General features: G+C 64.6%; 49 protein-coding genes and 1 pseudogene (2 of these 50 cut by a window edge). 28 read left to right on the top strand and 22 right to left on the bottom strand.

All coding sequences use genetic code 11. The features are described 5' to 3' along the window. From wecC to PI86_RS13800, 6 genes are all read right to left on the bottom strand, one after another. Positions 1-433: the beginning of a UDP-N-acetyl-D-mannosamine dehydrogenase gene (gene wecC, locus PI86_RS13775; RefSeq protein ID WP_039323382.1), read on the bottom strand. It extends 836 nt beyond the left edge of the window; 433 of the gene's 1,269 nt are visible here — the first part of the coding sequence; the start codon lies at positions 431-433; its stop codon lies beyond the left edge, outside the window. 96 nt (positions 434-529) lie between these two features. Continuing rightward, positions 530-1,714 (bottom strand): non-hydrolyzing UDP-N-acetylglucosamine 2-epimerase, encoded by a 1,185-nt coding sequence (wecB, locus tag PI86_RS13780; RefSeq protein WP_039323385.1) that lies wholly within the window; start codon positions 1,712-1,714, stop codon positions 530-532. A 131-nt stretch (positions 1,715-1,845) separates the two neighbouring features. Beyond that, positions 1,846-3,627 carry a polysaccharide biosynthesis/export family protein gene (locus PI86_RS13785; protein ID WP_039323388.1) on the bottom strand — a complete coding sequence of 594 codons (1,782 nt, stop codon included), beginning with the start codon at positions 3,625-3,627 and terminating at the stop codon, positions 1,846-1,848. A 137-nt stretch (positions 3,628-3,764) separates the two neighbouring features. Next, positions 3,765-4,871: an LPS biosynthesis protein gene (locus PI86_RS13790; RefSeq protein ID WP_039323391.1), complete on the bottom strand. Its 1,107-nt coding sequence runs from the start codon at positions 4,869-4,871 to the stop codon at positions 3,765-3,767. Then, positions 4,864-5,526 (bottom strand): ABC transporter ATP-binding protein, encoded by a 663-nt coding sequence (locus PI86_RS13795; protein ID WP_039323394.1) that lies wholly within the window; start codon positions 5,524-5,526, stop codon positions 4,864-4,866. Before PI86_RS13795 ends, PI86_RS13790 begins: the two co-directional genes overlap by 8 nt. Then, on the bottom strand, positions 5,523-6,326 hold the full coding sequence (locus PI86_RS13800) for an ABC transporter permease (protein ID WP_052319455.1): 804 nt from the start codon (positions 6,324-6,326) through the stop codon (positions 5,523-5,525). The genes PI86_RS13795 and PI86_RS13800 overlap by 4 nt, the downstream gene beginning before the upstream one ends. Before the next feature lie 369 nt (positions 6,327-6,695). Between PI86_RS13800 and PI86_RS13805 the strand changes: the two genes are divergently transcribed. Then, on the top strand, positions 6,696-7,508 hold the full coding sequence (locus PI86_RS13805; RefSeq protein WP_039323397.1) for a mechanosensitive ion channel family protein: 813 nt from the start codon (positions 6,696-6,698) through the stop codon (positions 7,506-7,508). Between the two features lie 259 nt (positions 7,509-7,767). Here the strand turns inward: PI86_RS13805 and PI86_RS15710 are convergent, their stop codons facing one another. After that, positions 7,768-8,046, bottom strand: a complete 279-nt coding sequence (locus tag PI86_RS15710; protein ID WP_152608112.1) for a hypothetical protein — start codon at positions 8,044-8,046, stop codon at positions 7,768-7,770. Between the two features lie 921 nt (positions 8,047-8,967). On the opposite strand from PI86_RS15710, the gene PI86_RS13820 reads away from it, so the two are divergent. From PI86_RS13820 to PI86_RS17780, 4 genes are all read left to right on the top strand, one after another. Next, a complete protein-coding gene (locus PI86_RS13820) occupies positions 8,968-9,936 on the top strand; it encodes a hypothetical protein (RefSeq protein ID WP_039323403.1) in 969 nt (322 codons plus the stop codon). Between the two features lie 367 nt (positions 9,937-10,303). After that, positions 10,304-11,269: a hypothetical protein gene (locus PI86_RS13825; protein ID WP_152608113.1), complete on the top strand. Its 966-nt coding sequence runs from the start codon at positions 10,304-10,306 to the stop codon at positions 11,267-11,269. A gap of 69 nt (positions 11,270-11,338) precedes the next feature. Beyond that, positions 11,339-12,532 carry a hypothetical protein gene (locus PI86_RS17175; RefSeq protein ID WP_152608114.1) on the top strand — a complete coding sequence of 398 codons (1,194 nt, stop codon included), beginning with the start codon at positions 11,339-11,341 and terminating at the stop codon, positions 12,530-12,532. A gap of 32 nt (positions 12,533-12,564) precedes the next feature. Then, positions 12,565-13,575, top strand: a complete 1,011-nt coding sequence (locus tag PI86_RS17780; protein ID WP_082012242.1) for a CatB-related O-acetyltransferase — start codon at positions 12,565-12,567, stop codon at positions 13,573-13,575. Here the strand turns inward: PI86_RS17780 and PI86_RS17785 are convergent. Then, positions 13,572-14,219, bottom strand: a pseudogene (locus PI86_RS17785) (transposase); the annotation flags it as partial. The gene PI86_RS17780 and the pseudogene PI86_RS17785 sit on opposite strands and share 4 nt — an antisense overlap. 7 nt (positions 14,220-14,226) lie before the next feature. After that, on the bottom strand, positions 14,227-14,910 hold the full coding sequence (locus PI86_RS13830; RefSeq protein ID WP_039323409.1) for a DedA family protein: 684 nt from the start codon (positions 14,908-14,910) through the stop codon (positions 14,227-14,229). A gap of 173 nt (positions 14,911-15,083) precedes the next feature. Here PI86_RS13830 and mutL point away from each other — a divergent pair, with 173 nt between their 5' ends. Together mutL and miaA are read left to right on the top strand one after the other, a co-directional pair. Continuing rightward, positions 15,084-17,078 carry a DNA mismatch repair endonuclease MutL gene (gene mutL / locus PI86_RS13835; protein ID WP_039323412.1) on the top strand — a complete coding sequence of 665 codons (1,995 nt, stop codon included), beginning with the start codon at positions 15,084-15,086 and terminating at the stop codon, positions 17,076-17,078. Further along, complete coding sequence (gene miaA / locus PI86_RS13840) at positions 17,075-18,052, top strand: tRNA (adenosine(37)-N6)-dimethylallyltransferase MiaA (RefSeq protein ID WP_014897997.1); 978 nt, start codon at positions 17,075-17,077, stop codon at positions 18,050-18,052. Before mutL ends, miaA begins: the two co-directional genes overlap by 4 nt. Here miaA and PI86_RS17885 read toward each other — a convergent pair. Both PI86_RS17885 and purM read right to left on the bottom strand, forming a co-directional pair. Continuing rightward, positions 18,049-18,174, bottom strand: coding sequence for a hypothetical protein (locus tag PI86_RS17885; protein WP_268745914.1), 126 nt, complete (start codon positions 18,172-18,174; stop codon positions 18,049-18,051). The genes miaA and PI86_RS17885 overlap by 4 nt on opposite strands. A 62-nt stretch (positions 18,175-18,236) precedes the next feature. Next, entirely contained in the window at positions 18,237-19,292 is a 1,056-nt protein-coding gene (purM, locus tag PI86_RS13845; protein ID WP_014897998.1) for a phosphoribosylformylglycinamidine cyclo-ligase, read from the bottom strand. A 247-nt stretch (positions 19,293-19,539) separates the two neighbouring features. Between purM and hda the strand changes: the two genes are divergently transcribed. The 6 genes from hda to panB are packed head-to-tail and all read left to right on the top strand — an operon-like array spanning position 19,540 to position 24,625. Beyond that, a complete protein-coding gene (gene hda / locus PI86_RS13850) occupies positions 19,540-20,274 on the top strand; it encodes a DnaA regulatory inactivator Hda (protein WP_014897999.1) in 735 nt (244 codons plus the stop codon). Between the two features lie 11 nt (positions 20,275-20,285). Then, positions 20,286-20,963, top strand: coding sequence for an HAD family hydrolase (locus PI86_RS13855; RefSeq protein WP_039323415.1), 678 nt, complete (start codon positions 20,286-20,288; stop codon positions 20,961-20,963). Between the two features lie 5 nt (positions 20,964-20,968). After that, a complete protein-coding gene (pcnB, locus tag PI86_RS13860) occupies positions 20,969-22,504 on the top strand; it encodes a polynucleotide adenylyltransferase PcnB (RefSeq protein ID WP_014898001.1) in 1,536 nt (511 codons plus the stop codon). A 35-nt stretch (positions 22,505-22,539) separates the two neighbouring features. Beyond that, a complete protein-coding gene (gene folK, locus PI86_RS13865; RefSeq protein WP_014898002.1) occupies positions 22,540-23,082 on the top strand; it encodes a 2-amino-4-hydroxy-6-hydroxymethyldihydropteridine diphosphokinase in 543 nt (180 codons plus the stop codon). Next, on the top strand, positions 23,079-23,765 hold the full coding sequence (locus PI86_RS13870) for a deoxynucleoside kinase (RefSeq protein ID WP_014898003.1): 687 nt from the start codon (positions 23,079-23,081) through the stop codon (positions 23,763-23,765). Before folK ends, PI86_RS13870 begins: the two co-directional genes overlap by 4 nt. 44 nt (positions 23,766-23,809) lie before the next feature. Continuing rightward, complete coding sequence (gene panB / locus PI86_RS13875; RefSeq protein ID WP_039323418.1) at positions 23,810-24,625, top strand: 3-methyl-2-oxobutanoate hydroxymethyltransferase; 816 nt, start codon at positions 23,810-23,812, stop codon at positions 24,623-24,625. A 121-nt stretch (positions 24,626-24,746) separates the two neighbouring features. Here panB and PI86_RS13880 read toward each other — a convergent pair whose 3' ends face one another. The 5 genes from PI86_RS13880 to grpE form a co-directional block, all read right to left on the bottom strand. After that, on the bottom strand, positions 24,747-26,663 hold the full coding sequence (locus tag PI86_RS13880; protein WP_039323421.1) for a chorismate-binding protein: 1,917 nt from the start codon (positions 26,661-26,663) through the stop codon (positions 24,747-24,749). Positions 26,664-26,667: 4 nt separating this feature from the next. Further along, positions 26,668-27,804 (bottom strand): molecular chaperone DnaJ, encoded by a 1,137-nt coding sequence (dnaJ, locus tag PI86_RS13885; protein ID WP_014898006.1) that lies wholly within the window; start codon positions 27,802-27,804, stop codon positions 26,668-26,670. A gap of 253 nt (positions 27,805-28,057) precedes the next feature. Further along, a complete protein-coding gene (dnaK, locus tag PI86_RS13890) occupies positions 28,058-30,001 on the bottom strand; it encodes a molecular chaperone DnaK (protein ID WP_014898007.1) in 1,944 nt (647 codons plus the stop codon). 148 nt (positions 30,002-30,149) lie between these two features. After that, positions 30,150-30,620, bottom strand: a complete 471-nt coding sequence (locus tag PI86_RS13895; RefSeq protein WP_039323425.1) for a thioredoxin family protein — start codon at positions 30,618-30,620, stop codon at positions 30,150-30,152. 10 nt (positions 30,621-30,630) lie between these two features. Next, complete coding sequence (gene grpE / locus PI86_RS13900; protein ID WP_039323428.1) at positions 30,631-31,176, bottom strand: nucleotide exchange factor GrpE; 546 nt, start codon at positions 31,174-31,176, stop codon at positions 30,631-30,633. Between the two features lie 352 nt (positions 31,177-31,528). On the opposite strand from grpE, the gene PI86_RS17485 reads away from it, so the two are divergent. Then, on the top strand, positions 31,529-31,690 hold the full coding sequence (locus PI86_RS17485) for a hypothetical protein (RefSeq protein WP_014898010.1): 162 nt from the start codon (positions 31,529-31,531) through the stop codon (positions 31,688-31,690). Here PI86_RS17485 and PI86_RS13905 read toward each other — a convergent pair. The 3 genes from PI86_RS13905 to hrcA form a co-directional block, all read right to left on the bottom strand. Continuing rightward, positions 31,662-32,069, bottom strand: a complete 408-nt coding sequence (locus tag PI86_RS13905; protein ID WP_039323432.1) for an RNA-binding S4 domain-containing protein — start codon at positions 32,067-32,069, stop codon at positions 31,662-31,664. The two genes, PI86_RS17485 and PI86_RS13905, sit on opposite strands and share 29 nt — an antisense overlap. A gap of 86 nt (positions 32,070-32,155) precedes the next feature. Then, entirely contained in the window at positions 32,156-33,220 is a 1,065-nt protein-coding gene (hemH, locus tag PI86_RS13910) for a ferrochelatase (protein WP_014898012.1), read from the bottom strand. Positions 33,221-33,358: 138 nt separating this feature from the next. Then, entirely contained in the window at positions 33,359-34,381 is a 1,023-nt protein-coding gene (hrcA, locus tag PI86_RS13915; RefSeq protein WP_027783618.1) for a heat-inducible transcriptional repressor HrcA, read from the bottom strand. Positions 34,382-34,512: 131 nt separating this feature from the next. On the opposite strand from hrcA, the gene PI86_RS13920 reads away from it, so the two are divergent. Next, on the top strand, positions 34,513-35,415 hold the full coding sequence (locus PI86_RS13920) for an NAD kinase (protein ID WP_014898014.1): 903 nt from the start codon (positions 34,513-34,515) through the stop codon (positions 35,413-35,415). 19 nt (positions 35,416-35,434) lie between these two features. Continuing rightward, on the top strand, positions 35,435-37,084 hold the full coding sequence (gene recN / locus PI86_RS13925; RefSeq protein WP_014898015.1) for a DNA repair protein RecN: 1,650 nt from the start codon (positions 35,435-35,437) through the stop codon (positions 37,082-37,084). A gap of 115 nt (positions 37,085-37,199) precedes the next feature. On the opposite strand, the gene glnE is transcribed toward recN, so the two are convergent. Further along, positions 37,200-40,001, bottom strand: a complete 2,802-nt coding sequence (gene glnE / locus PI86_RS13930) for a bifunctional [glutamate--ammonia ligase]-adenylyl-L-tyrosine phosphorylase/[glutamate--ammonia-ligase] adenylyltransferase (RefSeq protein ID WP_039323438.1) — start codon at positions 39,999-40,001, stop codon at positions 37,200-37,202. Between the two features lie 229 nt (positions 40,002-40,230). Between glnE and PI86_RS13935 the strand changes: the two genes are divergently transcribed. The 6 genes from PI86_RS13935 (at position 40,231) to PI86_RS13960 (ending at position 49,113) form a co-directional block, all read left to right on the top strand. Further along, on the top strand, positions 40,231-44,430 hold the full coding sequence (locus PI86_RS13935; RefSeq protein WP_039323441.1) for a YhdP family protein: 4,200 nt from the start codon (positions 40,231-40,233) through the stop codon (positions 44,428-44,430). Between the two features lie 51 nt (positions 44,431-44,481). Next, positions 44,482-45,309: a carbon-nitrogen hydrolase family protein gene (locus PI86_RS13940; protein ID WP_039323444.1), complete on the top strand. Its 828-nt coding sequence runs from the start codon at positions 44,482-44,484 to the stop codon at positions 45,307-45,309. A gap of 93 nt (positions 45,310-45,402) precedes the next feature. Further along, positions 45,403-46,869 carry a metalloprotease TldD gene (gene tldD, locus PI86_RS13945; protein WP_039323447.1) on the top strand — a complete coding sequence of 489 codons (1,467 nt, stop codon included), beginning with the start codon at positions 45,403-45,405 and terminating at the stop codon, positions 46,867-46,869. A gap of 395 nt (positions 46,870-47,264) precedes the next feature. Then, the gene (gene aroG / locus PI86_RS13950; RefSeq protein ID WP_014898020.1) at positions 47,265-48,338 is read left to right on the top strand and encodes a 3-deoxy-7-phosphoheptulonate synthase AroG; all 1,074 of its coding nucleotides are present in this window, start codon (positions 47,265-47,267) and stop codon (positions 48,336-48,338) included. 119 nt (positions 48,339-48,457) lie between these two features. Further along, on the top strand, positions 48,458-48,727 hold the full coding sequence (locus PI86_RS13955) for a type II toxin-antitoxin system Phd/YefM family antitoxin (protein ID WP_039323450.1): 270 nt from the start codon (positions 48,458-48,460) through the stop codon (positions 48,725-48,727). Next, entirely contained in the window at positions 48,724-49,113 is a 390-nt protein-coding gene (locus tag PI86_RS13960) for a type II toxin-antitoxin system VapC family toxin (RefSeq protein ID WP_039323453.1), read from the top strand. Before PI86_RS13955 ends, PI86_RS13960 begins: the two co-directional genes overlap by 4 nt. Before the next feature lie 85 nt (positions 49,114-49,198). Here the strand turns inward: PI86_RS13960 and hmpA are convergent, their stop codons facing one another. Together hmpA and PI86_RS13970 are read right to left on the bottom strand one after the other, a co-directional pair. After that, entirely contained in the window at positions 49,199-50,407 is a 1,209-nt protein-coding gene (gene hmpA / locus PI86_RS13965; RefSeq protein ID WP_039323456.1) for an NO-inducible flavohemoprotein, read from the bottom strand. Between the two features lie 94 nt (positions 50,408-50,501). Further along, complete coding sequence (locus PI86_RS13970; RefSeq protein ID WP_039323459.1) at positions 50,502-51,053, bottom strand: cob(I)yrinic acid a,c-diamide adenosyltransferase; 552 nt, start codon at positions 51,051-51,053, stop codon at positions 50,502-50,504. A gap of 150 nt (positions 51,054-51,203) precedes the next feature. Here PI86_RS13970 and PI86_RS13975 point away from each other — a divergent pair, with 150 nt between their 5' ends. The 6 genes from PI86_RS13975 to proC form a co-directional block, all read left to right on the top strand. After that, a complete protein-coding gene (locus PI86_RS13975; protein WP_014898025.1) occupies positions 51,204-52,613 on the top strand; it encodes an FAD-binding oxidoreductase in 1,410 nt (469 codons plus the stop codon). A 38-nt stretch (positions 52,614-52,651) separates the two neighbouring features. After that, positions 52,652-54,145, top strand: a complete 1,494-nt coding sequence (locus PI86_RS13980; RefSeq protein ID WP_014898026.1) for an FAD-linked oxidase C-terminal domain-containing protein — start codon at positions 52,652-52,654, stop codon at positions 54,143-54,145. 185 nt (positions 54,146-54,330) lie between these two features. Beyond that, the gene (glcE, locus tag PI86_RS13985) at positions 54,331-55,419 is read left to right on the top strand and encodes a glycolate oxidase subunit GlcE (RefSeq protein WP_014898027.1); all 1,089 of its coding nucleotides are present in this window, start codon (positions 54,331-54,333) and stop codon (positions 55,417-55,419) included. Between the two features lies 1 nt (position 55,420). Further along, the gene (gene glcF / locus PI86_RS13990; RefSeq protein ID WP_039323462.1) at positions 55,421-56,647 is read left to right on the top strand and encodes a glycolate oxidase subunit GlcF; all 1,227 of its coding nucleotides are present in this window, start codon (positions 55,421-55,423) and stop codon (positions 56,645-56,647) included. 123 nt (positions 56,648-56,770) lie between these two features. Beyond that, a complete protein-coding gene (locus tag PI86_RS13995) occupies positions 56,771-57,469 on the top strand; it encodes a YggS family pyridoxal phosphate-dependent enzyme (protein WP_014898030.1) in 699 nt (232 codons plus the stop codon). 50 nt (positions 57,470-57,519) lie between these two features. Next, positions 57,520-57,671, top strand: partial view of a pyrroline-5-carboxylate reductase gene (gene proC / locus PI86_RS14000; protein WP_039323465.1) — the beginning only. 661 nt of this gene lie beyond the right edge of the window; only the first 152 of its 813 coding nucleotides appear in the window; its start codon is at positions 57,520-57,522; its stop codon lies off the right edge, out of view.

The raw sequence follows: 57,671 nt of genomic DNA on the forward strand, positions 1-57,671 counted from the left end.
GGAATACGAGATCCGGACGCGCTTTCGCCAGCCATTCGACCATTTGCTCCGTCGTGCCGACAGGTGATGTCGACTCCAGAATCACGATGTCGCCCTTCTTGAGAACCGGCGCGATCGATTCGCTCGCGGCCTTCACATACGATAGATCCGGCTCGAAATTGCCATGAAAAGGCGTCGGCACGGCAATCATGAAAGCGTCTGCGGCTTCCGGTTGCGTGGTCGCACGCAGCCACCCTTCCGTAACGGCTGCGTGGACGACGATGTCGAGTTCCGGCTCGACGATATGAATTTCGCCTCGGTTAATCGTATCGACGGCGTGCTGGTCGATATCGACGCCGATTACCTTGATCTTTCGCGAAGCGAGCACTGCTGCGGTCGGCAAACCGATGTAGCCCAGCCCGATGACCGAGATAGTTTGGATGGGGTGTTTCACGGAACGTCCTTGATGATCTGTTGGGCGTGCGGCAAGCCATCGTCTCCTGGCCAGTAGCGGATAGATAGACAAGCCGTGCGCTCTGCTATTGCGAGTTCAACCAGCGACAGTCTGCACGACTCCAAACGCCATCGATGTCGACCAATTCCCACGTTGATTGTCGTTGCCGCCTGCGAGTTGCTTAACAATGCGCTCACACGCTCGTCCATCCCCATAAGGATTGTGCGCACGCGCCATTTCTTCGTAACGCACGGGGTCGTCCAGCAGTTCGCGACAGGCCGCAACGATCCGATGGCTGTCCGCGCCGACCAAACGCACCGTGCCTGCAGCAACGGCTTCAGGTCGCTCCGTCGTATCACGCATGACGAGTACGGGTTTGCCAAGCGACGGCGCTTCCTCCTGAATCCCGCCCGAATCGGTCAGGATTATTGTCGAGCGCGACATCAGATAGACAAATGGAAGGTATTCCTGGGGATTCAGCAAGTGAACGTTCGCAATATCCGCGAGGATTTCTTCGGCGGGTAGCTTAACTTGCGGATTCAAATGGATCGGATAGACGAAATCGACGTCCGAATATTGAGCTGCGAGTTGGCGGATCGCACGACAAATATTCCGGATGCCATCGCCAAAATTCTCGCGCCGGTGAGCCGTCACGAGCACCATGCGACGCCCCGCACGCAGCATCGGAAATGCGTCGCGCATTTGGCGTTGCAGCATAACGTCTCTATCGAGGCGCTGAGTGACGGTCAACAACGCATCGATGACTGTATTGCCCGTCACGATGATGTCTTCATCATGCACGCGCTCCGCTAGCAGATTTTCTCGCGATGCGTCAGTCGGTGCAAAATGAATGTCGGCAAGCTGGCCAGTGAGTTTGCGATTCCCCTCTTCCGGCCAAGGCGAATACATGTCGCCGCTACGCAACCCTGCCTCGATATGTCCGACCTTGATCTTCAGATAGAACGCCGCCAATGCGCTCGCGAACGTTGTGGTCGTATCACCATGCACAAGCACATAGTCCGGTCGAAACGACTCGAGAACGGGTGTGATCTCGCTCACGATATCGCAAGTTATTGACTGGAGTGTCTGCCCCGCCTTCATCAGATTCAGGTCGTAGTCCGGCGTTATCTCAAATAATTCAAGGACTTGATCCAACATTTGCCGGTGCTGCGCGGTGACGCAAACGCGACATTCCACACCCGGCTTCCCCCTAAGCGCATGCACCAGCGGCGCCATCTTGATCGCCTCTGGCCGCGTGCCAAACACGGTCAGAATTTTCATGATTAATTTATTGCTCTTGTGTAAGCCCGGCCTAGGGCAAACTGCCGAGATGCGCTCGTGCCGGAACGCAACGCGGCCCTCTTATTGTTACGTTACGCGATACGTAACCGCGTAACGTAACGTCCCACCAGTTACCACCAGAAAATCACCTTTGCAGCAACTGCCAGCTGATACAGGATCTGGGTAATCCCGCGGGTGATCTCGATGCTCTTCGATTTAACCTTCGGCAACACCATCAATTCGTCACCTGCAGCAATCTTCGTACCACCTTCGGCAAGTTCAGCCTTGCCGTTCTGGTGAATCACAACGATCTTGCTGTTGTCGGCCTTCTGCGTGTAGCCGCCAACATGCGAGATGTAGTCGTTCGCCGTCATGTCCGACTGCCATTCGACGGCATTCGGGAAGAGCACCTCTCCATGCACCATGACAACGCTGGTTCGTTCGGGGATATTGATGACGTCGCCATCCTCGAGGATGACACTCCCCATCGTCTGCTCGTTGAGAACGACTTGCCCCTTGAAATCGGTCTTGCTGGCAAGCGCGGCAAACTTTGTGATGCTCTCCGCTTCCTTCGCTCGCAAGTTCGCTTCTTCGCTCGTCGCAGACGGTGCCGACAATGCGGCTTCCTGGAGCTTCTGGAGCTCGACGGCCAACATTTCCTTTTGCCGATCAGCTACCGACTTGCGGAACAACTGCGCCTCGTCCACGCGCGACAACGGATTGGCCCGGATCTGACTCAGGACTTGCTGCATCGTCGAGCCGTACGGCAACACCAGCGCATGTTCGCCGGAATGCGCGCCTTCGACACGCACCTGGATCGTGCCGGCGTAGCGGTCTGACGTGACAATCAACTGATCACCGTCATTCAACTTGACATTCGCCGCTTCAGAGATCGGGTAGTACTCGCTCGTTTTCTCGCTGCCCTGCCGACGCACGATGCTGACGTGCGTCGCTCCCGGCTTTGGCCGCGCAACCGCCAAAGCCTGCTGAAGCGTAATCACGGATGTCGCAAACTCGAAGTCATAGGCGTTGTAGACTTCGCCGCGAACCGTGAAGACGTGCTCACGCGGCCCCACGACGATCACGTCACCGTCGGCCAATTGCAACTGTTCGATCACGCCATTGAGCAGAAAGTCATATAGATTGAAGTGCTTGCGCACCACGCCACCACGCTTGACCATCACATCGACATAACTCCCGCGGTCGACGTCGACACCGCCAGCCTTGTCGATATAAGACAGAATGCTTTCCGAGGCGATGCCACCATACATGCCGGGTTGCTTGACGTACCCCGTGACATACACCTTCACGGGTTGTGCAACGTCCAGGCTCGCGTATACATTCACGTTTGCTTTGTAGACCTTGCGCACTTCAGCAAGCACGCGTCCGTTCAGATCAGCGTTACGGACACCCGCCACTCCGACAGGCCCGACATTCGGTACAAAAATATTGCCTTGTGGATCGACAATCAGTTGACCGTCGAACGCGAACGCCCCCCACATGCGCAGCGTTACGGTGTCTCCGATACTGACCTGGTAACCCGGATTGAAGCCGGTACCCCGACTGTTGTGGAAGGTTCCACCAAATAATTGCGAGCCGAACATGCTGTTCGGCACTTGGGGCGCAACCGTGACATCGACCGGGCTCGGAGCAGCACCGCCGGGTCCCGTTTGCTGGCGCGAAAACTTTACGCTTTGGAGTGCAAGTGATGCGGCCGTCAAATCATCGGGGCTATAGCTGAAACCGGTCGACTGGCCGTTTCCGATAGAGGCCTTAGGCGACGTTGAACTGGTGTCACTTTCGCTCGCCGATATCCCGAATAGCGAGTCGGTAACCGCAGCCCAAGCACTCACGCTCGCAGCGCTCAAAGCTAGCGCCGCTATTGCCTTCCGGTTTCTCGATAAATTGATCATTTGAATTCATATAGTCGTCGACGGCCACATATTTCCGCTAGCCCGGTAGCGGCAGCGACGATTGAGCCGCTGAGCCCTCATTCAGATGGGCGCAATGCCGCCAGCACCAGCAACACCACACCCTCAAATCGCCAACGTTACGTCCTGTGATCTTCGATGATCGCCTGCGTCAGTCTGATTACGCCAAATAACAACAACAAGCCAACCACAAGAGACGCCAGAATGTGAAGCTTGCGCGGATACTCTGCTTCTTCCGGCAAATTTGGCGTCACAATCACCGAAAGACTCTTGGCCTTGTGAGACGATTCAATTCGCGCCTTTTCGAAGGTCGACAACGAAACCTTGTACAAGTCTGTCGCAAACTGCAGGCGAGCCTTGAGCTCCGCATATTGCGCGGCCGTACGGTTCATCTTGCCGTCACCGGGCGCACTGAGCTTGGCCTTTTCGACCGCAATTTGCGCAGTAAGCGACGACAGCGCATTTCGCTTGGCGACGACAGGCGGTGCATCTTCGTTCATGTATGTCAACAAGTTTCGCAGCTCCGCCTCGAGTTCAGCCTGCTTTGCCTGCATCTCTACCACCATCCGGCCGCCCGCTTCGGCGCTTGCTGTCGGATCCAGCATTCCGGTCTTGTTTTCGAACGCAATGACCGCGTCGCGCGCCCCCTTCACCTCATCGTACGAGCGATCGATTTCTTCTCGCGCGAACTGCATGTCATTTCGAGAAATGCGGTGCGACAGCTCATTCAGAAACGACTCACTTTCACCGAGAAGTGCCCGATTGAATTTTTGTGCAAACTCGGGTGACATTCCTTGGGTGCGAATCGTCGCGATGCCAGTTTTGTCATCAACATCTACACTGACTCGACGCTGGTAATACTTCAACATTTCTTCACGCGTCGCATCTGGCGAAAGCCTGTTGAACAGATCCAGCCCGACGTGACCGAACGCTTGCCTTAAATTCAGCCGTGCATCAATTTTCGCAAGCATGTCCGGAGACTCGATATACTCTTTGAGCACGGTCGCGTCGTCCCGCGCTGAAGCGTCGCCCCCTCCACCCAACAGGGCCTGAATATTCAGCCCTGCGCCGACTGATCGCCCCGAATCTTTCACCAACACTAACGATTCACTAACGTAACGATCGCGGGAAACCACCCCGAGATACAAGCCGCAAACGATGAGAGGTACAGCAATAAGCGATACCTGTAGCGGATGCTTGCGCAGCTTACTCAACCATTCAGACATTGTTTTCTTGCTTGTAGACTTCGATTGCTTCGTTCACGTCCGAGTAATATTCGACCTTTCCATTGCCGATCAACAGTCCGACATCACAAAGTCGACTTACTTCGTCGAGACCATGCGAAACAAAAATGAACTGACTGACGGTTCGCTTGGACTCCATCAGCGCCTCACCTTTCTTTCTGAAAACAGCATCACCGACCGCCGTCACCTCGTCGATCACGTAGTAGTCGAAATCAAAGGCCATTGACAGGCCAAAGCCCAGTCGAGCCCGCATACCAGTCGAATAACTGCGAATCGGCATGTCGAAAAATCTGCCGAGGTCGCAAAAATCAGCAACGAAGCGCACTTTGTCCGCCAGCTCATCTTTGCTCGCATAAAGACGCGCGACAAATTTGACGTTCTCACGCCCCGTCATGCTGCTCTGAAATCCGTTCGCAAGACCGACCGGCCAGGATATGCGCTTGTTTGTCACCACTCGACCGCGATCTGGCCTGTCGATGCCACCAATGATGTTGAGCAATGTACTCTTGCCTGCTCCATTGCGGCCGATCAATCCGATACTTTTCCCGGAAGGAACTTCGATATCTACGTCCTTGAAAACGTAATGTCGCCCCGACGGCGTCTTGTACGATTTTGTAATCTTCTCGAGACGAATCATGATCGCAACAAGGATGGTTCGCGAGCTTTATACACCGCAAGGCCAACAAAAAGAATTGCAAGCGCGCAAAAGGTCATATATCCGAGACTAACGTTCTCGACCGCATACGCTGGCACAATCGTATGCCTTAACAATTCAAATGCGTGAGCGAGTGGATTCCACATTATCCAACCGCGATACTCGACAGGGATACCAGTAATCGGATACATCACCGCACTTGTGAAGTACAGTGGACGCATGAAAAGCGGAATCACTTTCTCGCTGACCGGGAATTCGTGACCGATCACCAAGAAAATAATACCAACCCCCAATCCGAGCAATACCAACACCCCCCAAATTGCAACAAGCTCAGGAATATTACCTAATTGAACCCCTTGCCCGGTCAAACCGAGAATCACGAGCAGGACAACAAATACAGAGACGCTAATAATGCACTCGAGGCCAGCTCGCGCAATCAATGTATCCAGTGGATGCACTGGCCGATAGCTAAGTAGCCCAAGATTCGCCTCTAGCGCATTCAACGAGCGCAAGGCGATATTGACGAACATGAAATACGGCACTAAGCCGCAAATCAAAAATACAGGGAAGGAAATGCCCGGCATTGCGTGCTTCGCGATCAGCCCCAGAAGCGCGAACAAGATGAGCATGTGCACGGCCGGCTCGAGAAATATCCACAAATAGCCGAGCCGATGCTTGCCGAACCGGGTCTTCAGTTCACGCAAGAAGAGTGCATATACAACTCGTCGTTGAATGGAGAACGCCTCGCTCAGCCTGGAGCCTCCGTTTGACGGCTCGCCCATATGCAACCCCGGTTCCTCTTTTTCTGTTTACGCTCCGCGCACAATGGACGCACTTCGACGTCCCGCGCAACCCCGAAAATGGCCTACATTTGCCCTCGGCATTACCACCGAGGCGCCGCATTGTACCAGTTTACAGATGCGAAAACTTACTTACTTTTAAAACTTTTAACTGTTTTATACATGCTTGCGACACCCGAACCATCCTTCTATGACAGGAAGTAGAACCACCACCCGCGCGAGCCCCATCCACCGTGGCTCCGCCGCCCGGCAAGTCTATTTGTCGAAACAATATCTCGTAAAATCCCGTAATAAAATGGCATCGCTCTCCATCGCCCCGCTTCCTTACAAGTCACCACGGAGCCCCCCCCCATGCTGAACCTCGAAACCGCCCAGCAATTCCTGATGACCCGCGGCCTGGACTTCGGCCTCAATCTCCTCGCAGCCATCGTCCTCTGGTTCGTCGGCCGTTGGGCAATCCGCATCGGGTCGCGCCTGCTCGGCAAGCTCGTACAACACAGCGGCAAAGTCGATCCAACCCTCGCCGACTACCTGACCTCAGTCGTCAGCGTCCTCCTGACAATCCTGCTGATCCTCGCGATCCTGCAGATCTTCGGCGTGCAGACTACGTCCTTCGCCGCCCTCCTCGCCGGTCTCGGTCTCGCGATCGGCACGGCCTGGGGCGGCTTGCTCGCGCACTTCGCGGCCGGCGTATTCATGCAGGTGCTGCGACCGTTCAAGATCGGTGACGTGATCAACGCCGGTGGGGTCACCGGCACAGTGAAGGAACTGGGCCTGTTCGGCACGACGATCATCACCGCGGACAACATCGTGACGATCGTCGGCAACAACAAGATCTTCTCGGACAACATCGCGAACTACAGCGCGACGGCGTACCGCCGCGTTGACCTGACTGCGAAGATCGCGAACGGCGTCGACGCGGTCGACGCGATCAACCGCCTGAAGGAAGCGGTAAAGAATATCCCGAACGTGCTGACGACTCCGGCCCCGGACGTCGGCGTGTTGCAGTTCACGCCGGAAGGCCCTCTGTTGTTCGTGCGCCCGTCCACGCAGCCGGCAAACTACTGGCAGGTGTACTGCGACACAAACCGCGCGATCCTCGACACATTCCGCGACGCGCAATACCCGACGCCCGAAACGCCGATCTCGCATCGCACAACCTGACCTTCTAATACCGACCTGCGTTTGGTTAATTTTTAGCACTAGAAAAAACCCTCGAGAGCCCTAGCTGTCGAGGGTTCTTGCGTAGTCGGGGCGAGAAAGTTTGAACCTCCGACCGCGTGCACCCCATGCAGCAATGTTAAGACGAAATACTTCTTTACGCTCGGTTGGTTGCAAGACATCACTCTAATGAAATGCTCAAAAAACGAGCAAGCTCTGGCGCGGCTTTGCGCCGAGCGGAGGACCAAATATTAGAAGGGTTTCAGGCCGATTGCGCGGCGAGATGGACGAGACGGATGGTCGAAACTAGTGCCTCGCGCTGCTTGATGTGGCCCTCGATCATCGACTGATCGGTGTGCGCCGCGAAGGCCTGCAGAGAGTCGACGTCGCATCCGGCTTTCTTCGCGCCGGTGATCGCTTTCGCGCGGATGTCCTTGATCGTGTGCGGCGCTTTCGCAATTCCCATGCGCTCCATCGCGCCTTCCGATGCGTCGCGCACCAAATGGCCCGTCTTCGCGTCGCCACGCTTGTCGTGTATCACATACGTCTACCCGAATGCGGGGTCGAGCAGCTTCGCGCGCTGCAGGACAGCGTCGATCTCGGGCGGATACGGCCTATCGACTATCTCCTCATTGGAGTCCTCGGCGTTCGACGCACGAAGTGGATGAAGCCGCTTTCGCGGTCGACATAGCTGCAACTGAACGGATCACTCTTGTCAGCTGACCAGCGCAAATTACAGATTTCGGATGATCGTTCCGCGATGAGATATCAGCGGTCGATGAAGCACTGCCTCATGACGCCTGTGTAGATATTTGTTGCCGCTAGTTAGGGCAGTCGAGATAATGCTTGCCCAGCGGGAGAGGAAGTCGCGATCGTAGACGACGCATCGTTACTGCGGTGGAAGTGAAACGTTTCCGCGTGACTGAGAGCTACTGAGGAAAAGACGGAAATGATTGCGGCATCTAATGTAGAGTACGTCCGCGCGTTGAACGAGCACATGCGGAGACATCCACTCCGCAGGCAATGGATGACTCTCCGGCGGGACGACGACGAGATTCGTGCATTTGGTCCTACCGGCGTGGCGAAGGCTTGGGCTGACACTGATGCTCACCTCCAAACGATCTACTCCATGCCATCCGCGCCAGTGCTGACTTCGATCGACCTCCAAGAGCTGGAAGCCGGCAGCGGCTTTGACTGGTCGACGCACTAGATCGTCATCTGAATAGGAAGCCCATCACGCCGACGGGCTTAAATTCCCGGCCAATTCGAGCACATCATGCGTACCGAGCAAATGAGCAACCGCTCGACTCGCCCCGCCCTTCTTGAACCTCGCGCGGAGTTTCGCACGATCCGGGATCGCTTACCTTTACGTCGACCGGTGGTGAGTGCAACGTATCTCCAGCTTGGCCTGCATCCATCTGACAGACATAATTAGCAAGAACTAGTCGAGACAATCGAAACAATGAGCAAACTAGACGAAATCGATCGGGGCCAAATGCTTTTCCCTCCTACCCCCGATAACTGGGACATAGCCGGTCCAGACAGCATTCGCTACGGATGGGACCCTGATTACATCAATCGACGTGGGCAAACGTTCAGCCCGTGGTACTTCGCAAAAAACTGCTCGGCGGTACTTGGACATGTCCGTGTCCACGGCAAGAGTGCGTTGATGGCGGAGATGGCGGAATCGATCTTCTCTTTCCTTAGTCCGCATATTCACACGATTGCCAACTATCGCTACGTTCAAAACGATTTCAAATTTAATTATTTGTGGCACGAAATAGAGCCGCCGTTTTATGGCGCTTTCATGAACAATGTTACTGCACAGGGATTGCTCCATCTTTTCGAAGCCACTGGGATTGAGCGCTACTTATTGCTAGCCGATCGTTTCATGATGACGAGCGTCGATCCCAATGCTCCGATACCTCTTTGCAGCATTGGGTCTGGCGACTTTTGGTTGCACGAATACGTTTTTAAGCTTGAGCCCACAGTCCGGAAATGGGTTAAGTTCAACAGGTCAGGCGAGTGGTTTATGGTCAGAATCTTCAACGGACATATGCACGCCCTCTTTCCCCTTATGCGAATCAGGGAGATGACCGGAACACATGACTATGATGATGCCATTTCGTGGGCGACCGACACCATGCGAGATTTGTTACCTACGCAGGAATATGAAGGGCGGTATTTCTCGTATAGCACCGACCTGCCTCTATATCCTGACTACAATCAAAAGCGAGCCGTTCATTTGGCCGAATCTCTTGCAAAAATAACTGACGATCCCGAGCTGATGGCTTCGAGCAATGAGATGCGGGCGTTCTGGACTCAGATAGAAGGAAAAGAAAATGAATTGCGAGTTGCAGGGATGGAGGATACTAAGCGCGCCCACGCAACAGCTCTGATTCACTTGAAGGGGCGAGGTCAGACTCGATAGGCGGGTTCAGCGACGTGTAAGACGGTCGCAGCGGCGTGTCAAATAATACTTTAGATGAGAAGACCGATGAGCTGGATCTTAGAAATTGAAGCGGCATTCAATAAGGTGCGGACCATACCACTCAATCTTGTAGATCCTAATTTCAAATCACTTCGCAGCATTGTGCTGGAAGGTCATTCAGTCACGCCTACCGAGCAAATGAGCGCTCACTCGACTCGGCCCTCCTTCTTGAACCTCGCGCGGAGTTTCGCACGATCCGGGACACTTACCTTTACGTCGACCGGTGGTGAGTGCAACGTATCTCCAGCTTGGCCTGCATCCATCTGACAGACACAATTAGCAAGAACTAGTCGAGACAATCGAAACAATGAGCAAACTAGGTGAAATCGATCGGGGTCAAATGCTTTTCCCTGCTACCCCCGATAACTGGGACATAGCCGGTCCAGACAGCATTCGCTATGGATGGGACCCTGATTACATCAATCGACGTGGGCAAACGTTCAGCCCGTGGTACTTCGCAAAAAACTGCTCGGCGGTACTTGGACATGTCCGTGCCCACGGCAAGAGTGCGTTGATGGCGGAGATGGCGGAATCGATCTTCTCTGTCCTTAGTCCGCATATTCACACGATTGCCAACTATCGCTATGTTCGGAACGACTTCAAATTTAATTATTTGTGGCACCAAATAGAGCCGCCATTTTACGGCGCTTTCATGAACAATGTTACTGCACAGGGATTGCTCCATCTTTTCGAAGCCACTGGGATTGAGCGCTACTTATTATTAGCCGATCGTTTCATGATGACGAGCGTCGATCCCAATGCCCCGATACCTCTTTGTAGCATTGGGTCCGGCGATTTTTGGTTGCACGAATACGTCTTTAGGCTTGAGCCCACAGTCCGGAAATGGGTCAAGTTCAACAGGTCAGGCGAGTGGTTTATGGCCAGAATCTTCAACGGACATATACACGCCCTCCTTCCCCTTATGCGAATCAAGGAGATGACCGGGACACGGGACTATGACGGCGCCATTTCGTGGGCGGTCGACACCATGCGAGATTGGATTCCTACACAGGAATATGAAGGACGGTATTTCTCGTATAGCCCCGATCTACCCGTATATCCCGACTATGGTCAAAAGCGAGCCGTTCATTTGGCTGAATCGCTTGCAAAGATAACTGATGATCCCGAGCTGATGGTTTCGAGCAATGAGATGCGGGCGTTCTGGACTCAGATAGAAGAAAAAGAAAAGGAATTGCTAGCCACGGCGATGGAGGATACTAAGAACGCCCATGCAACAGCTCTGATTCGCTTGAAGGGGCGAGGTCAAGCTTGATAGACAGGTTCAGCGACGCGTAAGACGGTCGCAGCGGCATGTCAAATAATACTTTAGATGAGAAGACCGATGAGCTTGATCTTAGAAATTGAAGCAGCCTTCAATAAGGCGCAGACCGTACCACTCAATCTTGCGGATCCTGATTGCAAATCATTGTGCGATCAACTCACGGCATTATGCTGGAAGGTCATTCAGGCCACGTCATTGGAAGGCGATCTCTCCGAAGAGTGCTTCACTGCCGCACTAGCATACACAACATCGTTTCCTCATTTGAATTCGAGGCTGTACGAGATCATGTGGCTTTATCGCCTTAATCGCGAGTACCTAAAGGGGAATTTCGACGCAAGAGAATTTAAGAAATCGTTGATAGCCGACATTAAATCAGATCACCGCCCCACAAGAAGCAACCTGCTGTTGCAGGGGATTTGCGAATATTACCTTAACGGAATTAATGAGGCACAATACTACTTCCTACGCGCCAATCAAGAGTATATTTCGAGAGGAATGATTACGCCCTTTTTTTCCTATTCGCGTAGCATTTGCCCAATCGTTAATCTCGACCAGGGAGTTGACCGGGCTCGACCCAGGGCGATCGGAAATAAACCGCCGTCCGATTGCATCCTCATTGCGGGAAATTCAAGCTACATCACGAGATTCTTAGATAACTACGCCAAATCGATTGCCACACACTGCCCCGAAATTACTCTACACCTCCATTGGATTAAAGACGGAAATATTGAGGTAGATGAGGCAGGCTCTCAGGCAATCAGCGAAGTGCACCAAATTTTAGGGGACTCTTTCAAAGTGTCAAGCGAAATGTGCCCTGATATCGGCGACAAACGGTCGTATTATGCACTCAGCCGGTTCTTGGTTGCAAGGGATATTCTTCAGTCGTATCGACGATTAATAATAACCGACATCGACTATGAGGCAATCGGAAGTCTTGACGATTTTTTGAGCTATTGCGATCAATACGAAGTGTGCCTGCAGACATCCAGCACGGTCAACAGCCTATTTCCATGGCTAAAAGTTTTAGCAGGCACGGTTGTCGTAAAAAGCAACTCAGTTGGCCGATTATTTCTCGAGACCTATCGTCGCTGCTATGAGCTGACGTATTTGCCATATGGCCTAAACTGGGGCATCGATCAAAATATTCTTTCGTCGATTCACGATAAACTTTTCCATTTCGGATTTATTGGAAATTCAAGGCTCGTGAAAAATCCATTTACGGTTCCCTATCACATAAAAAGAAGTTCGGTTTAATTCATTGAAAACGTAACCAAACGCTCAAAATCATGCCGAACGGCAACAGTCTACGTATCGTCCGTACCACTTGCCCGCATCCAGAACGCGTACCCGTTATCTGGCATGGCCGCCACTTGTTGACGGCCGCCGCGCAAGCACAGCGCGTGATATCCGTTCGCGACATGGTTGCCCGAGTGCTCGCAGCGCATTGGAACGCGGAATTGCTTCCACGGAGAATGGCCAAGCGCGCGGAGCGGCTCTCCTACAAAAGAAGAAATTCTTTGCATAGTGATTTCAGGAACATGAGAATCTCTGCAACTGAAGTAACGAAATTTATGGCGCACCGGCATGCGCTCATGTGGCGCAAGGCACCTGCATCTAATCATGCCGCAAAGGCTCCAGACACGCTTTCTGTGCCCAGAAAAGTGCGCATCGAGCCGCACTGCCGGATGGCTGTATTCGATGAGTTATACAGCATCGGCAGTTTCTCATATTGCCAGTCTGCGCTACCGGGGTTTGTGAGTATGGGGCGCTACTGCTCCATCGCCTCAGGAGTAAGCGTTTTGGGACCGAACCACCCGTATGAGCGCGTGACAACTTCTCCGTTCACCTATGACAGGCTATTCTCCGATGTACACGCCGCTGCGAAACCGAATGGGGCATTCACGATCTCCCCGCTTCGCTCTCAGAAAAATCCTGAAATAGAAATCGGCCATGACGTCTGGATCGGAGATAACGTGATGGTCGCGCGCGGAGTGAAGATAGGAACGGGTGCCATCATTGCCGGTAATTCTCACGTGGTAAAAGACGTCGCCCCTTATACGATCGTCGGAGGAAATCCAGCTAGACCAATAAAAGACAGATTTCCGTCTCAGTCATTGATCGCCGACCTTCAAGAATCGAAGTGGTGGAAGTACAATTTTTTCGATCTGAATGGCATGGATTTCGAGCAACCGTCAGTTTTCATCGATCAACTCAAGAACCGCGCCCTGAACGGCGAAATTCAGCCATATGAGCCCGTGGCAATAGAGTTCTCAGACTTGTCGGCACTTACGACTTAGAAGCGCGAATAGAATGATTTTTGAAGGTGTCGGCAACAAATGATGCACGCGAAGGTACGCTCGACAACCCTCTGGGTCTTGCGCCGAGGCCACTACCGTGCGGTTTACCCCGACCCGCGATCTGCGTAGCAACGCCGACAGCATGCGGAGGCTTGCGATATTTGTCGTGGTCGTAACCGCGGTCGGCCTGCACGACGACGGGCTTTGATAGAGGCCGCCCCTGCTTGCCGCGAATGGGAGGGACAGCCTCGATCGGAGGCAGTAGTCGGGTGACGTCGTTGCGGTTGGCGACCGTGAGGATCGACACGGGCGGGATTCCCGGTGCTTCGGTAACGACGTGGTGCATCGAACCGGGTCGTTCCCGATCGGTGGGATTGGGTCCTGTTTTGACCTGATACCACTGCACGAATGAAAGACGAATCGATGACCACACACGGCCACTCGGTGCGATCGGCAGCACGAAGCTTCGCCAGCAGTACTTCGTGCTGTCGGCCCCAGATGCCGGTCTGTTGCCAGTCGCGCAGTCTGCGCCAGCAGTTCATGCACGAGCCGCAGCCCGTTTCCTGCGGAAGCATTTCCTAAAGAATGTCGAATTGCAGCACAAACAGAACACCGGTCGGCACGGCGCGACTGATGACAGGCTCGCTGATTTCAACGCCCCCCCGTCTTCTGCGTACCACCCGAATTCCGCCCGCGCACGATCTTCCACAGCGCCCCGAGCACAACCGGCACGATCGCCGCGCCGATCCCCGCCAGCACGATCACGTTCAGGTATTGCCGAATAAACGGAATGTTGCCGAAGAAGTACCCGAGCAGCACCAACAGCATGACCCAGACCACCGCGCCGATCACGTTGAACAGCTGGAAGCGCGCCACGCTCATCGACGACGCGCCCGCGACGAACGGCGCGAACGTGCGCACGACCGGGATGAAGCGCGCGAGCACGATCGTCTTGCCGCCGTGCTTGTCGTAGAACGAGTGGGTCTTCTGCAGCGCCGCGCGGTCGAGGAAGCGCTCGAGCACCGGGATATGGGTATTGAATACCTTCGGGCCGATCCAGCGGCCGATCAGGTAGTTCACGGTATTGCCGGAAATCGCCGCGACCAGCAGCAGCGCGATCAGCGCGCCGATGTGCATGTCGCCCGTCGCCGCGAACGCGCCGCCGATGAACAGCAGCGAATCGCCTGGCAGGAACGGCAACACGACGAGCCCCGTCTCGCAGAACACGATCAGGAACAACACCAGATACACCCATGCACCGTACTGCCGGATGAAGTCGCCGAGGAACGCATCGATATGCAGGACCAGGTTGACGAAATGAAGCAGCGTATCCAAATGCGATTCCTCGAAGGCGAAGGGGCCGGAACGGCCGGAATAAGCGGAAATGCCCGCCGGACAAGGCGGCGCGCGCAACGGAGCCATGATACCGAAACTACCTTAAGGCTCCGTGAAAAAACGTAACCGGACGCGGCCCCGGCACGCACCCGCCGCCTCGCTATAATTCGGCCATGTCCGAAATCACCGAAACGGGCGCGGGCGCCGCGCCCGCCCCCGCTCCGCGCCCGCTGCGCGCGATCCAGCCCCTGCCCGACCAGCTGATCAGCCAGATCGCCGCCGGCGAGGTCGTCGAACGCCCGGCGTCGGTCGTCAAGGAGTTGCTCGAAAACGCGATGGACGCCGGCGCGAGCACGCTGCGCATCGTCCTCGAGGAAGGCGGCGTCAAGCGCATCTCGATCACCGACGACGGCTGCGGGATTCCGCCCGGCGAACTGCCGCTCGCGCTGATGCGCCACGCGACGAGCAAGATCCGCTCGCTCGAGGAGCTCGAGGCGGTCGCGACGCTCGGGTTCCGCGGCGAAGCGCTCGCGTCGATCGCGTCGGTCGCCGAGATGTCCATCACGAGCCGCACGGCTGACGTCGCGCATGCGACGAAGATCGATGCGACCACGGGCGCGCTGTCGCCGGCGGCCGGCGCAGTCGGCACGACGATCGAGGTACGCGAGCTGTACTTCAACACGCCCGCGCGCCGCAAGTTCCTGAAAAGCGAGCAGACCGAGTTCGGCCACTGCCTCGAGATGATCCGCCGCGCGGCGCTCGCGCGGCCGGACGTCGCGATCTCGGTGCTGCACAACGGCAAGGCCGTCGAGCACTGGAACGCGACCGAGCCCGCGCAGCGCGTCGCAAAGATCCTCGGCGACAGCTTCGCGACCGCGCACCTGCCGCTCGACGAGCAGGCCGGGCCGCTCGCCGTCTACGGCTGTGCCGGGCTGCCGACCGCGAGCCGCGGCCGCGCCGACCAGCAATATTTCTTCGTCAACGGCCGCTTCGTGCGCGACAAGCTGCTCACCCACGCGGTGCGTGCGGCCTACGAAGACGTCCTCCACGGCGATCGCTACCCGTCGTACGTACTGTTTCTCGACCTGCCGCCCGAAGCGGTCGACGTGAATGTGCACCCGTCGAAGATCGAAGTGCGGTTCCGCGATTCGCGCTCGATCCACCAGTACGTCTTCCACGCGGTGCAGCGCGCGCTTGCGCGCCACGCCGGCGCGTCGCCGGAAACCACCGCGGGCGGCCATGCCGCGCAGCTCTCACCGGCGCCGGCCGGACCTGCCTCGTTCCTGAATACACCGCTCGGCCAGCCCGCGGCCACCGGTACGGGCGGCAGCGGCTTCTCGTCGCCGTCGTCATCGTCTTCATCGGGAAACACGTGGATGCGCCAGGCGCGCATGACGCAGGGCACGCTGCCGGTCGCACAGCCGCTCGCGCTCTACGACGCGCTGTTCGGCCGCAAGGACACGGGTGCGGGCACGCCGGACGGCACGACGATCGTCGCGCGCGCATCCGCAGATTCAGCCGATGCGCCGATCGCACCGCTGCCAGGCTTCGTCGCAGCGCCGTTCGCCGGCACCGCACACGACGAGCAGCCGCTCGGCTTCGCGCTCGGCCAGATCCACGGGATCTACGTGCTCGCTCAGAACGCGCACGGCCTCGTGATCGTCGACATGCACGCGGCGCACGAACGGATCCTGTACGAACAGTTCAAAAACGCGCTCGCCGACCGCACGGTCGCCGTGCAGGCGCTGCTGCTGCCGATCTCGATGACGGCGACGCCGATCGAGATCGGCACGGTCGAGGAAGAACGCGACACGCTCGAATCGCTGGGTTTCGACCTCGCGGTGCTGTCGCCGACGACGCTCGCGATCCGCGCGGTGCCCGCGCTGCTGAAGGACGCGGACCTGCAGTCGCTCGCGCGCGCGGTGCTCGCGGACCTGCACGCGTTCGGCGGCTCGCGCGTGCTCACCGAGCGCCAGCACGAGCTGCTCGGCACGCTCGCGTGCCACCACGCGGTGCGTGCGAACCGCCGCCTGACGCTCGACGAGATGAACGCGTTGCTGCGCCAGATGGAAGCGACCGAACGCGCGGACCAGTGCAATCACGGCCGGCCGACGTGGTATCAGCTCACGCTGAACGATCTCGACCGCCTCTTCATGCGCGGACAATGAGCGCTTCACCGCAGTCCCCTCCGACGACGATCGCCTGCCTGCTCGGCCCCACTGCCTCGGGCAAGACGGCCGCGGCGCTGGCGCTCGCCGCGCGCCGCCCGATCGAGATCGTCAGCGTCGATTCGGCGCTCGTCTACCGCGACATGGATATCGGCACCGCGAAGCCGACGCGTGACGAGCGCGCGAGCGTACCGCACCATCTGATCGACATCATCGACCCGGCCGATGCCTATTCGGCGGCCGAATTCCGCGCGGACGCGCTGCGCGTGATCGGCGAGATCGCCGCGCGCGGCCGCACGCCGCTGCTCGCGGGCGGCACGATGCTGTACTACAAGGCGCTGACGCAGGGGCTCAACGACCTGCCGACCGCCGATCCGGCCGTGCGCGCGGAGCTCGATGCCGACGCCGCGCGCGATGGCTGGCCTGCACTGCATGCGCGGCTCGCGCAGGTCGACCCCGCGACGGCCGCACGGCTCGCGCCGAACGATTCGCAGCGGATCCAGCGTGCGCTCGAAGTGTTCCTGCTCAGCGGGCAGCCGATGTCGGCGCTGCTCGCGGCGCCGCGGCGCGCGGACGATGCGGCCGCCGCCTACCGCTTCGTGCCGGTGGCGCTCGAACCGTCGGACCGCGCGGTGCTGCACGCGCGCATCGCGCAACGCTTCGACGCGATGCTCGACGCAGGCTTCATCGACGAAGTCGAGCGGCTGCGCCGTCGCGAGGATCTCCACCTCGGCCTGCCGTCGATGCGCTGCGTCGGCTACCGGCAGGCGTGGGAATTCCTCGACGGCGACACCGATTACCGGACGATGCGCGACAAGGGCATCTTCGCGACGCGCCAGCTGTGCAAACGGCAGATCACGTGGCTGCGCGCGATGCCCGAGCGGATCGTCGTCGACTGCGTGTCACCCGATTCGACCGGGCGGGCGGTCGATGCGCTCGAACGCGTGCTGGACGGCGGCATCGCGGATCGTTAGCCGGGCCGGTTCGACGCGCGCCGGCTCGACACGAACCAGGTTTCCACCCGCTCGCGAATCGCGCGTTCGTCCTCGGTCAGCGTCGTTCCTCCTTCATCGGCGCCCGATACTCGATCCGACACCCGAAAAAAAACCGCCCGGATCGACTCCGGGCGGTTTTCCTTGCTGCATCTGCTGCTGTGCGTCAGACCACGACCGTCTGCGCCTCGCCTTCGCGGCTCGCACGCACGGTGCCGATCTTCCACACCTGCTCGCCGGCGGCCGTCAGGTCGGCGATCGCTGCGTCGGCATCGGCTGCCGAGACGATCACGGCCATCCCGATCCCGCAGTTGAACACGCGGTGCATTTCCGCGTCGGCGACGCCGCCGTGCTCCTGCAGCCACTTGAACAGCGGCGGCAGCGGCCATGCGTTCTGGTCGAGCTCGGCCGTGAGGCCTTCACGCAGCACGCGCGGGATGTTCTCGACGAGGCCGCCACCGGTGATGTGCGCCATGCCCTTCACCGACAGCTTCTGCATCAGCGCGAGCAGCGGCTTCACGTAGATGCGCGTGGGCGCCATCAGCGTGTCGGCCAGCGAGCGGCCGTGGAAGTCGGCCGACAGGTCGGGGTTCGCGCGCTCGATGATCTTGCGCACGAGCGAGAAGCCGTTCGAGTGGATGCCGCTCGACGCGAGGCCGAGCACCACGTCGCCTTCGGCGATCGTGCTGCCGTCGATGATCTTGCTCTTCTCGACCGCGCCGACCGCGAAACCGGCCAGGTCGTATTCGCCGTCCGGGTACATGCCCGGCATTTCGGCCGTTTCACCGCCGATCAGCGCGCAACCCGACAGCTCGCAGCCGTGCGCGATGCCCTTGACGACCGTGGCGGCCGTGTCGACGTCGAGCTTGCCGCACGCGAAGTAGTCGAGGAAGAACAGCGGCTCGGCACCCTGCACGAGGATGTCGTTCACGCTCATCGCCACCAGATCCTGGCCGACGGTGTCGTGTTTGTTCAGATGAAAGGCCAGCTTGAGCTTGGTGCCCACACCGTCGGTGCCCGACACGAGCACGGGCTCCTGGTACTTCTTCGGCACTTCGAACAGCGCGCCGAACCCGCCGATGCCGCCGAGCACGCCGTCGCGCAGGGTTTTCTTCGCAAAAGGCTTGATCTTGTCGATGAGAGCGTCGCCCGCGTCGATGTCGACGCCTGCGTCGCGGTAGGACAGACCCTGAGCGTCAGGAGCGGATTTCGGAGGATTCATGGGGGAATGCGAGAAGGTCGGTAAAATGCGATTTTACCCGAAGCCGGCCCGTTGGCCGGAATTCCCAGCACCGAATCGTCAGGGATTGCATCTTGGTCAACACGTCCCCGTTTTCATCGCTACGCGAGCCGCGCCGAAACCCGCGCGCCGCCGTGCGTGCGGCCGTGCGTGCAGCCACCGCAGCAGTCCCCCGCGCGTGCCCGGCGCACGGCGCGCGTTTCATCAACCGACCCGCATTGTGACTGTTGTGTCCCGTCAACTGACGCTCGATCTCGGCACGCCGCCGCCCGCCACGTTCGACAACTTCATCATGAATGAAGAGAACGACGAGCTCATCTCGCGGCTCCAGAAGCTCGACCTCGCGCTCGCGGCGGGGCCCGTGCCGGACCGGTCGTTCTACATCTGGGGCGAGCCGGGCAGCGGCCGCACCCATCTGCTGCAGGCGCTCGTGAGCGACGCGTCGTACGGCTACGCGCGCTACCTGACGCCGCAAAGCCCGCTCGGCGCGTTCACGTTCGACCCGCGCATCGGCATCTACGCGATCGACGACTGCGACCGCATGAGCGACGCGCAGCAGGTCGCGCTGTTCAACCTGTTCAACGAGGTCCGCGCGCACCCGTCGAGCGCGTTTGTCGCGGCGGGCCCGGCGGCGCCGCTCGCGCTCGACGTGCGCGAGGATCTCCGCACGCGGCTCGGCTGGGGGCTCGTGTTCCACCTGTCGCCGCCGTCCGACGCCGGCAAGATCGCCGTGCTGAAACTGGCGGCGAAGGAGCGCGGGATCGCGCTCACCGACGACATCGCCGCATACCTGCTGACCCATTTCCGCCGCGACATGCCCAGCCTGATGGCACTGCTCGACGCGCTCGACCGCTTCTCGCTCGAGCAAAAACGCGCCGTCACGCTGCCGCTGCTGCGCCGGATGCTGGCCCGTCCCGGCGACGACATCGCACCGCCGGGCACAGGCCCGAACCGCTTCGAGTAAAATGCGCTTCCATGACTAATCTGGCACTCTTTGACCTCGATCACACGCTGATCCCGACCGATAGCGACCACGAATGGGGCCGCTTCATGGTGAAGCTCGGCATCGTCGACGCGGAAAGCTTCTCGCGTCAGAACGATCAGTTCTTCGCCGACTACAAGGCCGGCCAGCTCGACATCCATGCGTATCTGTGCGCGATGCTCACGCCGCTCGCGAAGTATTCGCGCGCGCAGCTCGCCGCATGGCACGAGCAATACATGCACGAGGTGATCCGCCCCGCGATGACGCCCGCCGCGCTCGAACTCGTGCGCAAGCACCTCGATGCCGGCGACCTGTGCTGCGTCGTGACCGCGACCAACGAATTCATCACGCGTCCGATCGCGACCGCGTTCGGCGTCGACACGCTGATCGCGTGCGAGGTCGAAACGACCGACGGGCACCCCGACTCGCCTTACACGGGCCGCCCGACCGGCACGCCGAGCTATCGCGAAGGCAAGATCGTGCGCACCGAAGCGTGGCTCGCGTCGCTCGGCAAGCACTGGGACGACTTCGAACACAGCTACTTCTACAGCGACTCGCACAACGACATCCCGTTGCTCGAGAAAGTCACCGACCCGATCGCGACCAACCCCGACGACACGCTGCGTGCGCATGCAAGCGACCGCGGCTGGCGCATCCTAGATCTCTTCTGAACGTCGTGATCAAAAAATTCATTCGCAAGCTGCTCGGCCAGGACGGCGCCGAACAAACGTCGCCCGCCGAGGCGCCCGCCGCCGACACGGCCCCTGCCCCGCGCCACGCAAAGGGTAGCCGCAGCGGCGCTGCCAAAAAGCCGCGCAGCAATCACGAGCCGACCGTCGTGCCGGCCAGCGTGCACCAGATCGACCCGTCGCTGATCTCGAAGAACGCGGTGCGCGTGACCGACACGCTGCAGCAGGCGGGCTTCCGCGCGTTCATCGTCGGCGGTGCGGTGCGCGACCTGCTGCTCGGCATCGCGCCGAAGGACTTCGACGTCGCGACCGACGCAACGCCGACCGAGGTGCAGCGCCTGTTCCGCCGTGCGCGCCTGATCGGCCGCCGCTTCCAGATCGTCCACGTGCAGTTCGGCCAGGAACTGATCGAAGTGTCGACGTTCCGCGCACTGGTCGACGCGCCGCCCGAAGCTGCCGCTGCCGAGCCGCCGAAGCGCCTGAAGCGCGACGAACTCGATCGCCGCACGCATGCGGTCGACGCGAGCGGCCGCGTGCTGCGTGACAACGTCTGGGGCGAACAGCACGAAGACGCCGCGCGCCGCGATTTCACGATCAACGCGATGTACTACGACCCGTCGACGCAGACGGTGCTCGACTACCACGACGGGATGGCCGACATGCGCGCCCGTCTGCTGCGGATGATCGGCGATCCGGCCACCCGCTATCGCGAGGATCCGGTACGGATGCTGCGCGTCGTGCGCTTCGCGGCGAAGCTCGGCTTCGAGATCGAGCCGCACACGCGCGAGCCGATCAACGCGCTCGCCGACCTGATCAACAACGTGCCGGCCGCGCGCCTGTTCGACGAAATGCTGAAGCTGTTGCTGTCGGGCCACGCGCTCGCGTGCCTGCAGCAGCTGCGCAAGGAAGGGCTGCACCACGGGCTGCTGCCGCTCCTCGACGTCGTGCTCGAACAGCCGCAGGGCGAGAAATTCATCACGCTCGCGCTGAACAACACCGACGCGCGCGTGCGCGCCGGCAAGCCGGTGTCGCCGGGCTTCCTGTTCGCGACGCTGCTGTGGCACGACATGCGCCAGCGCTTCGAGCAATACACGGCAGAGGGCGAAATCCCGGTGCCGGCGCTCCATCGCGCGATGGACGACGTGCTCGACATGCAGACCGAGAAACTCGCGATCCACAAGCGCTATTCGGCCGACATGCGCGAGATCTGGGGCCTGCAGCTGCGCCTCGAGAAACGCTCGGGCCGCAGCGCGATGAGGCTGCTGGAACACCAAAGGTTTAGAGCGGGGTATGATTTCCTCCTGTTACGCTGCGAATCCGGCGAGCTCGAAGCGGAAGTCGGACAGTGGTGGACGGATTTCATCGAAGGCGACGCAGCCGCTCGTGAGGCACTCCTCACGCAAGGCGGCTCGAAGGAAAAATCGCCCCGCAAGCGGCGCCGCCGCGGCGGTGCGCGAAACCGCAACCCGGGCGAAGGCGCAGCCGAGCAGGCGCCGGACACCGCAGGCGGTTCCGACGACTGACGCGCTCGCCGGCGAACGACGTAGGAAGTGATGCCATGACGGTTGCATATATCGGACTGGGGGCGAATCTCGGCGATGCGCGCCAGACCCTGAAGGACGCGGTGGTGTGTCTTGCGCAGCAGCGCACCATCTCGATCCTCGGCAAATCGAGCCTGTATCGCACGGCGCCCTTCGAAGCGGGCGGCGACGATTACTACAACTGCGTCGTCAAGCTCGACACGACGCTGTCGGCCCGTGAGCTGCTCGCGCTCTGCCAGAAGATCGAACATCACTTCGGGCGCGAGCGCCCGTATCGCAACGCGCCGCGCACGCTCGACCTCGACATCCTGCTGTTCGGCACCGACTCGATCGACGAACCGGACCTGATCGTCCCGCACCCGCGCCTCACCGATCGCGCATTCGCGCTCGTGCCGCTCGTCGAGATCGAGCCGGCGCTCGACATCCCCGCGCGCGGCCGCGCCGCCGCGTTCCTCGCGGCGGTCGCCAACCAGCGCGTCGAGAAGGTGCAGGCCTGTCAATGCCTGATGCAGAAGGCCCTGGCCGCCAGCGCAGACGCCGACAAGAACCGCTGCCGATGAACCCCACTCCACTGACCGTCACCGCGCCCGACTTGCGCGCCCCGCACCGCTATCTGGTGATCGAAGGCCCGATCGGCGTCGGCAAGACGACGCTCGCACGCCTGCTCGGCGAGCGCTGGTCGATGCAGACGCTGCTCGAACGCCCGCAGGACAACCCGTTCCTCGAACGCTTCTATCGCGACACCGCGCGCTACGCGCTGCCCGCGCAGCTGTCGTTCGCGCTGCAGCGCGCGCAGCAGGCGCGCGAACTGATCGGCGCGCTCGACACGGGCCGGCCCGTCGTCGCCGATTTCATGCCGCAGAAGAACGACATCTTCGCGCGGCTGAACCTGCCGGAAGACGAATGGCAGCTGTACCGGTCGATTGCGACGCACCTCGACGTGCCGCAGGCGCCCGCGCCCGATCTCGTCGTCTATCTGCAGGCGAGCCCCGAAGTGCTGTTCTCGCGCATCCAGAAGCGCGGGCTGCCGATGGAGCTGCAGATCAGCGATGCGTACCTGCGCTCGCTCGTCGACGCGTACAACGAATTCTTCTATCACTACGACCGCACGCCGGTGCTGACGGTCGCAGCCGAACACCTGAACCCGCTGGATTCCCCCGAAGACCTCGCGCTGCTGATCGAGCGCATCGACACGATGCGCGGCCGCAAGGAATTCTTCGTCAAGGGCGAGACGACGCGCTGACGCGTCCTCTCCTGTCGTTCTTCACCTATCGAACCGGATTTCCCATGACCTATCTCCAGGAATCGAGCCGGCCTGCCGTGACGGTGCCGAAGCTGCAGGCAATGCGCGAGGCCGACGAGAAGATCGCGATGCTCACCTGCTACGACGCGAGCTTTTCCGCGCTGCTCGATCGCGCCGGCACCGACGTGCTGCTGATCGGCGATTCGCTCGGCAACGTGCTGCAGGGCCACACGACCACGCTGCCCGTATCGCTCGAGGACATCGCGTACCACACCGCGTGCGTCGCGCGCGTACAGCCGCGCGCGCTCGTCGTCGCCGATCTGCCGTTCGGCACGTACGGCACGCCGGCCGAGGCGTTCGCAAACTCGGTCAAGCTGATGCGCGCGGGCGCACAGATGGTCAAGCTCGAAGGCGGCGAATGGCTCGCCGAAACGATCCGCTTCCTCGTCGAACGCTCGGTGCCGGTGTGCGCGCACGTCGGCCTCACGCCGCAATCGGTGCACGCGTTCGGCGGCTTCAAGGTGCAGGGCAAGACCGAAGCCGGCGCCGCGCAGCTGCTGCGCGATGCGCGCGCGGTCGAGGACGCGGGTGCGCAGCTCGTCGTGCTCGAAGCGGTGCCGACGCTCGTCGCGTCCGAAGTCACGCACATGCTGAAGATCCCGACGATCGGCATCGGCGCGGGTCTCGATTGCTCGGGCCAGGTGCTGGTGCTGCACGACATGCTCGGCATTTTCCCCGGCAAGCGTCCGCGTTTCGTGAAGGATTTCATGCAAGGTCAGCCGAACATCCAGGCGGCCGTCGAAGCCTACGTGAGCGCGGTGAAGGACCGCACGTTCCCGGGCCCCGAACACTCGTTCTGACGCGCGGCCGGCGGCGCATTCGCCGGCGCCCTGCCCTGTCGATAAAAAAAAGCGCGGCGCCCTTTGCGGGGCGCCGCGCTTTTTGTTTCGGACCGGCGGCGCGAGCCGTCACGTCATCACGTCATGATTTCAACACCGCGTCGAGCGCGCCGCGCAGTGCATTGGTCAGCAGCAGTGCTTCTGCGCGCGCAAGATCGTCGCACGTGACGACACGCTCCACCGCTCCGAACGCCCGGTCGGCGAGCAGCACGCCGCGCATCACGCCCGGCAGCACGCCGCTCGTCAGCGGCGGCGTCACCCATTGGCCGTCGAGCTTCACGAACAGGTTCGAGCGCCCGCCTTCCGTCACCTCGCCTCGTTCGTTGACGAACAGCATGTCGAAACCGCCGAGCGCCTCCGCTGCCTGCCACGCACGGTCGTATTCGGCGCGGTGCGTCGTCTTGTGCAGCAGCAGCGCATCGCTCGCACGAGTCGGTGCGAAGCCGTGCGCGGACGCCAGCAGCACACCGACGGGCCCCGCCGGCAGCGGCTTGAGCGGTGCAGCGATGATCTCGATCGTGCCGTCCTTCGCGAGCGAAAGCTTCATCCGGTAAGCCCCGTCGCCGTCGAGCGCCGCGCAGCGCGCATCGATCTCGCGGCGCAATGCATCGGTGTCGAAGCGGAAGCCGAACGCATCCGCACTGCGCTGCAGCCGCGCGAGATGGCGCGCGAGATGCCGGATGCCGTCCGCACGGGTCGCGGCGGTGGTCTCGAACAGCTGGAAGCCGGGATCGGCGTCGGTCAGGAATCGCGCTTTCAATTCGCACTCCGCATATTCGTCGGCGGCGACGCTGTCGAGCACGATGCCCGCGCCGACGCCCATCATGCCGCGTCGCCGGCCGGCCGCCGCCGTTGCCGGGCCATGCGCATCGATCGTTTCGCCGGCAGCGGCACCGACCGCCTCGACGGTCAGTGTCCGGATCGCGACCGACAGGCAGAAATCGCCGCAGCCGGCCGCGCCGTCGGGCGACGCCTCGGTCGCGACATCCCGCGGGGCGTCGAGCCAGCCGATCGCACCGGTATAGAGCCCGCGCGGCGTCGACTCGATCGCGTCGATCAGCTCCATGGTCTTGTGCTTCGGCGCACCGGTGATCGACCCGCACGGAAACAGCGCGCGCAGCATCTGCGCAAACGTCGTGCCATCGCGCCAGCCGGCCTCGACCGTCGACGTCATCTGCCACACCGACGCATACGGTTCGACGGAGAACAGCGCCGGCACCTTGACGGTGCCCGTGCGCGCGATCCGCGATACGTCGTTGCGCAGCAGGTCGACGATCATCACGTTTTCCGCGCGGTTCTTCGGATCGTTCGCGAGGAACGCGGCAGCCGCCGCATCGTCGCGGGGATCGGCCGAACGCGGCGCGGTGCCCTTCATCGGCCGCGCGCGCAGCACGTCGCCGTGCTTCTCGACGAACAGCTCGGGCGAGCACGACACGACCCACTCGCCGCCGGGCAGCGCGATCAGCGCGCCGTACCGCACGGGCTGGCGCGCGCGCAGCCGCCGGTACAGCGCGAGCGGCGTGCCGAACACGTCGAAATTCAGCCGGTACGTGTAGTTGACCTGATACGAATCGCCTGCGCGCAGCGCATCGTGCACGGCGGCGATCGCCGCGTCGAACGCGTCGCGCGACACGCTTTTCGCGACATGCGCGACGCCCGCGATCGACGGCGGGCCGCCGCCATCCTGCTGCGCGAGCCACGCGTCGACTTCGTCGCGCGACAGGCGCTCGCAGCGCGCATACAGCAAAAAGCGCAGCGGGGCATGGCCCGGCTGCGCTCTTTCCAGATTGCGTCCGAATTCGTAATCGCCGACGACGACCGCATGCAGCCCGTCGCGCAGATCCTGCGCCACCGCCGCATCGAGTTCGTCGAGCCGTGCCGGATCCGTGCACACGCGCTCGTGCACGAAACCGGAATACAAACGACTCGACCGCGCGGACGCGGTCGAGTCGCAATCGTCCAAGAGCGCGAACGACGCGCTCTCGTTGCCTTCAGTCATGCCGTTACTCGAAGAAGCTCTTCACCCGGTCGAACCAGCTCTTGCTCTGCGGGCTGTGACGCGCACCGCCCTCGGCCAGCGACTTCTCGAACTGCTTGAGCAGGTCGCGCTGCTGGTCGGTCAGCTTCACGGGCGTCTCGACCTGCACGTGCACGTACAGATCGCCCGCGATGCTCGAACGCAAACCCTTGATCCCCTTGCCGCGCAGGCGGAACGTCTTGCCCGACTGCGTGCCTTCCGGCACCGGGAACGACGCACGGCCGGCCAGCGTCGGCACCTCGATCTCGCCGCCGAGTGCGGCGGTCGTGAACGGGATCGGCATCTGGCAGTGGAGATCGTCGCCGTCGCGCTCGAACACCGAGTGCGGCTTGATATGGATCTCGACGTACAGGTCGCCCGGCGGCCCGCCGTTGATGCCCGGCTCGCCATTGCCGGCCGAGCGGATCCGCATCCCGTCGTCGATGCCGGCCGGGATCTTCACTTCGAGCGTCTTGGTTTCCTTCACCTTGCCCGAGCCGTGGCAATGCACGCACGGTTCGGGGATGTAGGTGCCGGTGCCGTGACACTTCGGGCAGGTCTGCTGGATGCTGAAGAAGCCCTGCGACATGCGCACCGTGCCCTGGCCGTGACAGGTCGGGCAGGTTTCCGGCTTCGTGCCGGGCTTCGCACCCGACCCGTGACAGACTTCGCACGACACCCAGCTCGGCACGCGGATCTGCGTGTCGTAGCCGTGCGCGGCCTGCTCGAGCGTGATTTCCATGCTGTAGCGCAGGTCGGCGCCGCGATACACCTGCGGGCCGCCGCGGCCGCCGCGCGCGGCACCGCCCGCGGCCTGACCGAAGATGTCGCCGAAGATGTCGCCGAACGCGTCCGCGAAACCGCCGAAACCCTGGCCGCCCGCACCACCCATGTTCGGATCGACGCCCGCGTGGCCGTACTGGTCGTACGCCGCGCGCTTCTGGTCGTCCGACAGCATTTCATAGGCTTCCTTCACTTCCTTGAAATGCTCTTCCGCATCCTTGCTGTCCGGATTGCGGTCCGGGTGATACTTCATCGCAAGCTTGCGATACGCCTTCTTGATTTCGTCGTCGCTCGCATTCTTTGCGACGCCCAGAACCTCGTAGTAATCCCGTTTCGCCATATCGATTCACTGTGCCGTCGCGCGTCACACACGCGGCGGCTCCTTTCGCCCGCAGTAAAGTCTCTCGACTCGTCTGGCGCTGCGCCGTCCGCGGACGGCTCGCGCAGCACCCGCCAAAAAACAAATGTGCCCGGAGGGCCGCGAAGCCCGCCAGGCGTGGAGTCGATCCGGCCATCCGGAAGGAAAGACAGACCGCTGTTCAGCCGCGCCGCGCGCGTGTCGCGCGCGGCGTGCGGTGCCATGGCAACCCGGCTTAGTCCTTCTTCACTTCCTTGAACTCGGCGTCGACGACGTCGTCGGCAGCCTGCTGCGCACCGCCCGCGTGGGCCGCGCCTTCCGCTGCACCCGCCGCGCCGGCCTGCTGCGCCTGCATGTCGGCGTACATCTTTTCGCCGAGCTTCTGCGAAGCCTGACCGAGTTCCTCGACCTTCGCGTCGATCGCCGCCTTGTCGGCCGACGTATCCTTCAGCACGTCCTCGAGCGACTTCAGCGCCGCTTCGATCTTTTCCTTCTCGCCCGCGTCCAGCTTGTCGCCGTACTCGGTGAGCGCCTTCTTCGTGCTGTGGACCAGCGCGTCGCCCTGGTTGCGCGAATCAGCCAGCTCGCGCAGCTTGTGGTCTTCCGCTGCGTTCGCTTCCGCGTCCTTGATCATCTGATCGATTTCAGCGTCGGACAGGCCCGAGTTCGCCTTGATCGTGATCTTGTTTTCCTTGCCGGTCGCCTTGTCCTTCGCGCCGACGTGCAGGATGCCGTTCGCGTCGATGTCGAAGGTCACTTCGATCTGCGGCACGCCGCGCGGCGACGGCGGGATGCCTTCGAGGTTGAACTCGCCGAGCAGCTTGTTGCCTGCCGCCATCTCGCGTTCGCCCTGGAACACCTTGATCGTCACGGCCGACTGGTTGTCGTCCGCCGTCGAATACACTTGCGCGTGCTTCGTCGGGATCGTCGTGTTCTTGCTGATCATCTTCGTCATCACGCCGCCGAGCGTCTCGATACCGAGCGACAGCGGGGTCACGTCGAGCAGCAGCACGTCCTTGCGGTCGCCCGACAGGACCTGGCCCTGGATCGCCGCGCCAACTGCGACGGCTTCGTCCGGGTTCACGTCACGGCGCGGATCCTTGCCGAAGAACTCCTTCACCTTTTCCAGCACCTTCGGCATGCGCGTCTGGCCGCCGACCAGGATCACGTCGTCGATGTCCGACACCTTGACGCCTGCGTCCTTGATCGCGATGCGGCACGGTTCGATCGTGCGCTCGACGAGGTCTTCCACCAGCGCTTCCAGCTTCGCGCGGGTGATCTTCAGGTTCAAGTGCTTCGGGCCCGATGCGTCGGCCGTGATGTACGGCAGGTTGATTTCGGTCTGCTGGCTCGACGACAGCTCGATCTTCGCCTTTTCAGCGGCTTCCTTCAGGCGCTGCAGCGCGAGCACGTCCTTCGACAGGTCGACGCCCTGCTCCTTCTTGAACTCGCCGATGATGTAATCGATGATGCGCTGGTCGAAGTCCTCGCCGCCGAGGAACGTGTCGCCGTTGGTCGACAGCACTTCGAACTGCATTTCGCCGTCGACGTCCGCGATCTCGATGATCGACACGTCGAACGTGCCGCCGCCGAGGTCATACACGGCGATCTTGCGGTCGCCCTTCTCGACCTTGTCGAGACCGAACGCGAGCGCGGCTGCGGTCGGCTCGTTGATGATCCGCTTGACTTCGAGGCCCGCGATGCGGCCGGCGTCCTTGGTCGCCTGGCGCTGGCTGTCGTTGAAGTACGCCGGCACCGTGATCACGGCTTCCGTGACCGGCTCGCCGAGGTAGTCTTCGGCCGTCTTCTTCATCTTGCGCAGCACTTCCGCCGAAACTTGCGGCGGTGCGAGCTTCTCGCCGTGTGCCTCGACCCATGCGTCGCCGTTGTCGGCCTTGACGATGGTGTACGGCATCAGGCCGATGTCCTTCTGGACTTCCTTCTCTTCGAAGCGGCGGCCGATCAGGCGCTTCACCGCGAACAGCGTGTTCTTCGGGTTGGTCACCGACTGACGCTTGGCCGGCGCGCCGACGAGCACTTCGTTATCGTCCATGTAGGCGATGATCGAGGGCGTCGTGCGCGTGCCTTCCGAGTTCTCGATGACCTTGACCTGGTTGCCTTCCATGATGGCGACGCACGAGTTCGTGGTGCCGAGGTCAATACCGATGATCTTTCCCATTTTTTCCTAATCTCCAGAAATGCTTGTTTGCTGCGCAAAACCCCACGTTTTGGGGCGGATTCGCGCGCCAGAATTCAACTCTGTTCCCGAAATGCGTCCGGCCAGCCCGTTTTCAAGACCCGCCAAGCGATGCGGACATTAAATTTTTTCAATCGCCGCCGGTAGCTGGATCGTTCGGACCGCGGTCGTGCTCGCCCGGCTGCGTGCCGCCCGCCGCCGCGATCTTCGCGCGCGCCGCCGACACCGCCGCCTGGAACTGCGCGAGGCCATGCCAGCCGGTCGCGCGCCCGAGACGCTTGCCGCGGTGGAAGAAGAACCACGTCGGCACGCCGTGCAGGCCGAAGCGGCGCCCCAGCTCGTGGTGTTCGTACACGTTGCAGTGGAACCACTTCAGGTCCAGCGCGCGAATCGCGTCGGGCTGGGCAAGCATCGCCTTCTTCGCGATCTCGCAGTTGAAGCAGTCGACACCCCAGAAGAACACCACGGCGAGTGCGTCCCCCAAGGGGACTTCCTCCGGGGCGTCACCGGCGCCGTCGATGCCCGCGTCGAACGTGTCGACGGCGAGCCCCCGCATGTCGAAGGCCTCGAACGCGGCCGGATCGACGCCGGCGGGAACCATCGCGCCGGCCTTACTTCGGCTGCGCGACGGTGACGAGCGCCGGGCGCAGCACGCGGTCGGCGATCGTGTAGCCCTTTTGCAGCACGGCGACGACGGTGTTCGGCTCCTGCTCGGCCGGCACCATCGAAATCGCCTGGTGCTGGTGCGGATCGAACTTCTCGCCGACCGGGTTGATCGCGACGACGCGGCCCTTCTCGAGCGCGCTCGTCAGCTGGCGCAGCGTCAGCTCGACACCCTCGCGCACCTTCGCGATGTCGCCGGACGTGTCGCTGACGGCCGCCTCGAGGCTGTCCAGCACGGGCAGCAGGTGCTCCGCGAAGCTTTCGATCGCAAACTTGTGCGCCTTCGAGACGTCGTCCTGCGCGCGGCGGCGGACGTTCTCGGTCTCGGCCTTCGCCCGCAGGTAGCTCTCCTGCAGCTCGGCGACCTTGGCTTGAGCCTCCGCGAGCGCCGCGTCGGCTGCTTCGGCGCCAGGAGCAGCGCCTTGCGCCGCCTGCTTCTCGCTACCGATGTCTTCGGCCGATTGGGTAGCCGGGTTCTCTTGCGTGTTTTCCATGTCGCTGAAAGTCGATTAGAGGTTGAAGCCAAATCGGCAACCGCCAGCTCGTATACCGGCGGCACCGCACATTGTTGGTGCAAATAAGGGCGAAAACTGCAATTTCAAGAGGGTTATTCGCCGGCATTCGCCAATGCCGCGAAACAACCGCGCGGCGCGCCGCCCGATTGCGCGCATTTGCCGCCAAATCGGAGGAAACGGCCTGTAACAACGCTTACCCGACAAGTACTAGCTCGGCACAGGGGGCTGCACTACACTCCACTCAAGCGTCGGAAAAGCGTGTTAACCCCTAGCTGACCGCCGCCTGACATCCACCTGGCGCCGCATTCACCGTCCTGTCGAGGCGAGTACCGTGAAACTGACCTTTGCCATATCGGTGGTCGCGCTGGTACTGATCGCCGGCACCACCACCATCTGCCTGTCGGGAGCCGTCACCGACCGCACGACCGAATACGGAAGCGCGCTGGCGACGTTCGACCAGATGTTCAGCTCCCACCAGAAAATCTGTCGATGATGCGCCGGTCGCGCTTGGTCGGCCGGCCGTGCAGTTCGGCTGCCGGCTCGCGATAGGTGCGCCGCCGCTCCAGTTCGGCGAGCCGCGCGGCCCGCCCCGCTTCGGTTTCCTCGTAAAGCGTCTGCGCAATGCTCGCGGGCCCGCGCAGGTCGCAGATACCCAGCACGGCAATGTGCCAGACGACACCGTCGATCGCAATCTCGACCTCGTCGCCGACCCGCACGTCCTTGGCCGGCTTGACCGTCGCGCCGCCGATCTTCACGTGCCCCTTGTCGACCGCGTCGGACGCGAGCGAGCGGGTCTTGAAGAAGCGGGCCGCCCACAGCCATTTGTCGATGCGCAGCTTCGCGCCGGGTTCCGTCGAAATCCTGTAATTCATGTCAGCCTCCGCCGTGCCGCCGCCACGCGGCCGACCGCCCCCTCGGGGGCAGCACACGCCGTGCGCGCAGGGGCCGCGTCGTCATTTCAATTCACCGTTTCGGGTTGGGCGGCCTTCACGGGCCAGCCCTGCAGGTTCTCGGCGACGATCTCGCCGAGCGCGCCGATCCACGCGGGCGCGCCGTTCAGACACGGAATCCGGTGGAACGCCTGGCCGCCGCCGGCGATGAATTCGTCGCGCACTTCCATCCCGATCTCCTCGATCGTCTCCAGACAATCGGCCGTGAAACCGGGACAGAACACGTCGGCCCGCCGCACGCCGGCCTCGCCGAGCTCGCGCAGCGTCGGCGCCGTGTACGGCTGCAGCCACTCGGCCTTGCCGAAGCGCGACTGGAAGGTCACGCGGCATTCGAGCGTCGACAGCCCGAGCGCCGCCATCAACAGCGCGCCCGTCTGCTGGCACTGGTCGTGATAGGGGTCGCCGAGGTCGAGCGTGCGTTTCGGCACGCCGTGAAAGCTCAGCACGAGCTTGTCGCCGGCCGCGAAGTCGGGCCGGCCGTGCTGCGCCCAGTACTGGCGCACCTGCTCGGCGAGCGCGTGGATGTAGGCCGGATGGTCGGCGTAATGCCGCACCGTGCGCACTTCCGGCTGGTTGCGCATCCGCGCGAGCGCGCCGAACGCGGCATCGAATGCCGTCGCGGTGGTCGACGCCGAATATTGCGGATACATCGGCATCAGCAGCACGCGCTCGACGCCCGCGCGCTTGAACTGCGCAAGCGCCTGCGCAATGTTCGGGCTGCCGTAGCGCATCGCGTAGTCGACCATCACCTGGTAGCCGTTCGACGCGAGCAGGTGCCGCACGCCGTCGGTCTGGCGCTCGGTGTACACGCGCAGCGGCGAGCCCTCGGGCATCCAGACGGCCGCGTATTTCTTCGCGGACGCGCGCCCGCGCAGCGGCAGGATCAGCGTGCGCAGCAGCACCTGCCAGACGACCTGCGGGATTTCGACGACGCGGGGATCCGACAGGAATTCGGCCAGATAGCGCCGCACCGCGCGCGGGGTCGGGGCGTCGGGCGTGCCGAGGTTGATCAGCAGCACGCCGATGCGATGGGCAGCTGCGACGCTCGAAGGCGGCTCAAGATCGAAACGCATGGGCAGGAACGTGCTCGGGGCACGCAGTCGGACGGCCCTCAATTATAGCGGGCCGCCTCGCTCGGGTCGGCTGGCCGTTCGGCCGACTGGCGGCGCGCCCGGTGCCGCGGCACGATGGCGGAACGGTGTCGGCGCCGGCTACTGCTGGCTCAGTGTGAGCGACAGCAGGCGCGCGGTGATGTCGACGATCGGGATCACGCGGTTGTACGCCATGCGGGTCGGGCCGATCACGCCGAGCGTGCCGACGATCTGGCCGTTCACCTCGTACGGCGCGGTGACGACGCTCATTTCCTCGATCGGCACGAGCGTCGATTCGCCGCCGATGAAGATCTGCACGCCCTGGGCGTGGCTCGACACGTCGAGCAGTTGCAGGAGGCCCGTCTTTTGGTCGAATACGTCGAACAGCTTGCGCAGGCGCGCCATGTCGGACGACAGATCCGCCACTTCGAGCAGGTTGCGCTCGCCGGAAATGAGCACCGTGTCCTCGGTGTCGGGCACCTCGGTGCTGGCCGTCACGGCCGCGTGCATCAGCGTGGTCATGTCGCCGCGCAGCTGGTCGATCTCGTCGCGCAGGCGGCGGCGCACCTCGTCGAACGACAGGCCGGCGAAGTGCGCATTGATGTAGTTGGACGCCTCGGTCAGCTGCGACGGCGAATAGTCGCGCGGCGTCGCGAGCATCCGGTTCTGCACGTCGCCCTCGGGGGTGACGATGATCAGCAGGATGCGCTTGTCCGACAGGCGCATGAACTCGATCTGCTTGAACACGTGGCTGCGGCGCGGTGTCAGCACGACGCCCGCGAACTGCGACAGGTTCGACAGCACGCTCGCCGCGGCCGCCACCACCCGCTGCTGCGGTTCGCCGGCCTGCAGCGTGTTCTGTACCTGCCGCGCGACGGCCTCGGCGTCGATCGGCGCCTCGACCGTCAGCATCGTGTCGACGAACAGGCGATAGCCCCGCGGCGTCGGGATGCGGCCGGCCGACGTGTGCGGGCTCGACACGAGGCCGAGCTCCTCCAGGTCGGACATCACGTTGCGGATCGTCGCCGGGCTCAGCTCAAGCCCGGAATAACGGGACAACGTGCGCGAGCCGACCGGCTGACCGTCGGCGATATACCGTTCGATCAGGGTTTTCAGGAGGGTTCGTGCGCGAGGATCTAGCATGGTGGAAAATTTTAGCGCAACCGCGCGACCGCGGCGAGTATCCACGGCCACCGTCGCGCAGCCCGACCCGATCCGGCCCCGTCTGTGCACAGCCGGTTCTTTTCGTCAACGAGCTATGGTGTAATGCCGGCATGAAAACCGGTAATCAGTTCAACACTGTCGCGCTCGTCGGCCGGAGCAACACGCCCGGTATCGCCGAGCCGCTCGCCACGCTGGCTGGCTGCATCGCGAAGCTCGGCTTCGAGGTCGTGTTCGAGGCCGACACCGCGCGCGAGATCGGCATCTCCGGCTATCCGGCGCTCACCCCGGCGGAAATCGGGGCGCGCGCGGACGTGGCGGTCGTGCTCGGCGGCGACGGCACGATGCTCGGCATCGGGCGCCAGCTCGCGCCGTACAAGACACCGCTGATCGGGATCAACCACGGGCGGCTCGGCTTCATCACGGACATCGCGGCGGCCGACATGCAGGCGCGCGTCCCGGTGATCCTGTCGGGCAAGTTCGAGCGCGAGGAGCGCTCGCTGCTCGAGGCCCGGATCATGCGCGACGGTGAGCCGATCTACCACGCGATCGCGTTCAACGACGTCGTCGTGACCCGCAGCGGCTTCTCGGGGATGGTCGAGCTGCGCGCGTCGGTCGACGGCCGCTACATGTACAACCAGCGTTCGGACGGCCTGATCGTCGCCACGCCGACCGGCTCGACCGCATACGCGCTGTCGTCGGCCGGCCCGATCCTGCATCCGCAGCTTCAGGGCATCGTGCTCGTGCCGATCGCGCCGCATGCGCTGTCGAACCGGCCGATCGTGCTGCCCGACGATTCGAAGATCGCGATCCAGATCGTCGGCGGGCGCGACGTCAACGTGAACTTCGACATGCAGTCGTTCACCGCGCTGGAGCTGAACGACACGATCGAGGTGCGCCGCTCGAAGCACACGGTGCCGTTCCTGCACCCGATCGGCTACAGCTACTACGCGACGCTGCGCAAGAAGCTGCACTGGAACGAACACGCATCGAACGAAGACGACAAGGCGTCCTGACGCACCTCCGCCCGACACCATGCTCCGCCACCTCTCGATTCGCGACTTCGTCATCGTCGCCGCGCTCGATCTCGAATTCGACAGCGGCTTTACCGTCTTTTCCGGCGAAACCGGCGCCGGCAAATCGATCCTGATCGACGCCCTGGCCCTCGCGCTCGGCGAACGCGCCGACGCGAGCGTCGTGCGCGCCGGCTGCGGCCGTGCCGACATCACCGCCGAGTTCACGCCGCACGACCGCGTCGCGCGCTGGCTCGACGAACACGCGTTCGACGCCGAGGACACCGTGATGCTGCGCCGCGTGATCGACGCGAACGGCCGTTCGCGCGCGTTCATCAACGGCACCAGCGCGACGCTCGCGCAGCTGCGCGAGCTCGGCGAGATGCTGGTCGACATCCACGGCCAGCACGCGCACCAGCTGCTGATGCGGCCCGACGCGCAGCGCGAGCTGTTCGACACGCACGCGGGGCTCGTCGCCGATGCCGCGAACGTCGCACGCGCATGGCGCGTATGGCGCGACGCGACACAGGCGATCGATGCCGCGAAGGCACACGAGCGCGAGTTGCAACTCGAACGCGAGAAGCTCGCATGGCAGCTCGCCGAACTCGACAAGCTCGCGCCGCAACCGGGCGAATGGGACGAAGTCGGCAGCGAGCACAAGCGCCTGTCGCATTCGGCGAACCTGATCGCCGGCGTACAGGGCGCGCTCAACGCGCTGTCGGAGGCCGACGACGCGATGCTCCCTCAACTCGGCGCGATCGTGTCGAAACTGCGCAGCCTGGCCGATTACGACACCGGCCTCGGCGACGCGCTTGCGTCGCTCGAACCGGCCGAGATCCAGCTGCAGGAAGCCGTCTATTCGCTGTCGCACTACGCGCAGCGCCTCGATCTCGACCCGGCCCGGCTCGCCCAGGTCGAAACGCGCCTCGACGCGCTGCACTCGACCGCCCGCAAGTTCCGGCTGCCGCCCGACACGCTGCACGAGGAACATGCGGCACGCCGCGCTCAGCTCGCCGCGCTCGACGCGGCCGCCGATCTCGGCGCGCTCGAAGCCGTGCAGGCGCAGGCATGGGAGGCCTATCTCGCCGACGCAAAACACCTGTCGAAGGCGCGCGCGCAGGCAGCCAGAACGCTCGGCACGGCCGTCACGGCCGGCATGCAGGAACTGTCGATGGCGGGCGGCAGCTTCGACGTCACGCTCGTGCCGCTCGCCGACGGCGGCCCGCACGGGCTCGAGCAGGTCGAATTCCGTGTCGCCGGGCACCCCGGCGTGCCGCTGCGGCCGCTCGCGAAAGTCGCGTCGGGCGGCGAACTCGCGCGGATCAGCCTCGCGCTCGCAGTGATTGCGAGTGCGGCCAGCCCGACGCCCACGCTGATTTTCGACGAAGTCGACACGGGGATCGGCGGCGGCGTCGCCGAAGTGGTCGGCCGCCTGCTGCACCAGCTCGGGCGCAACCGCCAGGTGCTGTGCGTGACGCACCTGCCGCAGGTCGCCGCCCGCGGCGACCATCACTTCCAGGTCGCGAAGGGCGCCGACGACCGCGGCGGCACCGTCTCGTCGGTCAACCCTCTCGACAGGGCGAGCCGTGTCGAGGAAGTCGCGCGGATGCTCGGCGGGCTCGAGATCACCGCGACGACGCGCAAGCACGCGAAGGAAATGCTGGCGGCCTGACGCCGCCACCCGTTACCCGTTTGTCGCATGCAAAAAGACCGGCGCCCGCGCCGGTCTTTTCCGTGGAGCGGCCGCTCGCTCGCGTGCGCCCTGCCCCGCCATTCGAACGCCCGACTCAAACGCCCGTTTCAACCGCCCCGAACACGCGTTCCCACAGCGCCGTCACGGCCGCCCGCTCGTCGGCCACCAGGGCCGGATCGACCCGCGCCTTCTCCATCCCGTCGAGCCGCAGCTTGTGCTGCAGCTTGCGGTACTTGCGGTACGCGGCGCCGACGCGCTCGGCCTCGTCCTCGCCCATCAGGCCAAACCGCGCGACCTCGCGCAGCAGCGCGATATTGCCGGTGTTGCGGATCAGCTCGGCGTCGCTCGACGCATGCAGCAGCACCCAGTACTGGACGATGAACTCGATGTCGACCATCCCGCCGCGATCGTGCTTCAGGTCGAACAGCTCGGTCTGGTTCGGGTGGCCGGCGAACACCTTGCCGCGCATGTCGACGATTTCCTTCGCGAGCACGCCCCCGTCGCGCGGCGTCGTCAGCACCTGCTGGCGAATCGCCTCGAAGTCCGTGCCGATCTGCGTGTCGCCCGCGCTGTAGCGCGCGCGCGTCAGCGCCTGGTGCTCCCAGACCCACGCCGTGTTCGCCGCATCGCCCTCGCGCAGCTGGTAGCGGCGGAACGCGTCGAGATCGGTGACCAGCAGCCCGGCCTCGCCGTTCGGCCGCAGCCGCAGGTCGATGTCGAACAGCGCGCCCGCGCCGGTGGCGGTCGTGAGCCACGTGATCAGCCGGCGCGTGAACGTCGTGTAGACGTCCGCCGAGCGCTCGTCGGGGTCGTCGTACAGGAAGATCAGGTCGAGATCCGATGCGTAGCCGAGCTCCTTGCCGCCGAGCTTGCCGTACGCGATCACCGCGAACTTCGGCGCGTCGCGATGGCGCTTCGCGAGCTGCGACCAGACCACTTCGATCGTCACGTCGAGCACCGCGTCGGCCAGCTCGGACAGGCGGTCGCTCACATGCTCGACCGACAGCTGCCCCGCCAGATCGATCAGCAGGATGCGGAACACCTCCGCATGCTGCGCGTGGCGCAGCAGGTCCATCTGCTGCTCGGGGCCGTCGGCAGCCGCGAGGCGCGCACGCAATGCGTCCTTGAACGCGGGCCAGTCGAACGGGCTCGCGATCGCCTCGTCGTCGAGCAATTCGTCGAGCAGCTGCGGATGGCGAATCAGGTAGCCGCCGCCCCAGCGCGTCGCGCCGAGCACCGACAGCACGCGGTCGAGCGCGGCCGGATACTCGGTCAGGAGCGCGAGATAGACGCCGCGCCGGCTGACCGTCTCGAGCAGGTCGAACAATCGCACGATGGTGTCGTCGCGGCGCGCGGCGTCGATCCGCGGCGCGGCCTCGAGCGCACGCTGCGCGACGCTGTCGAAACGCTGCCGGCTCTTTTCCGGCAGGCCCGAGTAGCGCGACGACTGCCAGATCGCACGCAGCCGCGCGAGCACGGCTGCCGGATCGGCGAAGCCCAGCCCGTCGAGGCGCGCGAGCAGCGCGTCGTCCTCGCCGTCGTCGGCCAGCGCCCCGCTCCAGATCCACCCGGCCGCCGTGTCCTCACCCGCCGCGCACGGGCCGCCGCTCACCTTGTCTGCGAAGATCTGGTCGAACTGCGCCTCGACGAACGTGCGGTAGCCATCGAGCACCGTCATCAGCGCCGCATAGTCGGCAAAGCCGAGCGACGCGGCCAGCACCGCGCGCTCGTCCGGATCGACCGGCATCGCGTGGGTCTGTGCGTCGTCGCGGTACTGCAGCCGGTGCTCGAGCGTGCGCAGGAAATTGTAAGCATCGGTCAGGCGCTCGCGCACGTCCTCGCCGATCAGCCCGCGCGCCTGCGCATGGCGCAGCACCGCGAGCGTCGGCCGCACGCGGAACTCCGCATCCTGGCCGCCGCGGATCAGCTGGAACACCTGCGCACTGAATTCGATCTCGCGGATCCCGCCGCGCCCGAGCTTGATGTCGTCGGCCTTGTCGGGCCGCATCGACGCGCGGCGCGCGGCTTCGTGGCGAATCTGCTGGTGCAGCGAACGGATCGCGCCGATCACGCCGAAGTCGAGATAGCGGCGGTATACGAACGGCTTGACGATCGCTTCGAGCTGCGTCGCGAGCCGCTGCGCCGCGTCGCTGTCGCCCTCCGACACGAGTCGCCCCTTGATCCACGCGTAGCGCTCCCATTCGCGCCCCTGCACGTAGAAATACTCCTCGAGCATCCCGAGGCTGCAGACGAGCGGCCCCGAATCACCGTTCGGGCGCAGCCGCATGTCGACGCGAAACACATAGCCGTCGGCCGTGACCTCGGACAGCACGCCGATCAGGCGCCGGCCGAGCCGCGTGAAATATTCCTGCGTGGACAGCGGCGAGCGCGTGCCGCCGGCCGTCTCACCGTCGTCCTCGTAGACGAAGATCAGGTCGATGTCCGACGACACGTTCAGCTCGCGGCCGCCGAGCTTGCCCATCCCGACCACGCCGAGCGCGACGCGCTGGCCGTCGGCGCCGCGCGGCTCGCCGTACATCGCCTCGAGCTCGGCGGACAGCAGCGCGAGCGAGCGCTGCACGGCCACTTCGGCGAGATCGGTCATCGCGGACGTCACCTCGGCGACGTCCGCGACTCCGCGCAGGTCGCGCTCCGCGACCGCGCCGAACACCTCGATACGCAACTGCCGCAGCGCGCGCTTCAGTTGCTCGTCGCTCGGCGCGGCGGTGCCGGCCGGCCCCGCGAGCAGTTCGGTCAGGCGCGCGTCGAGCTGCGCGCGGGACAGCGGTGCGGCGGCCCACGCGGCGATCTGGTCGGACAGCGCGGGGCGCGCGGCAGCCGCGCGGGCGAGATAGCGGGAGTAGGACGGGCTGATCAGGGCGGAAGCGTCGGTCATCGAGAAGCGGGCCTGGCGGTAAGGCCCGCCGCCCGGGGTAAACGCGTGCGCGCCCCGCTGCCGACAAGCCCCATGGACTCGGCGCGGCATCGCGCGACGCGGATGCGCCGCCGCGACACCGCGCGCCGGAAAGCCCGTGCCGCGCTGCCGCAACGGCCGCCGGCACGAACCCGTGTGATACATTTCAACGTCAGTCTGCAAAACTACCATATCGCCGCCCTTCCGCCGCATGTCCGACCGTCAGGAATCCGCCGTAGCTGCGCCCGAAGCGGGACCTCCGAAGCACGATCATCCGGTCCTGCGCCACGTGTTCAGGGTGACGCTGGCAGTCGGGATCGGCACGTACTTCGTCGCGTCCGGCGCATTCCTCGGGCTGCGCTACGTGGTCCTGCCGCGCATCGACGAATTCCGCCCGCGCATCGAGCGCGCGGTGTCCGACAAGCTCCACGCGCAGCTTTCGATCGGCAAGCTGTCTCCCCACTGGTCCGGCATGCAGCCGGGCGTCGAAGTCGCCAACCTCACCATTCGCGGCCGTGACGGCCAGATCGCGCTGTCGGTCCCGCACGCGACGGCCGCGCTGTCCTGGATGTCGCTGCTGCGGCTGTCGCCCGCGCTGTCGAGCCTGATCGTCGACCACCCGGACCTCGTCGTCGCGCGCGCCGCCGACGGCTCGCTGAGCGTCGCGGGCGTCGGCGTCGCGACCACCCACGGCGGCAACGACACGTTCGGCACGTGGCTGCTGAAACAGGAAGCGATCGTGCTGCGCAACGGCACGCTGCGCTGGCGCGACGCGCAGCACGACGCGCCGGAGCTCGCGCTGTCGGGCATCCGCCTCGCGGTGCTCAACCAGGGCCGCGTGCACAAGGCCGCGCTGCAGGCGCCCGCGAACGGCACGCTGCTGCTCGGCCCGCTCGATTTCCGCGCGCGCTTCAGGCACAAGCCGCTTGGGCCGATCGGCAAGCCGACCAACTGGACGGGCGACGCGTATCTGTCGACCGGCCCGGTCGACCTGCAGACGCTCGGCCGCTATCTCGACCTGCCGCTCACGATCCATGCGGGCCGGATCGACAACGCGATCTGGGCGACCTTCCAGGACGGCCACCTGCGTTCCGCGGGCGGCGACCTGCAGGGCGCCGACGTCGTGCTGCGCGTGCGGCCGACCCAGCCGCGCCTCGACGTGCCGACGGTCGGGTTCGGCTGGGACATGGCGCTGAACGCCGGCCGCGACTACACGCTGCACCTGACGCGTTTCAACGCCGAGCTCGGCCAGCCGCCGCTGCCGGACGGCACGCCGCTCTCCCGCTCGCTGGCGCTGTCGACGCTGACCGCCCGCTACCGCGTGCCGGCCGCCGACCAGGGACAGCTGCTGAGCGTCGTCGGCGACCGCGTCGATCTCGGCATCCTCAGCGAGTTCATCCGCGGGCTGCCGCTGCCGGCGCGCCTGCGTAACGAGCTGATCAAGCTCGACCCGCGCGGGATGGTGTCGAACTATCACATCGAGGTCGAACGCGCGAAGCCGGCGCGGGCCGACCTCGCCGAAGAAGAGCGGCGCACGGGCGCCGCGCCGATCGTCCGCTACCGCTTCCTCGGCGACCTGCAGGGCATCAGCGTCGCCGCGCAGGAGCCGCCGCCGGGCCTGTCCCCGCGCGGTCATCCGCGCGCCGGCTGGCCAGGCGTCGAGAATTTGTGGGGCCGCATCGACGCGAACGAAACGGGCGGCAACGCGCACTTCGACACCGTCAACGCGGCCGTCACGGTGCCCGGCGAATTCGACGAGCCGCGCCTGACCTTCGACCGGCTGCGCGGCAACGCGAAATGGGTCATCACGCCGGCGCCGGGCGAAAAGCACGCGCGCGTCGACGTGACCCTGCCCGACCTGCTCGTCGCCAACCCCGATGCCGAGATCGCCGTGTCGGGCTCGTACTCGAACCCCGGCCACGGCCGCGGTTCGCTCGACCTGCGCGCGGATTTCGCGCGCGCATCGGTGGCACGCATTCCACGCTACCTGCCGACCGGGATGTCCGAGCACCTGCGCGACTATCTCGGTCATGCGCTGCAGGACGGCAAGGTAACCCGGGGCGCCTCGATCGTCGCGCGCGGCCCGCTCGAGAAATTCCCGTTCGAACACGAGCCGGATGCCGGCGTGTTCCATATCGTCGCGCCGTTCACCGGCGGGCGCTTCGAGCCGACGCCGTACCCGCCGCGCAAGCTCGCGAACGGCACGCCGAGCGTGTGGCCGGCCCTCGACGGGATCGACGGCGTATTCGAGCTCGCACAGAACAAGCTGCGCTTCGACATCGCGCGCGCGCATTACAAGCGGGTCGCGCTGACGAAGGTCGCGGGCCGCATCGACGACCTCGGCAACCCGTCGAAGTCGCCGCTCGTCATCGACGGCCATGCGCAAGGCCCGCTCGCCGACCTGATCGACTACGCGGACAACAGCTCGCTCGGCATGATGAGCGGGCACATCGGCCAGCGGATCGATGCGCAGGGGCCCGCGTCGCTCGCGCTCAAGATCACGATTCCGCAACACGTTCCGCATCCGCATACGCACGTCGAAGGTGCGCTCGCGTTCGGCGGCAACACGCTGTCGACCGAAGGTGTGCCGCCGCTGTCCGCGCTGCGCGGCAGCGTGCAGTTCACCGAGGCCGGCGCGTCACTGCGCGACCTGTCGGGGCGCTTGCTCGGCGGCCCGGTGCACGCGAGCGGCAACTTCCAGTCACACGGCCCTTACACGGTGGACGTCGACGGCAAGCTCGCACTCGACGCGGCGCGCGGCCTGAATCTGCGCGGCACGGCTGCGGCGCTGCTCGAGCACGTGGTCGGCGACGCGCCGTACCAGCTCGCCGTGCGCGGTGCGCCGGGCCGCCTGCCGGAAGTCACCGCGCATTCCGACCTGACGGGTGTTGCGCTGAACTTCCCGGCGCCGTTCGCGAAGCCGGCCGGCACGCCGATGCCGTTCCGCTTCACGCTGCAGCCCGCGGCCCAAGCCGACGGCAAGCGCCTCGAGCATGCCGACCTGACGCTCGGCCCCGTGTCCGCGACCTACCTGCTCGACGCGACGCGCGGCCAGCCGCTGCGCGCGGTGCGCGGCGCGATGGGCATCCACCGGATGCCCGACCTGCCGCAGGACGGTGTGAGCGCGGCCGTCGACGTCGACGAACTGGACGCCGACGCATGGCTCGCGCTGGCCCGCACGCTGCAGCCCGAACAGCCGCGCCCGCCGGAGCCGCAGACAGCCCCGCGCATCGACGTCGCGAGCTTCACGCCGAAGCGCTTCGCGCTCCACTTCGGCACGCTGAAGCTGCTCAAGCGCAACTGGGAGAACGTGATCGTCGGCGCGTCGCACGTCGACGAGCTGTGGCAGGCGAACATCGCGTCGAACCAGGTATCGGGCTACCTGTCGTGGGCGCCCGGCGGCGGCCACAACGGCGCGGGCGTGCTGAATGCGCGGCTCGCGAAGCTCGTGATTCCGCAAAGCGCGCAGCACGACCTCGTCGGCCGCGCGATGAACCTGCCGACGCCGACCGACCGGCCGATGCCGTCGGTCGACCTGATCGTCGACCAGGTCGTCGCGCGCGACCACGACATCGGCCGCCTGGTCGTCAACGCGCGCAACATCGAAGAGGACGGTGCGCCCGTCTGGCAACTCGACAAGCTGGAGCTGGCGAACCCGGCCGCGAAGCTGACGGCGACCGGCAACTGGCGCACGTCGCGCCGCGCGCTCGCCCGCGGTGTCGACCAAAGCGACGCGCCGCGCCGCAGCGTGTTCGACTTCAAGCTCGACATCGGCAACGCGGGCGCGCTGCTCGACCGCGTCGGCCTGCCGCGCACGCTCGCGGACGGCCACGGCACGGTGACCGGCAAGGTCGGCTGGCGCGGCGGCCCGACCGCGGTCGACCTCCCGTCGCTCGGCGGCCAGGTCGCCGTTGACCTCGAGCACGGCCAGATCCTGAAGGTCGATCCGGGCGCCGCGAAGCTGCTCGGCGTGCTGAGCCTGCAAAGCCTCGCGCGCTTCCTGACGCTGAATTTCCGCGACGTGGTCGGCAAGGGGCTGCCGTTCGACAAGATCACCGGCACCGGCCGGATCTCGAACGGGATCGCACGCACCGACGACTTCTCGATGACGACGGCGCCGGCGAACGTGACGGTGCGCGGCGCGGTCGACCTCGGCACCGAGACGCAGGACCTGCATGCGCACGTCGCGCCGAAAATCGGCGCCGGCTCGGCGGCGATTGCGGCCGCGATCATCAATCCCCTGCTCGGCGTCGGCGTGCTGGCCGCGAACTACGCGCTGTCGGAGACGCTGTCGCACGCGTTCGCGCTCGACTACTCGATCACGGGCTCGTGGGCCCATCCGCACATCGAGCGGGTGCGGGGCGATCAGGGTAAGATGAATCACGGTCCGGCCGATGCGGCGCCCCATTGATCGATCCATGGTGCCGGGCCGCACCCCATTTATGACGCAACCGACTCTGCGATGACCGATCACACCCGTTCCGCCACGCCCTTTCGGGTCGCCGCGCTGCAGATGGTGAGCACGCCGGACGTCGCGCGCAATCTCGCCGAAGCCGGCCGCCTGATCGCGGAAGCGGCCGGCGACGGCGCCCAACTCGTGCTGCTGCCCGAGTATTTCTGCTTCATGGGCCACCGCGACACCGACAAGCTCGCGCTCGCCGAGCCCTACCGCGATGGTCCGATCCAGCGCTTCCTCGCGGATGCCGCGCGCCGTCACGGCATCTGGGTGATCGGCGGCACGCTGCCGCTGCAGGCGCCGGAACCCGACCGCGTGCTGAACACGACACTTGTGTTCGACCCGTCCGGTAACGAGGCGGCCCGCTACGACAAGATCCACCTGTTCAACTTCGAGAAAGGCGACGAATCGTTCGACGAGGCGCGCACGATCCGCGCGGGCGACACGGTCGTCGCGTTCGACGCGCCGTTCGGGCGGGTCGGCCTGTCGGTCTGTTACGATCTGCGCTTTCCGGAGCTGTATCGCAGGATGGGCGACTGCGCGCTGATCGTCGTGCCGTCGGCGTTTACGTATACGACGGGCCGCGCGCACTGGGAAATGCTGTTGCGCGCACGGGCCGTCGAGAACCAGTGCTACGTGCTGGCAGCCGCGCAGGGCGGCAAGCACGAGAACGGCCGCCGCACCTGGGGCCACAGCATGCTGATCGACCCGTGGGGCGAGATCGTCGCGGTCCGCGACGAAGGCGCAAGCGTCGTGGCCGGCGCGCTCGATCCGCAGCGCATCGCCGACGTGCGCCAGAGCCTGCCCGCATGGCGGCATCGTGTGCTGGCCTGAACCGCTGAACCGCCCCGGCGCTTGAAACGCCGCCCGGCCAACCCATCTGCCCAGAACGCACCCGACAACTTTTTGAGAACCCTCGATACCCGCATGAACATCATCGAACCCGGCATCCGCAATCTTGCGCTGGCGAAGGACATCCTCCTCACGCCGTACGGCCTCGACGAGAGCCTGCTCACGCGCACGATCGCCGACATCTTCACGCATCGCGTCGACTACGCGGACCTGTACTTCCAGGCAACCCGCAGCGAAGCGTGGAGCCTCGAGGAAGGCATCGTGAAGTCGGGCAGCTTCAGCATCGACCAGGGCGTCGGCGTGCGCGCGGTCGCGGGCGACCGCACCGCGTTCGCGTACTCGGACGACCTGTCGCCAGAAGCCATCGCCCAGGCGGCCGCGGCCACCAAGGCGATCGCGGCGGCCGGCGGCGGCCGCCAGAAGATCAAGGCCGCGACGTCGCTGAAGGGCATCTCGGGCCGCGACCTGTACCTGCCGTCCGATCCGCTCGCGTCGCTCGACGCGACGGCCAAGGTCAAGCTGCTCGAGCGCATCGAGCAGATGGCGCGCGGGCGCGATCCGCGCATCACGCAGGTGATGGCGGGCCTCGCCGGCGAATACGACGTCGTACTGGTCGCGCGCAGCGACGGCGCGCTCGCAGCCGACATCCGCCCGCTCGTGCGCGTGTCTGTCACGGTGATCGCCGAACAGAACGGCCGTCGCGAGATCGGTTCCGGCGGCGGCGGCGGCCGCTTCGACTACGGCTACTTCACCGATGACATCCTGTCGCGCTACGTCGACGACGCCGTGCATGCGGCGCTCGTGAACCTCGACGCCCGCCCCGCGCCGGCCGGCGCGATGACGGTCGTGCTCGGGCCAGGCTGGCCGGGCGTGCTGCTGCACGAGGCGATCGGCCACGGCCTCGAGGGCGACTTCAACCGCAAGGGCTCGTCGGCATTCGCGGGCCGGATCGGCGAGCAGGTCGCCGCGAAGGGCGTGACCGTCGTCGACGACGGCACGCTGCCGAATCGCCGCGGCTCGCTGAACATCGACGACGAAGGCAACCCGACGCAGTGCACGACGCTGATCGAGGACGGCATCCTGAAGGGCTACATCCAGGACACGCTGAACGCGCGCCTGATGAAGATGCCCATCACCGGCAACGCGCGGCGCGAGTCTTACGCAGCGCTGCCGATGCCGCGCATGACCAACACATACATGCTCAACGGCGACAAGGATCCGCAGGAAATCATCGCGTCGGTGAAGAACGGCCTGTACGCGGTGAACTTCGGCGGCGGCCAGGTCGACATCACGAACGGCAAGTTCGTGTTCTCGGCGTCCGAGGCGTACATGATCGAGAACGGCAAGGTCACCTATCCGGTGAAGGGCGCGACGCTGATCGGCAGCGGCCCCGAATCGCTGAAGTACGTGAGCATGATCGGCAACGACATGTCGCTCGACTCGGGCGTCGGCGTGTGCGGCAAGGAAGGCCAGAGCGTGCCGGTCGGCGTCGGCCAGCCGACCCTGCGGATCGACAAAATGACGGTCGGCGGTACGGCATAACCGCATCGCGGCGCAGACAATCCGCGCATTTTGACAAAAACGCGCGGATTGTCCGCATTTTTGAACACCCCCGGTTGCCAGCCGCACGGCGACGGGGTATAAATTCCGAATCAACTTTTTTGACGAACCGAATCTCCGTCATGTCCGCCAAGTTTTATTTTTACTTTTTTTGGCATCTCAGACCGCTGGCGGATCGAGAGGGTTGATGGCGCGTAAAGCGCAACCGAAATTCCCGAAAAACCGCCGGCGAACCCGGCGGTTTTTTTTCGCCCTTCGCCACCCGATCGCCGCCGCAGCGGGTTCCGCGGCCCCGACCGAAACCACTGAATCGCTTGAATTGATGAATCTGCCGCACGCCCACTGACCGAACGGCGCCCGGAACAAGGAGAAACAGCATGCCCCCGCACAACACCGACGACGTCCGTATTCGCGAACTCAAGGAACTGACGCCGCCCGCCCACCTGATCCGCGAATTCGCGTGCTCCGAGGCCGCGTCCGAACTGATCTACAACTCGCGCGAGTCGATGCACCGCATCCTGCACGGGATGGACGACCGGCTGATCGTCGTGATCGGGCCGTGCTCGATCCATGACACGAAGGCGGCGATCGAGTACGCGGGGCGGCTCGTGAAGGAGCGCGAGCGCTTCCAGGGCGAACTGGAAATCGTGATGCGCGTGTACTTCGAGAAGCCGCGCACGACGGTCGGCTGGAAGGGGCTCATCAACGATCCGCACCTGGACAACAGCTTCAAGATCAACGAAGGGCTGCGCACCGCGCGCGAACTGCTGCTGCAGATCAACGAGATGGGGCTGCCGGCCGCGACCGAATACCTCGACATGATCAGCCCCCAGTACATCGCCGACCTGATCTCGTGGGGCGCGATCGGCGCGCGCACGACCGAGTCGCAGGTGCACCGCGAACTGGCGTCGGGGCTGTCGTGCCCGGTCGGCTTCAAGAACGGCACCGACGGCAACGTGAAGATCGCGGTCGACGCGATCAAGGCCGCGTCGCAGCCGCACCATTTCCTGTCGGTGACCAAGGGCGGTCACTCGGCGATCGTGTCGACGGCCGGCAACGAGGACTGCCACGTGATCCTGCGCGGCGGCAAGACGCCGAACTACGACGCGGACAGCGTGAACGCCGCGTGCGCGGACATCGGCAAGGCCGGCCTCGCGGCGCGCCTGATGATCGACGCGAGCCACGCGAACAGCTCGAAGAAGCACGAGAACCAGATCCCCGTGTGTGCGGACATCGGCCGCCAGGTCGCAGCCGGCGACGAGCGCATCGTCGGCGTGATGGTCGAGTCGCACCTCGTCGAGGGGCGTCAGGACCTGAAGGAAGGCTGCCCGCTGACCTACGGCCAGAGCATCACCGACGCGTGCATCGCGTGGGACGACAGCGTGAAGGTGCTCGAAGGTCTCGCGGAATCGGTGAAGGCACGCCGCGTCGCGCGCGGCAGCGGCAACTGACAGACGACACCGGTCCGAACCATGACAACCCGCTTGCCGGCGGGTTGCCATGGTTCGACTGTGGTCAGCATTGGGTTCTGCTAGACTAGCTAACACTCCCTAGCTAATCGGAGGTACTCATGTCGACCGTCAACATGCATGATGCCAAGTCGCGGCTCTCAAGTCTCGTCGAGGCGCTTGAATTGGGGCGCGAGTCCGAAGTGGTGATCGCCCGCAATGGCCATCCGGTCGCCCGCATCGTTCCCTACACCGCGCCGCGCCGCATCGGCGCCGCTCGCCAGCTGCTTGCCGGCCTGAACATCCCGACGACCGTCGAAGCATTCAATGCCGGCGACGAATCGATCGCGGCCGATTTTGACGCCAGCGCCGAGCGGGGGCTCGCACCGTGAAGCTGTTACTCGATACGCATATCGCGCTCTGGGCCGCGGAAGGCGCGTCGCAACTTTCGCCGACCGCTGCCGCATTGATCGAGGATCCGCAAAACACGCTGTATGTCAGCGCCGCGTCCATCTGGGAAATTGCGATCAAGTATCGCAAAGGCAACCTTCCCGTTCATCCGCGCGATGCCCGCTCGGCGTTCCGTCTGGCAGGCTTCGCGGAGTTGCCAATTAGCAGCGATCACGCTGAAGCGGTCGCCGTGTTGCCGGATTTCGCTGATCATGCCGATCCGTTCGACCGCGTGATGGTCGCGCAAGCGCTACATGAAGGCATGCCATTCGTCAGTGCCGATCCGAAGGTATGGCGCTACCACGCAACGCTGATGCTGCGCGCCTGAAGTCGCCCGCCTGGCGCAGCACGAACAAAAGCCCGGCTCGCGCCGGGCTTTTGCATTGCCTTGGCCGGAACCAGCCGTCAGATCCTCACTCGAGCGCGCCCGAGCCGAAGATCTCGGTATTGATGCGTTCCGGCGCGACGCCGAGCGCGACCAGCGCATCGCGTTGCGCCTTCATGAACGCGATCGGGCCGCAGATGTAGTAGTCGGCGTCCGGCACAAGCGCGTATTGCTTCACGCGTTCCGGCGTCAGGCGCCCTTCGAGGTCGTGATCGACGCCGACGCGATCATTCGGGCCCACCAGCTCGTACAGCACCGTGCGCTTCACGTTCGCGTGCGCGCGCACTGTATCGTTCAGCCAGTCCCGGAACGCGTGCACCGCGCCCGAACGACAGGCGTGGACGAACCGCACCTCACGCTTGCTGCCTTCGGCGACCAGCGTCGATGCCATCGACACCATCGGCGTCAGGCCAACGCCGCCGGAGATCAGCACGACCGGCGTGTCGACGCCGCGCTTCAGCGAGAATTCGCCCATCGGCGCGGTCACCTCGACGATCGCGCCCTCCTCCACGCCGTCATGCATCAGCGTCGACACCTTGCCGGCCGGAATGGCTTCCGGCTGGCCTGCCTCGCGCTTCACCGAGATACGCAGCCACTTGCCGTGCGGCGCGTCGGACAGGCTGTACTGGCGCGGCTGGTCGACCCCGAGATCGCCGACGAAGCGCTTCACCGTGATGTACTGGCCCGGCTCGAACTTCGGCGCCTCACCGCCGTCGGCGGGCGTCAGGTAGAACGACGTGATCTCGTCGCTTTCACGCACCTTGCGGGCGACCTTGAACGGACGGAAGCCGCTCCACGCGGCGCCCGCGTACAGGTCGGCCTCGGCGCCGATCAGGATCTGCGCGAGCTGGCCGTACGCGACGCGCCAGGCTTCGAGCGTCTCCGCATCGACCGCGTCGCCGAGCACTTCGACGATCGACGCGAGCAGGTTCTCGCCGACGATCGGGTAATGCTCCGGACGGATGTTCAGGCTCGCGTGCTTGTGCGCGATGTGCGACACCGCCCCGCCGAGCACGCCGAGGTTGTCGATGTTCGCCGCATACGCATAGACGGCCTTCGCGAGCGTTTCAGGCTGGCTGCCGGTCTTCTGGTGCGTCTGGTTGAACAGGTTCTTCAGTTCCGGATGACGCGCGAACATGCGCTGGTAGAAATGCTTCGTGATCGTCGCGCCGTGCACGGCAAGGACGGGGGCGGTGGCCTTCACACGGGCCATCTGGTCAGCGGTGATGTGGGTCATGTTCGTTCTCCGTTAAACATGCACATACGATACATCTTTAAAAATAGACGCCCCCCGGGCAAATTGTCGCAGTGCGAAAAAGCGACGCCGGGCGCTAGCGGACGCGCCCGCGCTCCCACAACACGTCGGAGCCGCCACCCGCGCGGTTCAGCACGCGCGCCAGCACGAACAGCAGGTCCGACAGCCGGTTCACGTAGCGCCGCGGCGCATCATTCAACGTGTCGTGGCGCCCGAGCGCGACGATCGAGCGCTCGGCGCGCCGGCACACCGTCCGGCACACGTGCGCGAGCGACGCCGCGCGCGAGCCGGCCGGCAGGATGAATTCCTTCAGCGGCGGCAGCGTCGCGTTGTAGTCGGCCAGCCACTGGTCGAGGCGCGCGAGGTGCGTGTCGTCGAGCACCGTATGGCCGGGAATGCACAGCTCGCCGCCGAGATCGAACAGGTCGTGCTGGATCGTGACGAGCGCGGTGCGGACGTCGTCCGGAAGCGGCTCGGCGAGCAGCACGCCGAGGTTCGAGTTCAGTTCGTCGACATCGCCGATCGCGGCGATCCGCGCGTCGTCCTTGCCGATGCGCCGCCCGTCGCCGAGGCCGGTGGTGCCGTCGTCGCCCGTGCGCGTGGCGATCTTGCTCAAGCGGTTGCCCATGCGAATGTCCTCTCGTGCGCGGCCGCGACGCGGCCCGATTGGGTTGTGTTGGGTTGGAACGCGATTATCGCAGCCCGCGGCGGGGGCCGCAGCAGGCGTTGCAGCGTAGAATGGGCCGAAAGTTTGACAAGCAGTCGTCAGGAGACATTCGTGAATCACCCTGCCCCGCCGGCCACCGCGCGCCGCCCGCTGCCCCCCGCCATGCTCGATGCGCTGCGCGCCGCCTTCGGCGAGCGCGTGTCGACCGCCGACGCCGTCCGCGCCCATCACGGCCGCGACGAATCGCCGTTCGATCCGCAACTGCCCGACGCCGTCGTGTTCGCCCACAGCGCCGATGAAGTCCGCGAAGTCGTGTCGCTGTGCGCGCTGTACAGCGTGCCGTTGATCCCGTACGGCGCCGGCTCGTCGCTCGAAGGCCACCTGCTCGCCGTGCGCGGCGGCGTGTCGCTCGACCTGTCGGAAATGAACCGCGTGCTGTCGATCAACGCGGAAGACCTGACCGTCACGGTCGAACCGGGCATCACGCGCAAGGCGCTCAACGAAGCCCTGCGCGACACCGGCCTGTTCTTCCCGATCGATCCCGGCGCCGACGCCAGCATCGGTGGCATGACCGCGACCCGTGCGTCGGGCACCAACGCCGTGCGCTACGGGACGATGCGCGAGAACGTGCTCGGCCTGACCGCCGTGCTCGCCGACGGCCGCGTCGTGAAAACCGGCTCGCGCGCCCGCAAGTCGTCGGCCGGCTACGACCTCACGCGCCTGTTCGTCGGCTCCGAAGGCACGCTCGGCGTGATCACCGAGATCACGCTGCGCCTGCATCCGCTGCCCGAAGCCGTGTCGGCCGCGACCTGCACGTTCCCGTCGATGGGCGACGCGGTACGCACCGTGATCGAGACGATCCAGATCGGCGTGCCGATCGCGCGCGTCGAATTCGTCGACTCGCTCGCGGTGCGCTCGATCAACCGCCACTCGAACCTGACGCTCGCCGAAGCGCCGACACTGTTCTTCGAATTCCACGGCACCGAAGCCGGCGTGAAGGAGCAGGCCGAGCTCGTGCAGGCGCTCGCGGGCCAGAACAACGGCCAGGGCTTCGAATGGGCGACCCGCCCCGAGGATCGCACGCGGCTGTGGGCCGCGCGCCACAACGCGTACTTCGCGATGCTGCAGCTGAAGCCCGGCTGCCGCGCGGTGACGACCGACGTGTGCGTGCCGATCTCGCAACTCGCCGCGTGCGTCGAGGAAACCGAAGCCGACCTGCGCGCGTCGTCGCTGCCCTGCCCGATCGTCGGCCACGTCGGCGACGGCAACTTCCACGTCGCGATCCTGATCGATCCCGACAAGCCCGAGGAAATCGACGAAGCCGAACGCATCAACGACCGGATCGTCGAGCGCGCGCTGCGCCTCGGTGGCACCTGCACCGGCGAACACGGCGTCGGGCTGCACAAGATGCGCTTCCTGCCGAAGGAGCACGGCGACAACGCCATCGACGCGATGCGCGCGATCAAGCTCGCGCTCGATCCGCGCAACCTGATGAATCCCGGCAAGATCTTCACGTGCTGATACGGCGGTGCGATGACGCACCGCGCGCAGGAGACCCAATGAACGCTTCCGTCGAACTGTCGAGCGCGACCCGCGCGCAGCGCCAGCGCGAAGTCGTGCAGGCGCTGATGGCCGTGCTGCCGACGCATTGCCTGCTGTACCGCGACGAAGACACCGCGCCGTACGAATGCGACGGCCTGTCCGCGTACCGCCGGCTGCCGCTCGCGGTCGCGCTGCCCGAAACCGAATCGCAGGTGCAGCGGATCGTGCAGATCTGTCGCCGCATGGAGGTGCCGATCGTGCCGCGCGGCGCGGGCACGAGCCTGTCGGGCGGTGCGCTGCCGATCACGAACGGCGTCGTGCTGTCGCTTGCGCGCTTCACGCGCATCGTCGAGGTCGATCCGTACGCGCGCACGGCGACCGTGCAGCCCGGCGTGCGCAACCTCGCGATTTCGGAAGCCGCCGCGCCTTACGGGCTGTACTACGCGCCCGATCCTTCGTCGCAGATCGCCTGCACGATCGGCGGCAACGTCGCGGAAAATTCCGGTGGCGTCCACTGCCTGAAATACGGGCTGACCGTGCACAACGTGATGCGCGTGCGCGCGGTCACGATCGACGGCGAGATCGTCGAATTCGGCTCGCTCGGCCTCGACATGCCGGGCCTCGACCTGCTCGCGGTCGTGATCGGCAGCGAAGGGATGTTCGCGATCGTCACCGAGGTCACGGTGAAGCTGATCCCGAAACCGCAGACCGCGCAGCTCGTGATGGCGAGCTTCGACGATGTCGTGAAGGGCGGCGAGGCGGTCGCCGCGATCATCGCGTCGGGCATCATCCCGGCCGGGCTCGAGATGATGGACAAGCCGGCCACCCAGGCCGTCGAGGCGTTCACGCACGCGGGCTACGATCTCGACGCGAAGGCGATCCTGCTGTGCGAATCGGACGGCACGCCGGAAGAAGTCGCGGAGGAAATCGTCCGCATGACGGCCGTGCTGCGCGAGCATGGCGCGACGCGCATCCAGGTCTCGCGCAACGAAAGCGAGCGGCTGCGCTTCTGGTCGGGCCGCAAGAACGCGTTTCCGGCCGCCGGGCGCATTTCCGCTGACTATTACTGCATGGACGGCACCGTGCCACGCCGCGCGATCGGGCCGCTGCTCGCGCGCATCGAGCAGCTCGAGACGCGCTACGGGCTGCGCTGCATCAACGTGTTCCATGCCGGCGACGGCAACATGCATCCGCTGATCCTCTACAACGCGAACGATCCGGACGAGCTGCACCGTGCCGAGCAGTTCGGCGCGGAAATCCTCGAATGCTGCGTGGAATTCGGCGGCAGCGTGACGGGCGAGCACGGCGTCGGCATCGAAAAGCTCAATTCGATGTGCGTACAGTTCTCGCCACAGGAGCGCGACGCGTTCTTCGCGGTCAAGCGCGCGTTCGATCCGGCCGGGCTGCTCAATCCCGACAAGGGCATCCCGACCCGCGCCCGCTGTGCGGAGTACGGTCGCCAGCATGTGCGCGGGGGGCTGCTGCCGCACCCCGACCTGCCGCGCTTCTGAGCGCCGCGCGGTGCGCGGCCCGTGCCGGCCGCACGTGCCGCGACCTGCCGCCCCACTGCCCGCGCGTCCCGCGCGCGGCGGGCGGCTGCATGCCTTCGTGATACGGGGCTTAGGGATAGTCGCGATGTAGATTCGCGCCACCCCGGTACAATCGACCGGACAACAAGACGAGGCAGCAACAGAACATGGAAGAGGACGACATCGTCGCCGGATGGGCCGAGCGTATCCGCTCCGCGAGTGCCGACGGCCGGCCGTTGCGGATTCGCGGCGGCGGCACCAAGGACTGGTACGGCCAGGCGCTGGACGGCGAAATACTCGACACGCGCGCGTTTCAGGGCATCGTGTCGTACGACCCGGCCGAACTCGTCGTCACGGTCCGCGCGGGCACGCCGCTCGCGCAGCTTGAAACCGTCCTCGCCGAGTGCGGCCAGATGCTGCCGTTCGAGCCGCCGCACTTCGGCCGCGCGGCCACCGTCGGCGGCTGCATCGCGGCCGGCCTCGCGGGCCCGCGTCGCGCGACCTGCGGCGCGCCGCGCGATTTCGTGCTGGGCGTCACGCTGATGAACGGCCGCGGCGAAGTGCTGCGGTTCGGCGGCCAGGTCGTGAAAAACGTCGCCGGCTACGACGTGTCGCGGCTGATGGCCGGCTCGCTCGGCACGCTCGGGCTGATGCTCGACCTGTCGATCAAGGTGCTGCCGGTGCCGGTCGCCGAAGTCACGCTGAAGTTCGAGATGACCGCGACCGACGCGGTGCGCAAGCTCAACGAATGGGGCGGCCATCCGCTGCCCGTCAGCGCGAGCGGGTGGCGCAACGGCACGCTGGTGCTGCGCCTGTCGGGCGCCGAGGCCGCCGTGAAATCCGCGAAGACGCTGCTCGGCGGCGAAGTCGTCGACGCGGTCGAGGCCGAACGCTTCTGGGCCGGCCTGCGCGAGCACACCGACCCGTTCTTCCACGGCATCCCGCCCGGCTATGCGCTGTGGCGCCTCGCGTTGCCGTCGATCACCGAACCGATGCACCTGCCCGGCACCCAGTTGATGGAATGGGGCGGCGCGCAACGCTGGTGGATCACCGACGCCGATGCGCAGACGGTGCGCATGAGCGCGAAGCAGGCCGGCGGCCATGCGACGCTGTTCCGCGCGGGCGAGTCCTACGATCGCAGCGCGGGCGTGTTCACGCCGCTGCCCGCGCCGCTGATGAAGATTCACCGCGGGCTGAAGGCCGCGTTCGATCCCGCACGCATCTTCAACCGCGGCCGGCTCTACTCCGATCTCTAAGATGCAAACGAACCTCGCCGATTTCATCCGCAATACGCCCGACGGCGACGAGGCCGACGCGATCCTGCGCAAGTGCGTGCATTGCGGCTTCTGCACCGCGACGTGCCCAACCTACCAGCTGCTCGGCGACGAACTCGACGGCCCGCGCGGCCGCATCTACCTGATCAAGCAGATGGTCGAAGGCGCGCCCGTCACGCGCAGCACGCAGCAGCACCTCGACCGCTGCCTCACGTGCCGCAGCTGCGAAACGACCTGCCCGTCGGGCGTCCAGTACGGCCGGCTCGTCGAGATCGGCCGCAAGCACGTCGAAGCGCAGGTACAGCGGCCGTTGCAGCAGCGGCTCGTGCGCCGCCTGCTCGCGACCCTCGTGCCGAACGCGGCGCTGTTCTCGCCGGTGATGCGGCTCGGCCAGCATATGCGGCCGCTGCTGCCGAAACGGCTGCGCGACAAGGTGCCGCCGCGCACGCGGCTGCTCGAATGGCCGCAGCGCACGCATCCGCGCAAGATGCTGATGCTCGGCGGCTGCGTGCAGCCGTCGATGCTGCCGAACATCAACATCGCGACCGCGCGTGTGCTCGACGCGCTCGGCATCGAAACGATCGTCGCGCCCGACGCGGGCTGCTGCGGCGCGATCCGCCTGCATCTGAACTATCACGACGAAGCGCTCGCCGACGCACGTCGCAACATCGATGCGTGGTGGCCGTACGTCGAGCAAGGTGCCGAGGCGATCGTGATGAACGCATCGGGCTGCGGCGCGACGGTACTCGAATACGCGCACCTGCTGCGCGACGATCCGGCCTACGCGGAGAAGGCGCAGCGCATCGTCGCGCTGACGCGCGACATCTCCGACGTGCTGCTCGCGTTCGAGGCCGAGCTCGCGACGCTCGCGCGGCGCCGCGCGATCCACACCGTCGCCTATCACCCGCCGTGCACCCTGCAGCATGGCCAGCAGTCACGCGGCAAAGTCGAGCGCCTGCTCGAGACGCTCGGCATCGACGTGCGGCTGCCGGCCGACAGCCATCTGTGCTGCGGGTCGGCCGGCACCTATTCGCTGACCCAGCCGTCGCTGTCGTACCGGCTGCGCAAGCAGAAGCTGCTGAAGCTGCAGGCGCTCGAGCCGCAGATGATCGTGTCCGGCAACGTCGGCTGCATCGCACACCTGCAAAGCGGCACGCAGATTCCGGTCGCGCACTGGATCCAGCTCGTCGAGCACCTGCTGTACGACTAGCGCGGATGGCCGGCTGCCCGCCCGGCCGCGCGCAGCATCCGGTCCGTATAATGGGCGAATCGATGCGGTGCCGCGCCGCATCCACCGCCGTATTCGCTTCTCGTGCCCGCTTCCGTTCCTGTCATGTCCGATTTCGCCGCCCGCCTCGACTCCGTTCATCGCCGCATCGCCGACGCCGCCCGCGCGGCCGGCCGTGATCCCGCCACCGTCTCGCTGCTCGCCGTATCGAAAACGTTTCCCGCCGACGACGTGCGCGCCGCGCATGCGGCCGGACAACGCGCGTTCGGCGAAAACTACGTGCAGGAATCGATCGACAAGATCGACGCGCTCGCCGACCTGCGCGCCGGGCTCGAATGGCATTTCATCGGGCCGCTGCAATCGAACAAGACGCGCGCCGTCGCCGAGCGTTTCGACTGGGTCCATTCGGTCGACCGGCTGAAGATCGCGCAGCGCCTTGCCGAACAGCGTCCCGCGCACCTGCCGCCGCTCAACGTCTGTGTGCAGGTGAACATCAGCGGCGAGGCGTCGAAGAGCGGTGTCGCACCTGCCGACCTGGCCGAGGTCGCCCGCGCGGTTGCCGCGCTGCCGGCGCTGCGCCTGCGCGGCCTGATGGCGATTCCCGAACCGGCCGGCGATACCGATGCGCAACGCGCGCCGCATCGCGCGCTGCACGCGCTGTTCGATGCGTTGCGCGCCGAGGGCCTGCCGCTCGATACGTTGTCGATGGGCATGTCCGCCGATCTCGAAGCCGCCGTGCTCGAAGGCGCGACGGTCGTGCGCGTCGGCACCGCGATCTTCGGCGCACGCGACTATTCGCACTGAGCGCCGCCCTTTTCCGCCTTTCCGTTCACTCACTCGCTCATTTCGATACCATGAAAATCGCATTCATCGGCGGCGGCAACATGGCCGCGGCCCTGATCGGCGGCCTCGTCAAGCGCGGCGTCGCCGCTGACGGCCTGTATGCCATCGACGTCAACGAGGAAGTCCGCGCGCGCGCCGAGCAGCAATTCGGCATCCGCACCGG

This window comes from Burkholderia sp. A9, from assembly GCF_000801975.1.

Coding starts and splice junctions, on each gene's coding strand:
- PI86_RS13825 (WP_152608113.1), top strand. CDS start 10,304: ATGAGCAAACTAGGTGAAATCGATCGGGGTCAAATGCTTTTCCCTGCT.
- miaA (WP_014897997.1), top strand. CDS start 17,075: ATGAGCGCTTCACCGCAGTCCCCTCCGACGACGATCGCCTGCCTGCTC.
- folK (WP_014898002.1), top strand. CDS start 22,540: ATGACGGTTGCATATATCGGACTGGGGGCGAATCTCGGCGATGCGCGC.
- PI86_RS17175 (WP_152608114.1), top strand. CDS start 11,339: ATGAGCTTGATCTTAGAAATTGAAGCAGCCTTCAATAAGGCGCAGACC.
- purM (WP_014897998.1), bottom strand. CDS start 19,292: ATGAATCCTCCGAAATCCGCTCCTGACGCTCAGGGTCTGTCCTACCGC.
- glcE (WP_014898027.1), top strand. CDS start 54,331: ATGGAAGAGGACGACATCGTCGCCGGATGGGCCGAGCGTATCCGCTCC.
- wecB (WP_039323385.1), bottom strand. CDS start 1,714: ATGAAAATTCTGACCGTGTTTGGCACGCGGCCAGAGGCGATCAAGATG.
- PI86_RS13980 (WP_014898026.1), top strand. CDS start 52,652: ATGAACGCTTCCGTCGAACTGTCGAGCGCGACCCGCGCGCAGCGCCAG.
- PI86_RS13855 (WP_039323415.1), top strand. CDS start 20,286: ATGACTAATCTGGCACTCTTTGACCTCGATCACACGCTGATCCCGACC.
- dnaK (WP_014898007.1), bottom strand. CDS start 30,001: ATGGGAAAGATCATCGGTATTGACCTCGGCACCACGAACTCGTGCGTC.
- glcF (WP_039323462.1), top strand. CDS start 55,421: ATGCAAACGAACCTCGCCGATTTCATCCGCAATACGCCCGACGGCGAC.
- PI86_RS13895 (WP_039323425.1), bottom strand. CDS start 30,620: ATGGTTCCCGCCGGCGTCGATCCGGCCGCGTTCGAGGCCTTCGACATG.
- PI86_RS13805 (WP_039323397.1), top strand. CDS start 6,696: ATGCTGAACCTCGAAACCGCCCAGCAATTCCTGATGACCCGCGGCCTG.
- hrcA (WP_027783618.1), bottom strand. CDS start 34,381: ATGCTAGATCCTCGCGCACGAACCCTCCTGAAAACCCTGATCGAACGG.
- PI86_RS13880 (WP_039323421.1), bottom strand. CDS start 26,663: ATGACTGAAGGCAACGAGAGCGCGTCGTTCGCGCTCTTGGACGATTGC.
- PI86_RS13970 (WP_039323459.1), bottom strand. CDS start 51,053: ATGGGCAACCGCTTGAGCAAGATCGCCACGCGCACGGGCGACGACGGC.
- PI86_RS13935 (WP_039323441.1), top strand. CDS start 40,231: ATGTCCGACCGTCAGGAATCCGCCGTAGCTGCGCCCGAAGCGGGACCT.
- hmpA (WP_039323456.1), bottom strand. CDS start 50,407: ATGACCCACATCACCGCTGACCAGATGGCCCGTGTGAAGGCCACCGCC.
- PI86_RS13795 (WP_039323394.1), bottom strand. CDS start 5,526: ATGATTCGTCTCGAGAAGATTACAAAATCGTACAAGACGCCGTCGGGG.
- PI86_RS13870 (WP_014898003.1), top strand. CDS start 23,079: ATGAACCCCACTCCACTGACCGTCACCGCGCCCGACTTGCGCGCCCCG.
- PI86_RS13790 (WP_039323391.1), bottom strand. CDS start 4,871: ATGTCTGAATGGTTGAGTAAGCTGCGCAAGCATCCGCTACAGGTATCG.
- PI86_RS13955 (WP_039323450.1), top strand. CDS start 48,458: ATGTCGACCGTCAACATGCATGATGCCAAGTCGCGGCTCTCAAGTCTC.
- grpE (WP_039323428.1), bottom strand. CDS start 31,176: ATGGAAAACACGCAAGAGAACCCGGCTACCCAATCGGCCGAAGACATC.
- tldD (WP_039323447.1), top strand. CDS start 45,403: ATGAACATCATCGAACCCGGCATCCGCAATCTTGCGCTGGCGAAGGAC.
- PI86_RS13940 (WP_039323444.1), top strand. CDS start 44,482: ATGACCGATCACACCCGTTCCGCCACGCCCTTTCGGGTCGCCGCGCTG.
- PI86_RS13920 (WP_014898014.1), top strand. CDS start 34,513: ATGAAAACCGGTAATCAGTTCAACACTGTCGCGCTCGTCGGCCGGAGC.
- recN (WP_014898015.1), top strand. CDS start 35,435: ATGCTCCGCCACCTCTCGATTCGCGACTTCGTCATCGTCGCCGCGCTC.
- PI86_RS13995 (WP_014898030.1), top strand. CDS start 56,771: ATGTCCGATTTCGCCGCCCGCCTCGACTCCGTTCATCGCCGCATCGCC.
- PI86_RS13785 (WP_039323388.1), bottom strand. CDS start 3,627: ATGATCAATTTATCGAGAAACCGGAAGGCAATAGCGGCGCTAGCTTTG.
- glnE (WP_039323438.1), bottom strand. CDS start 40,001: ATGACCGACGCTTCCGCCCTGATCAGCCCGTCCTACTCCCGCTATCTC.
- hemH (WP_014898012.1), bottom strand. CDS start 33,220: ATGCGTTTCGATCTTGAGCCGCCTTCGAGCGTCGCAGCTGCCCATCGC.
- panB (WP_039323418.1), top strand. CDS start 23,810: ATGACCTATCTCCAGGAATCGAGCCGGCCTGCCGTGACGGTGCCGAAG.
- dnaJ (WP_014898006.1), bottom strand. CDS start 27,804: ATGGCGAAACGGGATTACTACGAGGTTCTGGGCGTCGCAAAGAATGCG.
- PI86_RS13800 (WP_052319455.1), bottom strand. CDS start 6,326: ATGGGCGAGCCGTCAAACGGAGGCTCCAGGCTGAGCGAGGCGTTCTCC.
- PI86_RS13820 (WP_039323403.1), top strand. CDS start 8,968: ATGAGCAAACTAGACGAAATCGATCGGGGCCAAATGCTTTTCCCTCCT.
- PI86_RS17780 (WP_082012242.1), top strand. CDS start 12,565: ATGCCGAACGGCAACAGTCTACGTATCGTCCGTACCACTTGCCCGCAT.
- PI86_RS13905 (WP_039323432.1), bottom strand. CDS start 32,069: ATGAATTACAGGATTTCGACGGAACCCGGCGCGAAGCTGCGCATCGAC.
- aroG (WP_014898020.1), top strand. CDS start 47,265: ATGCCCCCGCACAACACCGACGACGTCCGTATTCGCGAACTCAAGGAA.
- mutL (WP_039323412.1), top strand. CDS start 15,084: ATGTCCGAAATCACCGAAACGGGCGCGGGCGCCGCGCCCGCCCCCGCT.